The following is a 56,107-nucleotide window of genomic DNA, read 5'->3' on the forward strand; positions in this document are numbered from 1 at the left end:
AGCGGCGCATACAGGCCCGAAGCCATGGGCATGATGGCCACGGTGAGGCTGAAGAACCAGGTCTTGAGCACGAAGACCAGGGTCACGGCCGGCGTGAAGATCTGGCCGAAGATGCGCGTGTAGCCGGGCAGGCCCGCCAGCGTGAAGCCATAGACGCTCAGGTAGACGGTGACCAGGGCCACCACGCAGCTGAGCACGGCCAGCGTGACCGAGGCAAACACGCCACCGGCCGCGCGCGGCACCAGGGCCATGCGCAGCGGATCGGAGCCGCGCTCCTGCCAAGCCTGGAGCTGGCCCCGCGCGCGCAGCTGCGCAATCAGCGTGCCATTGGGAATGGTGCAGCGCATGGCCACGAACAGTGCGGCCGTCAGCGGGATCAGCTCGATCACCAGCACGCGCACCACCATCTCCAGCGCATAGCGCGACAGCCCATAGCTCAGCGCCGTGACGATGACGATGCGCGTGATCACCGCGCACAGCAGCGCCGCCAGCGCCGTGAAGCCCAGCAGGATGGGCCCGGTCTGCACATAGATCTGGTGCGCCATGGCACGCCGCGCGCCGCGCCGGTAGCTGGAAGGGGACATGGCCAGCACCAGCAGCACGGCGCCCAGGTAGACGCTGCGCCACCAGGCCAGCGCATGGTCGCGCAGCGCCGCCCAGATGCGGTCGGGAAGGGACAGGGCTGCGTGGCTGAGGCTCATCGGTCGATGATAGCGAGCCGTACCGGGACGGTCCGTCGGACGCCGGCGCAAGACAGGCAGCTGCGGACGGCGCTACACATGGCGCTTGGCGCCGGTACTGCCCAGGGCGGGTGTCAGCGGTTCGTCGGCCTGGGCGTGCAGGGCCTCGATCAGATGGCAGTAGCTGGCCGACCCGTCGCACTGGCTGCGCAGCTGCATCAGCTCATGCTCCAGCGCGCGCAGCTCGGCCAGGCGCTCGCGCACATGGCCCAGGTGGGCATCCAGGGTTTCGTTGGCGGCCACGCAGTCGGCCTTGCTGGCGCCGTCCAGCGCCAGCAGGGTGCGCACCTCGTCCAGCGACATGTCCATGGCGCGGCACAGGCGGATGAAGCGCAGCCGGTGCACATCGCTGTCGCTGTACAGCCGGTACTGGTTGTCCTCGCGCACGCCTGCACTGAGCAGCCTTTCCTTCTCGTAGTAGCGGATGTTGGCGGCGGCCACGCCGGAACGCTTGGCCGCCTCGCCGATGCGCCAGCGCGCAGATTCATGCTGTGACATGCTTGACCTTGAAGTGACTTCACCGTTTCCAATGCTCGCATGAACTCCAATCGCCTGCCAAGCCCTCAGGGCAACGAGGCCCTGAAAGCCTTCCCAGCCCATTCCACGCCCGCCTCGACTTCGCCGTCTTCCGCCTGCGGCACCGATTGCTGCGCGCCCTTCACCATCACCCAGCCCACGCCGGCCCGCAAGAAGGCCCATGGCCATTCGCATGCGCACGGCGAGGGCCATGGCCACGATCACGACCACAATCACGACCACGGTCACGACGAGAGCGATCCCCATGCCGGCCATGACCACAGCGTGCTGCCCGGCTGGCCGCGCATCACGGCCGCGCTGATTGCAGCCGTGCTGGCCGAAGCCGCCCACTGGCTCAGCGGCTCCCAGGGCGGCGTGCCGGCCCTGCAATACGGCGGCATGGCCGTGGCCGTGCTGGCCATTGCCCTGTCGGGCCTGGGCGTCTACAAGGCCGGCATCCGCGACGTGCTGCGCCTGAAGCTGGGCATCCACGCGCTGATGGCCATTGCCGTCACGGGAGCCTTCGCCATCGGCCAGTGGCCCGAGGCCGCCATGGTCATGGCCCTGTACGCCGCGGCAGAGCGCATCGAGGACCAGGCCATGGACCGCGCGCGCAATGCCATCCGCAGCCTGCTGCAGATGGCGCCCGAGACGGCCGACGTGCTCCAGCCCGATGGCAGCGTGCAGCGCGTGGCCGCCGCCGACGTGGCACTGGACGCCACCGTGCGCGTGGCCCCCGGCGCGCGCGTGCCGCTGGACGGCGTGGTCCTGCGCGGCGAAAGCTCGGTCAACCAGGCCCCCATCACCGGAGAAAGCGCTCTGGCCGACAAGGCCCCGGGCGACGAGCTCTACGCCGGCAGCATCAACCAGGATGGCGAGCTGCAGATGCGCGTCACCTCGGCGGCCAATGACAGCCTGATTGCGCGCATCGTCCATGCCGTGGAGCAGGCCCAGGCCTCCAAGGCGCCCACCCAGCGCTTCGTCGACCGCTTTGCTGCCGTCTACACGCCCATCGTGCTGGTGCTGGCCATTGCGCTGGCGGTGCTGGCACCGCTGGTCATGGACTGGAGCTGGCATGACGCGGCCTACCAGGCGCTGGCCCTGCTGGTCATCTCCTGCCCCTGCGCCCTCGTGCTGTCCACCCCCGTCACCGTGGTCAGCGCGCTCACGGCCGCGGCACGCCGCGGCCTGCTGATCAAGGGCGGCCAGGCGCTGGAATCGGCCCGCAAACTGCGCGCCATTGCCCTGGACAAGACCGGCACGCTGACCACGGGCAGCCCCAAGCTGGTCGAATGGAAATCCTGGAGCGAAGAGGATGCAGCCCGGGACACCGCCCCTGGCCCCGCCCTGCCCGCCGCGCGCGCCCTGGCCCTGGCCGGCCGCTCGGACCACCCGGTCTCGCGCGCCATTGCTTCCGGCCTCCAGGCTGATGCCGCCGTGGCCGCCGTGGCCGCGCGGGCCTCGGTCAGCAAGCTGCTGGCCCTGCCCGGCCGTGGCGTGCAGGCCGAGATCGACGGCCAGCTCTGGACCCTGGCCAACCTGCGCTGGGTGCAGGAGCAAGGCTGGGACAGCGCCGCGCTGCGCGCCGGCTTGGCCATGCACGAAGCCCAGGGCCGCACCGTGACCCTGCTGGCCGACAGCAGCGGCGTGCGGGCCCTGTTCGCCGTGGCCGACCCGCTGCGGCCCCAGGCCCGCGAAGCCGTGGCGCGCCTGCAGGCCCTGGGCGTGCAGCCCGTGGTGCTCAGCGGCGACAACACGGCCACCGTGCGCTCCATCGCTGCCGAAGCCGGCATCCAGGATGCGCGCGGCGGCCTGCTGCCCCAGGACAAGCTCGACGCACTGGCCGAGCTGCAACGCACACGCGGCCCCACGGCCATGACGGGCGACGGCATCAACGACGCGCCGGCACTGGCCCAAGCCGACATCGGCTTTGCCATGGGCGGCATGCACAGCACGGGCATGGCCATGGAAACCGCCGACGTGGTGCTGATGAACGACGACCTGCGCCGCCTGCCCGAGGTGGTGGAGCTGTCACGCAGCGCCCACGCCGTGCTCTGGCAGAACATCGCCCTGTCGTTGGGCGTCAAGCTGGTGTTCTTCGCGCTGGCCCTGGCCGGCAACGCCAGCATGTGGCTGGCTGTGCTCGCCGACATGGGCGTGAGCCTGCTGGTGGTCGGCAACGGCCTTCGGCTGCGCCGCTGGGGCAGCGACAGGGAGGCGGCATGACCGACGCCCAGCGCCGTGCCGCCTTCACCCACCTGCTGCACAGCTTCCGTTCAAGCCAGGACCAGGCGCCCGCACAGCGCTGGCTGCTGCTGGAGGCCAGCCATGTGCTGGGCCAGCAGCTGCTGGGCCTGCACTGGCGATCCCACTGCTGGATGCTGCGCCACGCGCTGCAGTTACGCGACGGCAGGGAGGTCGCCGGCCAGCTGCTGCGCCTGGCCCTGGTGCCCGCAGGCCATCTGCTGGACCGGCTGCCGCGCGGCAACACCGGCCGCACCACGGTGCCGGCCACCCTGCCCATGGACATGCCACCCGCCATATCGGCGCTGATCGCCGAGGCACTGCGCACCACGCGCCGCCCGCCCGGGCAGAGGGCTCGCACCTGAGGAACTTCGTGGCACCGTCCGGTATCATCCATGCCTATGCGTCGCCCCTTGTCCATTGTCCTGGTCTTGCTGCTGGTCCTGCGTGGCCTGCTGGGCGATGCCATGGCCATGGGGGCTGCGCCGGTGATGGGCGTCCCGGCTCCGGCCGTCGCATTGGCGTCGGACTCCGCACTCCACCACCATGCGCCGGAGATCGCGCAGTCGCCGGACAGCCATGAACGGCATCCGGCACACGCCACGGAGCAGCCCTCTCACCCCTCGCATACGTTGCACGCCGAGCACAGTGCAGACTGCTCCCCCCAGGCCGGCAGCCCTGCGGGCGGCGGCTGCGGCGAGCATGAACACGGCCCCAGCTGCACCCTGTGCGGCATCTGCCATTCGGCCCTTTTCACCCCTGGCCAGATCGGTTCGGACGGCGCTGCGCCGTCCGCCGCACTGCGCCCCCAAGGCAGCACGCGCTTTGCCAGCGCGGCCAAGCTGCAGGCCATCAAGCCACCCATTTCCTGAAGCCTGACGCCCGAAGTGCGTCCGCGCCATCCCTGCCGCCCGTCCATGGGCAGCCCGTTCTCGGGCATGGCAGGGCGCTTGGCTGCGGATGCGTCACCCGTTACGCATTCAGGAGATCACCATGCGCCGAGCGCATTTTCTCGCCCCCCTCATCCCCCTCATCCATTTCGGGCTGGCGGCCCTTGCCGCATCCAGCCCTGCTGCCTGGACCCAGGTCCATGACGGCAAGCATCCGCCGGCCTCTTCCTCCGCAGGCCTGACCGGCGCCATCGATCCGGCAGCCGCCAGCCTGCCCCTGCGCCATGCGGCCCTGCCGCCCAGCGGCGCCGTGGAAACCGAACTGACCGACTGGCGCCAGGCCAACGCTGCCGTGGCCGAGTTTCCCAACGGCCATATGGACATCCTGCGCTGGGAAGCTGCCCAGGCCGGCCGATCCACGCCTGCGCCGTCCCCGCACGGCTCTCACCTGCAGCACGGAGGCCGGCCATGAAGCGCACCGTCTTCGCCCCCACCCGGCTGATCGGCGCCATGGCTGCCGTGCTGGCCCTGGCCGGCTGCGCCAGCATCTCGCCCGACGGCCTGCGCGGCGCGGTCCAGTCCCATACCGCCAGCCGCCTGCCGGACGGCGCCCAACTGCCACCAACCGATCTGCAGGCCCGCGACGCGGCGCAGCAGCGCATCGACGAGTGGCTGCGCCAGCCGCTGGACATGGACCAGTCCGTGCGCATCGCACTGCTCAACAATCCCGGCCTGCAGGCGCGCCTGGCGCAACTGGGCGTGCAGGATGCAGACCGCGTGCAGGCCCTGACGCTGCCCAACCCCACGCTGACCCTGGGCCGCATGGTCAACAGCGACGAGCGCGAGATCGAGCGCCAGCTGAGCTTCGGCCTGGTCAGCCTGATCACCCTGCCCTGGCGCAGTCGCTGGCAGGGCATGCAGATGGAACAGGCCACGCTGACCGCCGCGCAGGACGTGCTGCGGCTGGCCGCCGACACGCGCCGCGCCTGGCTGCGCGCCGTGGCCGCACGCCAGCAGCTGGCGTCCAGCGAGCGCATGCACGAGGCGGCCGAGGCCGGTGCCGAGCTGGCGCGGCGCATGGCCCGCGTGGGCAACTTCAGCCGGCTGCAGCAGGCGCGCGAGCTCAGCATCCAGCAGGACACCGCAGCCCAGCTGGCGCGTGCGCGCCTGGCCGCCACGGCCGAGCATGAGCAACTGGCCCGCCTGATGGGCCTGTGGGGACGGCGCATCGATTTCAAGCTGCCCGACCAGTTGCCCGCCATCCCGCAGGCCGCCACGCAGTTGCGCGCCGGGGACGATGCCGAGGCCACCGCGCTGCGAGAGCGCCTGGACCTGCGCGCCCTGCGCCGCGACCTGGACCATCTGGGCGAGCGCCGGGGCTGGGCGCGCGCCGGCGCCATCTTCGGCGACATCGGCCTGGGCTACAGCCGCAACACCGCCACGGACCGGGCCACTGGCCACAGTGATGTGACACGCGGCTGGGAGATCGACCTGCCCCTGCCGCTGTTCGACTGGGGCGGCGCTGCCAGCGGCCGCGCGCGCGCCGAGCTGCAGCGCAGCGCGGCCCAGCTGCAGCAAGGCGCCATCCAGGCGCGCGCCGAGGCGCGCAGCAGCTGGATGCGCTACCGCACGGCCTGGGACCTGGCCCACCAGCAGCAGGCCGAGGTGCTGCCGCTGCGCCGCTTCATCCAGGACGAAACCATGCTTCGCTACAACGGCATGTTCGTCAGCGTCTGGCAATTGCTGGCCGAGGCCCGCAGCAGCGCCCAGGCCGTGGCCACCGCCACCGATGCGCAGCGCGACTTCTGGCTGGCAGAGACCGACCTGCAGCTGGCACTGACCGGCACGTCGCCGGGAGCCATCCAGGCTGCCGCCAGCGCTGCCGCGCCCACCCCCACCAACGAAGCGAGCCACTGACATGAACCGCCGCAATTTCTTCACCGGCGCCGCCGTGGCCGCCGTCTCCAGTGCCGCCGTCAGCCGCGTGGCCCTGGCCGCCCTGCCCGAGGCAGCGACCCAGTCCTCGGCCGAAACCGCCGCGCCACTGGCCCCGCCCAACGGCCGCCCCTACCGCCCCGTGGTCACGCTCAATGGCTGGACCACCCCCTGGCGCATGAACGCAGGCGTCAAGGAATTCCACCTGGTGGCCGAGCCCGTGGTGCGCGAGGTGGCACCGGGCTTCTTCGTCAACATGTGGGGCTACAACGGCCAGAGCCCGGGACCGACCATCGAGGTGGTGGAAGGCGACCAGGTCCGCATCTTCGTGACCAACCGCCTGCCCGAGCACACCACCGTGCACTGGCACGGCCAGCGCCTGCCCAACGGCATGGACGGCGTGGGCGGCCTGACCCAGCCGCACATCCCGCCCGGCAAGACCTTCGTCTACGAGTTCACGGCGCGCCGGCCCGGCACCTTCATGTACCACCCGCATGCCGACGAGATGGTGCAGATGGCCATGGGAATGATGGGCCTGTGGATCACGCACCCGAAGGTGGCGCACCCGCAGATCGCCGAGGTCCAGCGCGACTACGCCTTCCTGCTGTCGGCCTACGACGTGGAGCCCGGCTCCATGACCCCACGCGTGGCCGAGATGACGGACTTCAACATCTGGACCTTCAACAGCCGGGTGTTCCCCGCCATCAGCCCCGTCGTCGCCCGGCGCGGCGACCGCGTGCGCCTGCGCGTGGGCAACCTGACCATGACCAACCACCCCATCCACGTGCATGGCCACGAGTTCGAGGTCACGGGCACGGACGGCGGCCCCGTGCCCCGGTCCGCACGCTGGCCCGAGGTGACCACCGACGTGGCCGTGGGCCAGATGCGGCAGGTGGAGTTCATCGCCGACGAGCTGGGCGACTGGGCCCTGCACTGCCACAAGAGCCACCACACCATGGGCGCCATGGGCCACGACACGCCGACCATGATCGGCGTGGACCACCGGGGCCTGGTCGGCAAGATCCAGAAGATCGTGCCCGACTACATGGTCATGGGCGAGCGCGGCATGGGCGACATGGCCTCCATGGAAATGCCGCTGCCCGACAACACCTTCCCGATGATGACGGGCACGGGCCCCTTCGGCCCCCTCGAGATGGGCGGCATGTTCACCACCCTCAAGGTGCGCGAGCAGCTGGGCGCCAACGACTACGGCGACCCGGGCTGGTTCACCCACCCCAAGGGCAGCGTGGCCTATGAATGGAAGGGGCCGGCGGCCGAAGCCCCCGCACCGCGCCAGACCACGCCCGGCCAGTCCCCCGGCGCGCCCAGCGTGCGCAAGCCCGGTGCGGGCCATGAGCACCACTGATGCCACCCAAGGAGTCCCTCATGAACACCTTTGCCCTCCTCCTCGCCACGGCACTGCTTGCCGGCCCCGCTGCCGTCTTCGCCCATGGCAGCGGGGCCCACGATGACGCTCCCAAGGCCGCCGCGGTCAAGGAGCAAAAGCCCTGGGGCATCGTCGGCGATGCCTCGGCAGCCCGGCGCACCATCACCCTGGACATGAGCGACAACATGCGCTTCACACCAGAGCGCATCAGCGTCAGGCGCGGCGAGACGGTGCGCCTGCGCGTGGCCAACAAGGGCCAGGTCATGCACGAGATCGTGCTGGGCACGCCGGCCTCGCTGGACGAGCACGCGCAGATGATGCTCAAGTTCCCCACCATGGAGCACGGCGAGCCCTACATGGCCCATGTCTCGCCCGGCCAATCCGGCGACCTGGTCTGGAATTTCAACCGCGAAGGCAGCTTCGACTTTGCCTGCCTCATCCCCGGCCACTACCAGGCCGGCATGCGCGGAACCATCACGGTGACGCAATGAGCGCGCCACTTCTTCCCCCCTTCAGGAGCACCCCATGAAACATGAACGAATGGCATCCGCCCACCCGCGCCGCAGTGCGCTGCGCCGCATGGCCCTGGCCTGCACGGCATTCGCCGCCCCTTCGCTGTGGGGGGCTGCACCCACGGCCCGCATCCCGGTCGAGGTCTGGAAGGACCCCAACTGCGGCTGCTGCCAGGACTGGGTGGTGCACATGGAGCACAACGGCTTTGCCGTCACCGTGCACGACACCGGCAACAGCGCCGTGCGCGCCAGGCTGGGCATTCCGGCGCGCCTGGGCTCCTGCCACACGGCCCTGGTCGAAGGCTATGCGCTCGAAGGCCATGTGCATGCGGCCGACGTGCACAAGCTGCTCAGGCAAAAGCCCAAGGCGCTGGGCATTGCCGTGCCCGGCATGCCCGTGGGCAGCCCCGGCATGGACGGCCCCGAGTACGGCGGCCGCAAGGACCCCTACGAGGTGCTGCTCATCACCAAGAACCTCATGAACAGCGACGTTTCCACCCGCACCTTCACCAGCTACCGCTGACCCCCGGAGCACACCATGCACAACACAGCCCTCCTTGTTTCCCGTACGTCCCGTACCGCCCTTGCCGTGCGCCTGGCCCTTGCCGCCGCGCTGATCCCGGCCTGGGCCTGTGCCCAAGCCACGGCCCACGACCATGCGGCGCATGGCGCGCAATCTGCCGAAACCGCACCCGCCGCCGCCAGCCAGGACCTCAGCGAAGGCGAGGTCACGCGCTGGGATGCACGCACCAGCAAGGTCACGCTGCGCCACGGCGAACTCAAGAACCTGGGCATGCCGCCCATGACCATGGTCTTCCAGCTGCGCGTGGCAGCACCCGAGCCCGCCCTCAAGGCGGGCGACAAGGTGCGCTTTCGCGCCGAGCAGGACCAGGGCGCCTTCGTGGTCACGCAGCTGGAAGTGCTGCGCTGAAGACCGGGTGCAGGGCTGCCGTTTCGGCTAAGGTGAAGGCCTGTCCATCACAGAGCAGAGCAGCGCATGCCAAGCACCGACTCAGACCCCGGCTCCATCACCCGCGTACAGGGCATCGAGGTAGGCCACCACACCGATGCCCGCCGCCCCACGGGCTGCACCGTCGTGCTGGCGCGCGGCGGTGCCGTGGGAGGCTGCGATGTGCGTGGCGCCGCCCCCGGCACGCGCGAGACCGACCTGCTGCATCCCTCCAACCTGGTGCAGCAGGTGCATGCCGTCATGCTCTCCGGTGGCAGTGCCTGGGGGCTGGACGCGGCCAGCGGCGCCATGCGCTGGCTGGACGAGCAGGGCATAGGGCTGGATGTGGGCGTGGGCCGCGTGCCCATCGTGCCGGCCGCCGTGCTGTTCGACCTGGCGGTGGGCGACAGCCGCATCCGCCCGGGTGCCGATGCCGGCCATGCGGCCTGCCAGGCCGCCAGCGCCGCGCGGCCTGCCGAGGGCAATGTGGGCGCCGGCATGGGCGCCTGCGTGGGCAAGGTCTTCGGCATGGATCGCGCCATGAAGGGTGGCATCGGCACGGCCTCGCTCACCGTGCACGGCGTCACCGTGGGCGCGCTGATCGCCTGCAATGCCGTGGGCGATGTGGTCGATCCCCACAGCGGCGTGCTGCTGGCCGGCGCGCGCAGCCCCGATGGCCGCCAGCTGCACGACACCTGCCGTGCCTTGCTGCGCGGCGAAGAGCCCCGGCCGCTGCTGGCAGGCACCAACACCACCATCGGCGTGGTTGCCACCGATGCACGCATCACCAAGGCCCAGGCCCAGCGCCTGGCCGTGGTGGCCCATGACGGCCTGGCACGCGCCATACGACCCGTGCACACCATGAGCGATGGCGACACGCTGTTCGCCCTGGGCACGGGCCTGGCCGAGCACTCGCTGGGCATGCTGACCCTGTCCGCCATGGCCGCCGAGGCCGTGGCCCTGGCCACGGTGCGCGCCGTGCTGGCCGCGCAGTCGCTGACCACGGCCGAAGGGCTGGAGCTGCCCTGTGCCAGGGAGCTGGCCGCCTGCCGGCCCTGACCGGGTTCAGGCCTGCAGTGCCACCGCCCAGGCGTCGTAGCCGTAGACGCCATCGGCATTGCCACCGGCGCGCAGCCAGTTGTTGCCGCGCGAGCCGATCTGGATCTCGCTGGTGCGCTGCATGCGCATGGCCTGGTAGCGCGCCAGGGCAGCGGGCACCTGCTGCGATCCCTGGGCGGCGTCCAGGTTGCGCGCCAGCACCACGGCATCCTCGATGGCCATGCCCGCACCCTGGGCCATGAAGGGCATCATCGGGTGGCAGGCATCGCCCAGCAGCGTGATGCGGTCCTGCGACCAGGCCGGCAGGGGATCGCGCTCGTACAGCGCGGTCTTGAGCACCGTGTCGCAGGCGTCGAGCAGCGCACGCGCGTCGGGATGGAAATCGGCATAGAAGCCGCGCAACTCCTCGACGCTGCCCGGCGTGGTCCAGGATTCCTCATGCCACGACTCCTGGGCCGTGGTGGCAAAGATGAAGGTATCGCGCCCCTGGTTCAGCGGAAAGGTCACGATCTGGCTTTGCGGCGTGGCGCCCCACCATTTGGTGAAGGCCTGGATGTCGGGCACATGGCGCACGCGCTCGGTAGGCACCACCGCGCGGAAGGCCACCACGTCCGTGAAGCGCGGGCTTTCGGCGCCAAACAGGGCCGCGCGCACCACGGAGTGGATGCCGTCCGCGCCAATGAGTGCGTCCAGCCCGGCCACTTCGCTGCCATCGGTGAAGGCGATGTCCACGCCTTGCCCCGTCTGCGTGATCTGGCTGGCGCGCTTGTCCAACTGCACCTGGTCCAGCGGAAAGGCATCGGCCAGGGCCGCCAGCAGGTCCGCGCGGTGGATGGTGAGCTGGGGCGCGCCATATTTGCGCTCGGCCTCGTCACCCATGGTCAGGCGTGAGGTTTCCTCGCCCGTGTCCCAGTTGCGGCTGATGCGGTGCGTGGGCCGTGCGGCGCTGGCACGCACGGCGGCGGCGATGTCGGCGCCCAGGCCATCGAGGGCGCGCACGGCATTGGGCGTGAGGTTGATGTCCGCGCCCACGCGCAGGAACTGCCGGCTTTGCTCGAACACCAATACTTCATGCCCTGCCTGGTGCAGCGCATTGGCTGCCGCCAATCCGCCAATGCCTGCTCCGACGATGCCTATCCTCAAACGCGCCATGGTTCCTGTCTCCTGCTGGTGGGGTCTATTCGGTGGTGATGCGCCCCATGATCCGGGGCGCATCGATGCAGGACATTGTCTTTTTGACGCGCCTCAAGCCTCAACCTCCGCAACGCCCGAATTGGGCACGATTCGTCCCCATCGGCACCGGCGCATGTCCGGCAGGCGGGTGCGGCAGGAGCGGCGGGTGAGGCCGGCGCCGCGGCCGCCTCAGTCCACGCGCCGCAGCTGCCCTTGCGCCAGCAGCTTGTCGCGCATGCGGCGCGTCATGGACTGGGTGCTGCCATCGGTGGCCGTGAACAGGAACAGCGTCTGCTGCGGGCTGACCCAGGTCAGCTGGGTGCGGATGCTCTGCCGGGCATTGGACAGCTCCACCCAGGTGCCCAGCGCCCAGTCCTCGGAGACCACGGGCGCCACGGGTGCCGCAGGTTCAGGTGCAGGTGCCACGGATGTCGCATGCGGCGTCACCTGGGGCCCGGCAGGCTCGCCAGGCATCCTGGTCGGCGACGCCGCAACGGCCGGGGGGGCAGGCAGCTCGTCCTGCAGCGCCTCGGGCAGCTCCAGGTCCTGCTCGGTCAGGGTGGCCATCTCGTGCGCCATATCGCTCGCCATGGGCTGCGGCACATCCAGCGGCACCGGCATGGAGGCCGCCACGCCGAACAACGACTGTGGCAGGCGCGCTGCCGAGGAGCCGGGCCTTGCCTGGACGGGCCTGGCATGGCCGGGCCCGGCAGCATCGAACTGGGAAGGCAGGGACGCCAGCACCGAGTCCGACCCATAGACGGTGGGCGGCACGGAGTCCAGATAAATATCCACGCTCTCTATGGGCTGGCGGACCACACCGGCATCCAGCGCATCCTGGTGCAGGCCGGCCAGGCGCGCGGCAAAGGCCTGGATCTCCTCCTCCGTGCGCCCCACGCTGCGCAGACCGGCGCGCAGCCGGGCCTGCAGGCGCGGCGCCAGCGCCACCAGCCGGTCGGTATCGCGGCCGGCGTGTGCGGACACGCTCCACAGCAGGCTGGGCACCAGGGCGAGGTAGCCGCCGGGGTCGCGGGCCTCGCTGCCGTCCACAGGCTCCTGGACGCTGGCAATCACCTGGGCCCACGGCCCCGTGGCGAATTCCAGGATGTCATCGGGTACGCCCTGGGCACTGGGCAGACGCCGGATGGCGGCTGCGATCTGCTCGGCCCGGGGCATGGCGGTTTCCGGCCAGCGCGGGTCCGCACGCCGCCCCTCCACGCGCCGGAGCGCGGCCGAGACGGGGCCGGTCACCGTGCCATCTTCAGGCGCTTCGCTCGGGCCCACGGGCTGCATGCCGCTGCCGCCCCAACCGTCACGCAGCTGCTGCAGCACCGTGGCAAAGGCCGATGCATCGGCGCGCTGCAGGGCCGCCAGCCGCATGGCAGCGGAATCGGCCACCTGCAGGAACTGGCCATAGCCCGGTGCAGACTCACTGTCGAACCACAGGCTGCGCGCCGTCAGCTCGTCGAGCAGCTGGCGCGCAGGGTGATTGCGGTCCTCGAAAAAGCGCGTGTCCTGGACCACCAGCTGCTGCAGCAGCGGCTCCAGCCGGCCCACCGTGCGCTGCACGGAAGGCAGCAGGCGCGTGTCGGCGGCCATGAAGCGCATCATGCGCTGCAGCGTATGCAGCGCCGCGCCGTCGTCGGCGCGCGCGCCCGGGGGAGGCTCCTGCGGCTCCTGCGGCTGCAGGGCCTGCATCAGCTGCTCCAGCTGGGCCGAGTGGTGCTGCACGGACTCCAGCGCCATGCAGCTCAGCGAGGTCCAGCCTTCGGGCAGCGCCGCCAGCACGGTGGGTGCCGTCTCGCTGCCCTGCCAGGCGGTGGTCTGCAGGCGGCTTGCGCCGTCCACGGCCGGCGCAAACTGCCCGGGCAGGGAATAGGCGGATGGTTGGGCCAGCGCCAGCATGGAAGAAGGCGCCGCAGCGGGCGCCTCGCGGTGTGAATCCATCCAGCGGGGGTCGGACAGCAGGGCGGCCACCAGGCGCCGCGTCAACTCATCTTCCTGCGCCTGCTGGCCGAAGGCGCCGTAGGCGCGGCTCTGTGCCACGGCATCGCCATAGTGTGAAGGCGCACGCCAGCGGTTCGGCCCCGGCATGTCGGTCTGGCGCCGGCCCGGCTCGGGCGGCGGTGCCACGCCATAGGCGGCAGGCTGCACGCCCTGGTCGCGCAGGGACTGGGCCACATGGCCGTACTCGGATACCAGCAATGCGCCCAGATGCTCGCGCATGAAGCCCAGCCAGCAGGCGGCGCATTCGGGCTCGACCCCGGTGTCGTCGATCACGCGCTGCAGCGCCTGCACATAGTTGTGGGGCCTGAGCGGGTTGCGTTCGGGCTGGACACGGTCCAGACCCTGGATGGCGCTGACCAGGGCATCGAGCTCGGCCAGTGCGATCTCCACCTGCGGCGCCACATGCTGCAGCAGGCGCTGGTGGGCCAGCTGCGACTGCAGCACGGAGTCATCCAGCAGGGAGAGGGAGGCGAAATCGGTGGTGCCGGGCACACCGGACATGCCCGGCACCGGCGGCCAGGCGGCAGCGCCACCGGATTGGCCAAAGCATTCCAGCAGCGCCAGCCCATAGCCCTTGAGCATGGCGGCCCGGTGGCGGGCCAGCAATTCCAGCGCCTCGGGGATTTCAGCGCGGCGCGGCAGGCCGGAGCCAGGCAGCTCGGCATGCTCCATGGCATGAGCCGTGCGCTGCAGCAGCCGCAGGATCAGCGCCTCCGAGCCGCGGACAGCCTGCACCAGGCAGGCCTGCAACGCGGCAACAGAAACGGGTGGAGGATTCATGGCCCGAAGAATACAGGCTCCAGCCCGTGCCGGAGGCGCTTTGAGGCTTGCCTTTGATGCTTACTTCAGTGCCTTGTAGCGCATGCGCTTGGGCTTGGCGCCTTCTTCGCCCAGACGCTTTTTCTTATCGGCTTCGTACTCCTGGTAGTTGCCGTCGAAATACACCCACTGCGAATCGCCTTCGGCGGCCAGGATGTGCGTGGCGATGCGGTCGAGGAACCAGCGATCGTGGGAGATCACCAGCACCGTGCCCGCGTACTCCAGCAGCGCATCTTCCAGCGCGCGCAGGGTTTCCACGTCCAGGTCGTTGGAGGGTTCGTCCAGCAGCAGCACGTTGCCGCCCTGGATCAGCGTCTTGGCCAGGTGCAGGCGGCCGCGCTCGCCGCCGGAGAGGTTGCCGACCTTCTTTTGCTGGTCCTGTCCGTTGAAGTTGAAGCGGCCTGCGTAGGCGCGCGAGGCCATCTGGAACTTGCCGACGTTGATGATGTCCAGCCCGCCCGAGATGTCTTCCCACACCGTCTTGTCGTTGGCCAGCGCGTCACGCGTCTGCTCCACATAGGCCATCTTGACCGTCTGGCCCACGATGACTTCGCCGGAATCGGCCTGCTCGCGCCCCGCGATCAGCTTGAACAGCGTGGACTTGCCGGCGCCGTTGGGGCCGATGATGCCGACGATGGCGCCAGCGGGGATGTTCATGGTCAGGTTATCGATGAGCACGCGGTCGCCAAAGCTCTTGGTGACGTTGTTGAACTCGATGACCTGGGTGCCCAGGCGCTCGGCCACAGGAATGAAGATTTCCTGGGTTTCATTGCGCTTTTGGTATTCGAAATCGCTCAGTTCCTCGAAGCGCGCGATACGGGCCTTGGACTTGGCCTGGCGGCCCTTGGCGTTCTGGCGAACCCACTCCAGTTCCTTCTTCAGGGCCTTGGCACGGGCTTCCTCGCCCTTTTGCTCGGACTCCAGGCGGTTTTGCTTCTGGATCAGCCACTCGGAGTAGTTGCCCTTGTAGGGAATGCCGTGGCCACGGTCCAGTTCCAGGATCCACTCGGCAGCGTTGTCCAGGAAGTAGCGATCGTGGGTGATGGCCACCACGGTGCCGGTGAAGCGGTGCAGGAACTGCTCCAGCCATTCCACGGACTCGGCGTCCAAGTGGTTGGTGGGCTCGTCCAGCAGCAGCATGTCGGGCTTGGACAGCAGCAGCTTGCACAGCGCCACGCGGCGCTTCTCGCCGCCGGACAGCTTGCCGATCACGGCGTCCCAGGCCGGCAGGCGCAGGGCGTCGGCGGCGATCTCCAGCTGGTGCTCGGAGTCGGTGCCGGCAGCGGCGATCTTGGCTTCCAGCTCGCCTTGCTCGGCAGCCAGCGCGTCGAAGTCGGCGTCGGGCTCGGCGTAGGCGGCGTAGATTTCATCGAGGCGCGCGCGGGCCGCGTTGACTTCGGCCATGGCCTCTTCCACAGCCTGGCGCACCGTGTGCTCTGGATTGAGCTGAGGCTCCTGCGGCAGATAGCCGATGGACAGGCCCTGCATGGGCAGCGCCTCGCCTTCGAATTCCTTGTCCACCCCGGCCATGATCTTGAGCAGCGAGGACTTGCCAGAGCCGTTCAGACCCAGCACGCCGATCTTGGCGCCCGGGAAAAAGCTGAGAGAGATATCCTTCAAGATCTGCCGCTTGGGCGGCACGGTCTTGGTGAGGTGGTTCATCGAAAAAACGTATTGAGCCATTCTGGTCCGAGTACTTGAATCGTTGATTTCTGCAAAAACCGGGCAACAAATCGGTTGCACGCCAGCCGTGATTATCGGCGCATGCGACAATACCCTGCGTTGCGGGTTCCAGTTGCCCGTGACATCAGCATTCCAGCTGGGGACGATGGACGCTGTTTTCCAGGCTCCCGACATTGAACCTCATCCGCCTACGACTGGTCCGGCAACCGCCCTGGTTGCCTCGGCAGGCTGATACCCAGCGCCCCGGACGGGCGCATCTTTGATCACATGACATTTGAAGAACTGAATCTGGCTCCCGCCATTCTGAAGGCCGTGCTTGAGGAGGGTTACGAGAACCCGACTCCCATCCAGGCACAGGCCATTCCGGCGGTGCTCGCCGGCCACGACCTGCTGGCAGGCGCCCAGACCGGCACCGGCAAGACCGCGGCCTTCACCCTGCCCATGCTGCACCGCCTCTCGCAAGGCCAGGTGCCGCGCAACAAGTTCGGCGGCAAGGGCATCCGCGCCCTGGTGCTGACGCCCACGCGTGAACTCGCAGCGCAGGTCGAGGAATCGGTGCGCAGCTACGCGAAGTACCTGGACATCAACTCCACCGTCATCTTCGGCGGCGTGGGCATGAAGCCCCAGATCGACCGCATCAAGAAGGGCGTGGACATCCTGGTCGCCACGCCGGGCCGCCTGCTGGATCTGCAGCAGCAAGGCTTCATGGACCTGTCCACCGTCGAAGTCCTGGTGCTCGACGAAGCCGACCGCATGCTGGACATGGGCTTCATCCACGACGTCAAGAAGGTGCTGGCCCTGGTGCCCAAGGAAAAGCAAAGCCTGCTGTTCTCGGCCACCTTCAGCGACGAGATCCGCGACCTGGCCAACGGCCTGCTGCGCAATCCGCAGTCCATCCAGGTCACGCCCAGCAACACCACCGTGCAGCGCATCACCCAGGTGATCCACCCCGTGGGCCGCGGCAAGAAAAAGCAGGTGCTGCTGCACATCATCAACGAGAACAACTGGAGCCAGGTTCTGGTGTTCACGCGCACCAAGTTCGGCGCCAACAACGTTGCCGAATTCCTGACCAAGAACAACATCAGCGCCATGGCGCTGCACGGCAACAAGAGCCAGAGCGCACGCACCCAGGCACTGGCCGGCTTCAAGACCGGCGAGCTGCGCGCACTGGTGGCCACCGACATCGCTGCACGCGGCATCGACATCGATGAGCTGCCGCACGTCGTGAACTACGAAATCCCCAACGTCTCCGAAGACTACGTGCACCGCATCGGCCGCACGGGCCGTGCCGGGCGCGAAGGCCATGCCGTCAGCCTCGTGTGCATGGACGAAGAAGGCTTCATGATGGACATCGAGCGCTTCACCAAGCAGGAAATCCCCGTGCAGGTGCTCGAAGGCTTCGGCCCGGAAGAAGGCGAAGTGGCCGAACCCATCGCCATGGGCCGCCAGACCATCTGGGGCGGCGCGGGCAAGCCGCCCAGCCGTGACGTCATGCAGGCCGCCGCCAAGGCTGCGCGCCAGGAAATGATGGACCGCATCCGCACCAACAAGGCTGCCCAGCCCGACCGCGGCGGTCGTGCAGGCGGCCGTGGCCAGGCAGCACCCAAGGCAGGCTCGGACGAAGGCCGCTCCGAAGGCAGCGCAGGCGGCCAGGGCCGTGGCCGCAACCACGCCGGCGCAGGCGCCAACAACAAGCCGCGCCGCGACCGCTTCGACGGTCCGGGCAACGGCTCCGGCGCTGCTCACCGCCCCAAGGCAGGTCCCCAGAACGCCCCCCGTCGCGGCCCGCGTCCTGACGGCGAAGGCGGCGGTGGCCGTCGCTTCGACGACCAGCCCCCGCGCGCTGACGCCCACCTGGGCACGCAGCTCGGCCATGCACGCAGCAGCGGACCGCGCGGCGGCGCCGGCGGCGGCCAACCCGACCCGATGCGCACCAGCGTGGACACCATGGCCGAACGCGGCCGCCGCGGCGGCGGTGGTTTCAACCGCGGTGGCGGCGGTGGTGGCTTCGGCGGCGGTGGCCGTGGCGGCTCCTCGCGCGGCGGCTACGGTCGCTGACCTGCACTGAATACCCGGCGTGCCAGGCGGCATGCCGGGCATTGCACCAGCCCAAAGGGCTGCATCTCCCCGGGGCTGCAGCCCTTTTGCATTGCACAGATTGCGCCTTCAGCCGACAGCGCGCCGCAAGCCTGCATGGCTATCATCCCGATAGCATTGCGGCCTGCGGCGACTGAAGGCCGCACCCCTTTTCCCGGATTCCCCAAGATTCCCCACGACTGGTTCCTCAAGGCCACGCCATGACACTGCTGACTCCACCCGCCATACCCTCCAGCCAGCGCCCCGATCCGGAGCTGCCACAGGGCCGGCTGCGGTGGTCGGCCCTGGCATGCACCGCCCTGCTGGCCGCCTGCTCCAGCACGCCGCTGCCGCCCTGGCCCACGTCCTCCAAGCCCCAGGTGGCCACGCCCACCCGCCCGGCCCCGGAAATACCCGTGGTGCCCCAGGCGACCACGCAGCCGATCGCACCGGCCAACAACCTCGTCCCCCTGCCCTACAACGCGGCCGTGGCGGCGCGCTTCCCCGACCCGGCCACGCGCTATGACACGCCCGGCCTGGCGCCGCAGCGCAACCAGTTCACCACGGCCAGCGAACTGTCTTCCTGGCTGAACAGCCAGGCCAGCAAATCCCTGGGCCGCGACACGCGCCTGGGAATCGTGCAGCCCGGCAGCTCGCAGCGCGGCAGCCCCATCCAGGCCCTGGTGGCCACGCGCGCTCCCGGCATCCAGCCGTCGGCGCTCTATGACAGCCGCCGCCCCACGGTCATGCTCGTGGCCGGCCAGCATGGCGACGAGCCTGCAGGGACCGAGGCATTGCTCATCATTACCCGCGAACTCGCTCCCGGCGGCCTGCTGGAGCCGCTGCTGCAGCAGATCAACGTGATCCTCGTGCCGCGCGCCAACCCCGATGCCGTGGAAGCCGGCACGCGCAATGCAGCCGATGGCACCGACATCGCCCATGACCACCTGCTCCTGAACACGCCGGAGGCCAAGGCCCTGGCCACGCTGGCACGCGACTACCGCCCCGTCGCCGTGGTGGACCTGCAGGAATTCCCGGCCGCCAGCATCTTCCTGCAGAAGTACCAGGCCATACAGCGCTACGACGCCCTGCTGCAGTATTCGGCCACGGCCAACCAGAATGAATTCGTGACCAAGGCTGCGCGCGAGTGGTACACGGCACCGCTGCGCACCGCGCTGTCGCAAGCCGGCCTGAGCAGCGACTGGTACTACACCACCAGCCAGGACCTGCAGGACAAGTCCATCTCCATGGGCAGCCTGGCGCCCGATTCGCTGCGCAACATCAGCGGACTCAAGAACTCGGTGGGCTATCTGGTCAGCAGCCGTGGCTCGGACCTGGGCCGCGCCCACATCCAGCGGCGCGTGCACACCCTGGTCACCGCCGCCACACGCATGCTGCATTCGAGCGCCGAGCGCGCCAAGGACCTCACCCAGGTGCAGGCCTTCGTGGCGCGTGAGACCGCCTCTCTCGCCTGCCACCAGCAACTCGCCGTCCAGGCCGAGCAGACGCCCGAGCAGCGCACGCTCACCATGATCCAGCCCGACACGGGTGCCGACCAGCAGGTGCGCGTGGACTGGAACGCCTCCCTGCAGGCCCGCACCACGCTGTCGCGCCCGCGCTCCTGCGGCTACTGGCTGTCCGCCAGCGCCCAGACCGCCGTGGACAGGCTGCGCCTGCTGGGCCTGCAAGTGCTCAAGGTGGCCGAGCCCGGCCAGCTGCTGGCCGACTCGTACAACGAGGCCCGCTCGGCCACGCCCGCCAGCGGCGCCTATGCGCTCACGCGCGGCGCCGTCGAAGCACCCGTGGGCAGCTACTACCTGTCGATGAACCAGCCCATGGCCAATATTGCCGCTGCGGCGCTGGAGCCCGACACGCCCTACAGCTACCTCGCACGCGGCCTGGTGCCCACGCTGAGCGACATGGCGCGCGTGATGGCCCCCCCTTCGGTGGTGTTCGAGGAAGAAGAAGACGCCGAATGACGGCAAGGGCGCCAGGGCACGCCGCCAAGCCCTGAGCGCCCGCCCATTGCGGGTATGATCCGCGCTGGCCCGTCAGCGGCCATACCTGCCCGTAGCTCAACCGGATAGAGCAATTGCCTTCTAAGCAATAGGTCGGGGGTTCGAGTCCCTCCGGGCAGGCCAATTCAGACTTCCAGATAGTCTCAAAACCTCTCAAAACCCGCATGTCTCCTAGGCCTGCGGGTTTTTCTTTGTCTCATAGCGTCTCAGGTGGCCCATCGACATACCAACAAAATCTTGGTACTTTCGTTGGTATCTCACATACCCACAGCCCCAGATACCAACACCGGGGAGTACCAACGGAAGCCGCCATGCCACTCACAGACACCTTCGTGAAAACTGCCAAACCAGATCCAGCCAAGACTGCGGGCAGCAAGTTCGCAGATGGCTACGGGCTGTTCTTGCTGGTTAAGGACGCTGGCAAATACTGGCGCATGGCCTATCGGTTTGCAGGCAAGCAGAAAACGCTAGCCCTTGGCACGTACCCCTCCGTCACGCTGGCGCAGGCGCGCAAACGACGAGAGGAAGCCCGGACGCAACTGGCTGCAGGCATTGACCCTGGTGTCATCAAGCAAGCGCAGAAGGTCATCAAGGCATCGGCTGCGGGGAACACCTTTGAGGCCATCGCCCGCGAGTTCCACGAAACCAAGCGCAGCGCCTGGAGCGACAGCTACTCGGAAAAATGGCTGCGCAACATGGTCAAAGATCTGTTTCCCCACATAGGGCGAATGCCTCTACCGGATGTCACGCCCCCAATCCTGCTGGGCGTACTGCGCAAGGTGGAGAAGCGTGGCGCCAACGAAACCGCCCACACACTGAGGCAGATCGCTGGCCAGGTGTTCCGCTATGGCATCCAAACGGGTCGATGCGAAGCCAACCCAGTGCCCGACTTGCATGGAGCCTTGGAGCCCGTGGTGGTCAAGCACATGGCCGCAGTGCTGGAGCCTCAGAAGGCCGGCGAGCTGCTGCGGGCCGTCGATGGCTACCAGGGCCAACCGACCACCAAGGCCGCTCTCCAGCTTTCCGCCCTACTCTTCCAGCGCCCAGGAAACATCAGGGCCATGGAATGGACTTGGATCGATCTGACAGCAGGCATGTTGACCATCCCGTCGCAGAGCATGAAGAGGACTAAGGTGCACAAGTTGAACGGGCGCCCCCACTTTGTTCCGCTTGCTCAGCAGGCCGTGGAAATACTGCAAGAACTGCAACCGCTCACAGGCAGGGGGAAATACGTGTTTCCCAGCCTTCTCACAGGGGAGCGCCCCATGTCCGAAAACACGGTGAACACTGCTTTGCGCCGCCTGGGCTTCTCAGGCGAGGAAATGACCGCCCACGGCTTTCGAGCTATGGCCCGAACGCTGATGATTGAACGTCTGCCAGGCATTCATGCTGACGTGATCGAGGCCCAGCTTGCGCACGGAAAATCCGGTCCGCTTGGCTCGGCTTACGACCGCGCTGACTACATGGAACAGCGCAGGCAACTTATGAATACCTGGGCTAACTATCTCGACCAAATAAAACAAGGCGCTGAGATAATTCCGTTTAGGCAAGCATGATTTCAAAAGAGAGAGCACTGATGACAGAATTTAATGAAGAGTTCATTGACGGCTTGAGTCGGGAAGAATGGCTTGCACGGAGCGACCGAGTCCACGCTCTAGCTTGGCAGGATGCGCAAGAAACGGTGGCAGGAATGGAGTTAGAAGAGAAGGTTGTTTTACCAAAAGAAATATCAGGACTGCATTTCAGAGCCAACGAGCAATACTCGCGGACTTTCGAGGCTCTACAGAATGAGTTTGGCGACCAATTACCTGCACTTTTTGCTTATTCACAATGGCTGAAATGGGTTTCGTGCTGGGATGGTGCTCATTGGTTCTCTCATTCGATAAAAAACGGAGTTGTCTTAGACAACGATCGTACCCGATCTTTTTGTACAGCAGTGGGCTACGCACGCAATGAAGGTTGGTCATACACAGTATTCAATAAACTGGCAGAGTTTACCCATCAACCGGTTTTCCAAGCCATGTCCGAAAAGTTTGGTCTAAAGGAAAAACCAGCTGATCATTTGGTCTTGGCTGCTATGGGGCTGCAGTGGCTTTGCTTGGCAAGCGATTCCAACCCAACAAAAGCCGAGCTTCTTGAATTTCTACATGAAGCTGGCGAGGCTGAATCCCTCTCCAATGGATTGCAAATGTGGGATGAAGGTGCTAAATGCGCGCTAGAAGAAATGGAATTGGATCCAAATAGTAAAGCAGCACTAGCAGCGCGTCGATTATTGGCAAAAACAGCTGCAGGCGTAAGGCATGCGCAGAACCAGGCTGTTCGCGAGCGAGTTGTAGCCAGGTATAAGTCTGAGAGGGAAAAATTCTCAAGCAAAGATGCCGCCGCCATCGCATTTACAAAGGATTTCCCATTTGAGTTTTCAACCATCAGGGATTGGTTAAAAGGCGCTTAATATGCCAGGGCTCTGCCTGCAGACCTCAGGCTATGCCGGCATACTCAGAGGCCTGCATGCAGACTGTCACAGTCTGCCTGCATAGGGCGGGATCTGCCCGCAGACTGGGTTCTCTGCTGGCATCAGAAAAACGAAAGTTCACTCCATACCGCAGCACATGATGCAACGCGGGATCAGATGGAGTGAACGTTGACCTCATTTCCCCAGTCCTACCGCCCCAAGCAAGCCGCTGAACTGCTGGGTATCGGCACCGCCACCCTCTGGCGCTGGATCAAGAGCCGCCCAGACTTCCCCCAGCCCATCCGGCTGTCCCCGCGCTGCACGGTCATCCCGGGCGACCAGCTCATCGCCTGGCGCGACGCCCAGGCCAAGAAGTGAGGCCCAACATGCCTTGCGTCATCTCACAACGTCGCTATACTGGTGCTGTCGCGCCTGTTAAGCGTGATCGGGATTGGTCTCCCGCTACAATCGCTGCGACGAAAGCCGCAGTTTCCGCCTTTGGTCTGCGGCTTTGTCATTCGCGCCCCTTTTTATGGTGGCTCGGCAGGCAGGCGCAAGCCTGGCCGGTTTCGCGCAAGCGGTTGTCCGGTAGACCAACCTGTCGAGCTACCGCCCTGATTGGTCTCAGTGCGGTGGTTTTTGCAAACTACAACCGCTTGGAGGCCTTCATGGCTACCTCTCCCCACGCCATTGCGACCGCGTTGCCCAACACGGGCACCCCAGATCCCATCCAATTGCACGCCCAGGCCCATAACGCCCTGAGCATGGCGCTGCATTACCTCAGCCAGCCGCATGCCAATGTCGCTGGTGCTCGCATCAAAGCTGTGCAAGCCCTGGCCGCATTGCGTGGCCTCGATCTGAGCCTGGAGGGGTAACACCATGACGATCAATAAAAACGCTGCGCGCGTGGCAGCGATGGCGGAGCCTTGCCAAAAACAGGCTAATCCCCAGCAAGCGGCAGGAATGGACTGCCGAGGAATATTTGGCGTCCCCCATCCTGAGGACGTGATCATTCCGATTCACACGGCTGCCGATGCTTTGGAATGGCTGGCAGAGGTCTTCAAAACCATCCGTGCGGAAGCCGGGACCAACAGGCGAATTGAAAGCCTCGCAAGCATGGGCGCCTTCCTGGCGGCAGATATGTCCGACCTGGCTGAATGCTCCTATGCCGCAATGCTGAAATCCATCAGGAATGGGGGTGCAGCATGAGCACCCCCATCAAATCGGGAACCAACCTTCCCAGCGCCGAACAGGCCATGCTGACCGCCATTGCCCATATTCAGCACACCCTTGAGCACCTGATGCGGGTGCGCTACGACGACAAGGAATGGGACGACAAGGATGTGGATGTGGACTTCGCCGTGGATCTGGCGCTGTCCCATATTCGCCTGCTGCGTGCGGAGCTTCCTTTGGACCGCAGCACCTTCGAGAACAAATGGTTCATGGCTGGCGCAGCCGTCAATCTGGGCGCCCAGGCATTCAGCCGGCCCTCTTCCCTGTACTACCGCTGGCTGACCGCTGCACAGCGTCAATTCGAGGTGCTGGTGGATCTGGTGGCCTTTGTGGATGAGGAGGCATGTCATGCCGCTTGAACGCGATCGCCTGCCCGTCCCGCGCGACTACTACGAGGGCCAGGGCCTGAGCCTTGGCAAGGGCAAAAAATGGGTCACCACGGCCTGCCAATTTCACCAGGGGAGCGACTCCATGCGGATCAACCTGCACAGCGGTGCCTTCGTCTGCATGGCTGGCTGTGGTGCCCGTGGTGGCGACGTGCTGGGCTACCACATGGCTGCCCACGGTCTGGAGTTCATCGAGGCCGCCAAGGACCTGGGGGCCTGGGTGGATGACGGCAAGCCCGCGCCCGCAAACCCTGCCCCATTCACGCCGCGCCAGGCCCTGGACGCCCTGATGACCGAGGCGAACCTGATCGCCATCGCTGCGGGCAACGTCGCCCAGGGCGTGGCCCTTTCCGACACCGACCGCGCCCGCCTCATGCAAGCCGCTGGGCGAGTGCAGCGCATCGTGGAGGTGTACGCATGAACAGACGAAACGATGCGGCCCATGCTGCAGTGGACCCGAGCGTGGCAGCCGCACTGGCCTACCGGCCACCGGCCAGGACAGTGCAGCCGCCACAAGAGCCCACCTTCCCGCCGCTGGACAGCGGGCCGGAGGACGTTGGTACGCAACCAGGTACGCGCCCCGGTACGCATGGGAACACGGTGGTGCTGACGTGCGGCACGGACCTGAACCCCGAGCCCGTGCGGTGGCTGTGGCAGCACTGGCTGGCGCTGGGCAAGCTGCACATCCTGGCCGGCGCACCTGGCCAGGGCAAGACCACGCTGGCGCTGGCCATGGCCGCAACCGTGACCATTGGCGGACAGTGGCCCGACAAGACCCGCTGTGACGCAGGCAACGTCCTGATCTGGAGCGGTGAGGACGACCCCGCCGATACGCTGCTGCCGCGCCTGCTGGCTGCTGGTGCTGATCGGAGCCGCTGCTACTTCATCGAGGGCGCACGCACGCCGGACGGAGAGGTCCAACCCTTCGACCCGGCCCGCGATCTGCAGGGTCTGCTGCAAGCCATCCAGCACATTGGCGGCGTGCGCCTGCTGGTGATTGACCCTGTGGTGTCGGCTGTCACGGGAGACAGCCACAAGAACACAGAGGTGCGCCGCGCGCTGCAGCCCTTGGTGAACCTGGCCACGGCCTGCGACTGCGCTGTGCTGGGCATCACGCACTTTGCCAAGGGTGGCCAGGGAGTGGACCCCGCGCAGCGCGTGGTGGGCAGCGTGGCCTTCACCGCCGTTGCCCGCGTGGTGCTGGTGGCCGCCAAGATCAAGAGCCTGGAGGACGGCCAGGACGCCCGCATTCTGGCGCGCAGCAAGTCCAACATTGGCCCGGACGATGGCGGCTTCACATACCACCTGGAGCAGTGCGAGCCGCTGCCTGGCATACAGGCCTCGCGCATTGGCTGGGGCGTTGCTGTGCAGGGCTCGGCCCGCGAACTGCTGACGGACCCCGAGGAAGAGAGCGAAGAGATCTCCGCAGAGAAGAGCGATCTCCCGATGCTGCTCTGGGCTGAACTGCGAGGGGGTACGACGCCCAGCAAAGCTGTGGAGACATCCCTGGCAAGCATGGGCTACAGCAAAAAGCAGATCCGCACGGCCCGCGAAAAGATGGGGGTCAAGCCGCAAAAAAGCGGCATGGGCGCCGGTTGGTACTGGTCACTGCCCGCCGATTTTCAGCCCAAACCGGAGTGGCTGGTGGCGGTGGGCGAACGCGAAGATGCCCTCGAAGATGCCCAAGGTGCCCAACTTTCAAAACAGGGCATCTTGGGCACCTTCGGGGCATCTTCGGCAGAAATCGCCTGCCCGGCCGCTGGTCCGAGGGAGGCCCTATGACCGCACAAGCCATCCTTTCCGACCTGCTGGCATGCGGCATCGATCTGGAGTGCACACCCGACGGCAAGGGGCTCACGGTCCCAGCCAACACCCTGACACCTGAGCAGCGCGCCCGGGTGCTGGCCCACAAGCCCGAGCTGATCCGCCTGGTGCTGCAGTCCAACCGCCTGACCCATCAGCTCCTGCAGGCCGCCATGCGCGCCTGCGACCACTGGAACGACAGCCCAGCCGCGCGCGAGCAGATGCGCCAGGACTGCCTGAACACCCCCCCACACCTTCGCGCCGAGCTGCTGGCGCTGTTGCGCAAGCAGTACGGGAGCAACAAGCCATGACAAACATCCATCTTGCACTGGATAAAAAACCAGCCATTGCCTAGAATTGGTCTAGGCGTCCTCGTGACCCACCGGTGTCTCTACTGTCAATTGCCGTGCGCTGGCAGCGGAACACCGCCCTTTGAAACTGCATGCCGAGCGCTGCAGTTCGACACACCCCGAGAGCATGCCGGGCGCTGCTTGAAACGGATGTGAACCCTTTCCACATTTGTTTTTGCAAAGGCATTTTTATGCGCACCCATACCCAATCGTCCATCCCCCGTGGCATTCGTGCCATCCGAGCAGAAGCCACGCCAGCAGACATGCCCGCCGTGATTGCCGGACTCAAGGGAGCATTTGACGAATTCAAAACCCGCTACGACGCCAAGCTGGATCAGCAGCAGCGCGAAATCGAAGATGCACACACCAAGCTGGCAGGCCAGCAACACTTTGGCAACGACACGCAACCGCAGGCCACCATCGATGGGGTGATTCAGAGCTTCAAGGCCCTGCGCACACCTGCGGAGTTCAAGGCCCACTACGGCAAGGACGCACCAGCAGGCGACAAGATAGGCCTGTCCGACTTCGTGCGCGCCGTGGCCGGAATGCGCTCCAGCGAAGGCGCCATTCAGGCACTGGCCGTAGGCCAAGACACGGCAGGCGGCTATGCAGTGCCCCACACGGTCATGCCTGAGATCCTGGCCGCAATGGCACCTGCAAGCAGCTTGCTGCAAGCTGGCGCCGGCGTGGTGCCCATGGAGAAAGGGGCCAAGTCCGTGACCACGGCCGTGGTGAACAGCCTTCCCCAAGCGGCCTGGCGCAATGAGTCCGCGGCGCTGGCGCAGTCTGAGCCCACGTTCCGCGGCGTGGCGGCTGTGCCCCAGTCCCTGGCCTTCATGTTCAAGGTGAGCCGCGAGCTGCTGGCCGACGCCCCCAACATGGAAGCGGCACTGCGCATCGCCATCGGCCAGGCCTTCGCCAAGGAGCTGGACCGCGTAGGCCTGCGTGGCAGCGGCACGGCGCCGGAGCCCCGGGGACTGCTGAACACCGTTGGCGTCCAAGTGGTGAACTTCGGCGGCACCAATGGCGGTGCCCTGGCCAACTATGGCCCCATCCTGCAAGGCATCGGCGCCGTAATGAATGCAGACGGCCCGCTGCCCAATGCGGTGATCGGTGCACCCCGCAGCGTCATCACCCTGGCCGGACTGGTGGACACCACGGGCCAGCCCATCCGCAAGCCTGAGCTGCTGCAGAACCTGCCCATCCTGCACACGTCCCAGATCCCTATCGACCTGACCGTGGGCACGGGCAAGGACTGCAGCGAGCTGTACCTGGGAGACTTCCGTGGCATGTACTTCCTGCTGCGCGAGAACGTGAGCATCCAGCTCCTGCGCGAGGTCTTCGCCTCGACTGGCGAGATCGGCTTTGCCTGCCACGTCCGCGCTGATGTGGTGATCCCCTACCCGCAGACGTTCGCAGTGGTCAAGGGCGTGCGCGCGTAAGCACGACAGACCCAGACGCAACAAAGCCCCGCATGGTTCGCCCAGCGGGGCTTTTTTCTGCGTCAACCAGGCCCCTCCGACCATCCGAGCTGGCCGAGAACACAGCAATGGAAGGGTGAGCAAAGGACTGTATAGGCACAATGTCTGCATGAATGACCCGTTGCCTCCATCCCACTTCAAAGCTGCACTAGCTCTACTACTTAGCAATAGGCAATACGTCTTAATGGCATACAGGCAGCGCGTGATGGTCGAGTTGCACCATAACAAGCAGGCCAGAGAATTGCACATGACAAGCGAGTGGCCGAGCGCACAGGAGCGAGAGGCATGGGAAGTTGCTGACTCCGGGCTTAGGAAGTCGCTTCGCTCAGATCTATTCAGCAGTCTTTGCTACGCATCTCTATGGGTAGCCATCAGCGCAGCCTTGGTGATGGCCACCGCGAACGTGAAGTGGGATGGAGCCAGGTACACGGCGGTTTGCGCTGCAGTTTTTGCACTGTGGGCAACCCTTTTTCAATTGAGGCCCTCAAATCCCTCCAACAAAGGCAAGAGACTGGATGAGGTGCTGCGAGGCAAGTTGACGCTTGCCCTTGCTGTGCTGGCTGGCTTTGCTGCCTTCAGGGCTGCGCTGGTTGCCTGAGCCTCTCCATGTCCGAGCCCCGGGGGCATGCGAAGTCTGGGGCCCTCGCCGGCCTAGACCGCCCTGTTCCTCACGCGCAAAAAATTTTCCCCGTTTGAATTTTGTTAATCAAACAGAAACGCCCCGAAACCCAGCATCTATGCGGGTTTGCGGGGCGTTTTGATTCTTTGAATCTTTGATTTTTTGTTAAAGCTTTAACATCCAGCCATCGCGTCTGGAGAGGACTCTTGAGCGCCTCGGCAGCCGAGCGATAGAGCAAGAAGTCAGCCGCCCCGCCCCTGAGCTAGGCCAGGCGTCACCGCCCCTGGGGCGCTGACAGCCACCATTGGAGTCACTTTTTCTTTTGTTGGTACTTTTGTTGGTACTTTCCAGATTGGCGCACCTGGAACCCTCTAAAAATGGTGATTTCAACAAGAAATGTGAGCCCCTCCGGGGGGCCATCCTGGCATCCCAAGAAATCCCAATAGATCCAAAGAAGTCCAAGAGCCCGCGCTGGTCTCGGGCTTCAGGTACATCCAGCTTAGGACGTCGTCCATCGGCCAGCGATGAAGATGGAGTTCCAGGTGGTAGCCAGTCAGGCAGGCAGGATTGCTGCCGCGCATTGCCAAGCTGGAAAGGCTGTGGCTGCGGGAGATGCGTTGATGGTGCTCGAAGCGTTACAACCGGCCGGCTCCTGAAGTCCTGTGCGGCATTCAAGGAGACCGACCTTTTCGCCAGCTACGCCTTCAGAAGCGGTGATGCAACGTGATCTCCGCGCGCCGCCCCTCGCCCACCAGCCACTGCGTCGTGGTGTAGTAGGCCGTGGAGAAATAGTGCTTGTCCAGAACGTTGAACCCGCGCAGCGTCAGCGTGGTATCTGCAGTGGCCTTCCATTGCAGTGCCATATCGAAGGTGGTGTACGCCCCCAGCTTCAAGGTATTGGCGTTGTCGGCGTAGCGTTTGCCGACATGGCGCAGACCTCCTGACAGTGTCCAGTTCGAAGCGAGGTTCCAGCCCACCCAGACATTGGCGACACGTTCAGGCACATCGGTGGGCACGCTGCCATTGCGGGACACGGTGACGCCGCCAACCGACTCGCTGAAGTCGTCGTACCGCGCCTTGAGCAAGGCCACGTTGGCATCCAGCCGGACCGTCTTGGCGACCTGCATCGACAGGGTGCTCTCCATGCCTTTGGATGACCTCTGCCCCACCTGGATGCGCAGCGCGGGGTTGGCAGGGTCACGCGTGAGCAGATTGTTCTTGGTGATGGAGTACATCGCCAGCGTCCAGTCGCCCTTGCCTTCCCAGAACGATTGCTTGAGGCCGATTTCGAACTGCCGCCCTGTGGACACGTCGAAAGCGGCGTTGGCGGCAGACAGCATCAGCAGGCCGCTCACCGGATCCGCCGCCTTGGATGCCTGGGCATACAGTGACAGGCCGGGGTGGAGTTGGTAGACCGATCCCAAGCGCCACCCCGCATTGGAGTAGCTGCGCTTGAAGGCCTGCGTACCAGCCACCAGGTCCTGGCGCGAGAGATTTGTATGGTCAAACCGCGCACCTGCCACCAATGACCAGCGGTCCGTCATCTCCAGGCGGTCCTCGGCGAACAGCGCATATTGCTCGGCCTTGTTGCGATAGCGGGGAATGAAGGGAATGGAGCTGGTGTATTGACCGGGATCGGGGTTGTAGGGGTCCACCGAACCGGAGCTGCCCACATAGGTGTTGTTGGAGTGCTGGAAAGCCGCGCGGTTGACATCGAAGCCCAGGGACACCTGGTTCTTGCGACCGAAGAGACTGCCGCTGAAGGTCGCATCCGTGGTGTTGCCGGTCTGCGTCTGGTCATGGGCGATCTCGGTGTTTCCGGATCGGTCGATCAGGCCGGTGGAGGCGTTGTACAGGTAGGTCTCGGCGTTGCGCCAGTAGCGGTCGCTGGCTATGTGATAGAGCTTGCTGCGCACGATCACGTTGCTGGAGGGCGTCCATTGCGCCGCCAGTTCGGTCCAGCGGTCCTTGTACTGGATGCGGCTGTCGGCCACGTTGTAGTTGCGTTCGCGCACCGCCGGATCCTGAACTCCATTGATCAACGGCGTGCCGAAGTAGCGCATGGGCTTTTGCCTGCCCAGTGCGTGGGACAGTTGCACGCTGAAGTCCTGCACCGGATCCCATCGCAAGGCTGCGGAGAGGGTGCGGCTGCTGGAATCACCCCGGTCAACCCATCCGTCGGAGCGGTCGCCACTGGCATCCAGACGGTAGGACCAGTGCTCATTGATTGCGCCGCCGCTGCCAAAGGCCAGGCCGCGTTTTCCGTCGGTGCCCACCGTGGCCTGGACCTCGTTGCGTATCGGACTGCGCGTGGGCTTCTTGGGAATCACATTGATGACCCCGCCAATGGCGCCATCGCCATAGATCACGGAAGCCGGTCCACGCAGCACTTCGATGCGGTCTACGGACCAGGTGTCGAAGGGAAAACTCACGCCCACACCGCCATATTGGCGAGTGCCGTCATACAAGCGCATGACCGACGTGGTGTCGGTGAAGCCCCGTGCCGACAGCGAACTGCCGCTGTTGCCCGGATGCCCCAGGCTGGTGATACCCGTGGAGCGGGTGATTGCATCGACCAGCGAAGTGTCGCCCCTGGCCTGCAGTTGCTCGCGCGTGATCACTTCGACACTGGCGGGCGTATCGCGTGCGCTGAGATCCAGTCGGCTGCCGGTGGCCAGCGGGCGCTCCAGGGCGCTGTCGCCGGATGAGCGCACGGTGACGGTGTCCAGGGTTGTGGAGGCCTGTCCCCAGCTTGCCGAGCAAGCGAACGCCATGGGGAGCAACACCACGGCCCGGGTCTGGCGAGAACGTTGCAAAAAGGTGGACGAAGAAGTGTGAACGATGCCTTCGGGCATCGCGGGGCCAATGGAACGGGTCATGAGCGATTTGCGTGCAAGTGAGACCTGCCGTGCCCCACAAGGCCCGGCGGCGAAGGTGAGGCAGGCATCGGGGCCCGCCGCACAAGGCTTACACGCGCGCCGGCGGACCTCTGGGCGGAAGCGGTGCCCCCACCAGCGCGGCAATGCGCGCCGACTCCACGGGCTGCACCGCCAAACCCAACGGCTGCGGCTGTTCAAACTCCGGCGAAGGATGAAGCAAGGCAGGCGTGACCACCAGGCACAAAGGACAGTCGAGCGAGTGGTGCGTGCCGGCACTCGCCTGTCCTTCGTCATCCAGAACGACCACCTGCATGCTGCCATTGCCCGTGCAAACCACTTCCAGGGAGCGCGGGTGCACGATGGGCGACGCCACGGCCATCGCCAATGCCAGCATGAACCACGCCAAAGCAAGGCGGGGCAGCATCAGGCAGTTGCGCAAGGTTTGCATGCGTACGCATTATGGGGGGCCATCGCCTGTTGAGCGAGGCAACTGCCTGGCAAGCTGTTGTGAGTTCCCTGCAAAACTGCCTTGCCATCCGCCGCCTTCAAGCGGCGGCAGCACCTTGACCAAGATCAACCGGGCCGGATCTGCATCCGCCATTGCGCAAGAAGGTTGCTGTCGGTCCGATATCGCCGCCATAATCGCGGGCTATGCACACCCTTCGCACATCGTCATTCTGGAAGCGCCTCGCCCTGGCGTGGTTCCTGCTGACGCTGGGTGTTGCGGGCGCTTCGCCCTTCGTGAACCCCAAGACCATGGAGCTCATCTGCTCCAGCGGCGGAGCCATCACCATGGTGGTTCTTGACGACGAGGGCCAGGCCCAGGCGCCAGGTCAGCACACGCTCGATTGCTCGATGTGCCTGGCCCCTGCATTGCCTCTGCCTCCCGTCAGCCTGGCGGTGGCACAACCCCATCCTCTGGCGGCAGCCCTGCATCCGTTTGCAGCGGCCCATATCGCAGCCCTGGTCGGCGCGCCGCTTCCGCCCCGCGGGCCTCCCGCACAGGCCTGATTCCCTCGCATCGATAGCGCGGCTGCCTTGGCCGCGACACCATGGCAAGGCCTTGCGCCACGCCAGTTGCGAGGTCATTTCCTGGCCTGCCCCAAGCCCCCAATGCGCCCGCCTGTGACCAGGCCGGCGGTGCGGCGCACGGGCAATGGCCTGCCCTGGATCGTCCAACAATGATTTGCGCAGTTCAGACGGACTGCGTGCACACCCATGCTTGCCCAACGCTTCACCTGCATTCCGGCCGTTTTCCACAGGTCCTCCATCGCCTCGGCGCTTCTCACACTGGCTGCCGGCGCGCATGCCCAGGAGCCTCAGATGGCCCCCGTCACCGTCAATGCCCGCCCCGTGGTGGAAGAGATGGAGCTGGATGCGTTTTCCTCCAACTCGGCCGTGATCACCCAGGACCAATTGCGCGACCAGAACGCGGTGGACCTGGCCTCGGCCCTGCGCCGCACGCCCGGTGTCCAGATCTCGCGCTACAACCCCGTGGGTGCCTTTGGCGGCGATCAGGGCGGCGCCGTCTATATCCGCGGCATGGGTGTGAGCCGACCCGGCAGCGAGATCAAGACCTATGTGGACGGCGTGCCGTTCTACATGGGACTGTGGAGCCATCCCCTGCTGGACCTGCTGCCCGTCAACGGCATGCAGTCCATCACGGTCTACAAGAGCCCGCAGCCCCAGGTCAATGGCAACAACTTCGCCTCCATCGACTTGCTCACGCGCCGCGCCACCGAGGACGGCGTGCACGGGGATGCCAGGATCTCGGCGGGCTCCTACGGCACCCTCACCGAACAGGCCAGTCTGCTGGGCAGAAGCGGCAACCTGGATTGGAGCCTGGCCCAGGGCTTTGCGCGCTCGGACGGCCACCGCGCCAATGCGGATGGCCGGCTCAGCAACCTCATGGGGCGCATTGGCTACAGGCTGGATGCGAACTGGTCGGTGGCGGCCAGCTTCCTGCAGGTGGACAACAAGGCCAGGGACCCTGGCGACGCACGGCTTGCCGCTGCGGCGCAAGCCCCCCAGTACAACACCAAGGCGAGCATGTTCAGCAGCTCCGTGTCCCACGTGCATGGTGACTGGCGGGGCGAGCTCAAGCTGTACAGCAACCATGGCCGGGGCGATTGGCTGGACCAGCCCGCGCCGGACGGCGACAGCATCAACAAATTCCGCATGAGCGGCCTGCGCTGGAAGGAACAGTTCTCGCCCTGGAAGGGGGCCACCGTCACTGCCGGCCTGGACCATGACCGCATTTCGGGCGATGCCGCTTTCAACCGCGTCGCACCAGCGACCCAGGGATTTTTCCAGGCGCCCACCTTCAGGATCACCTCTCCCTATGCGGGACTCAGCCAGGAGATCCCGCTGTCGGCGACATGGAGCCTGGTGCCCTCTGCCGGCCTGCGCATGTACGACCACAGCCAGTTCAGCTCCAAGGCGGCCCCCCATGCGGGCCTGTCGCTGGCCTCGGAGCAGTTCACCGTCTACGCCAACCTGTCGCGCGGCATCAACTACCCCGGACTGGAGACACCGCTGCTGGCATCGCTGATTCCGGCCCTGGGCTCCACGTGGCAGCAGCTGTCTGCCGAGGAGATGGACCACGCCGAACTGGGCTTCAAGTGGACGCTGTCGCAGGCCACACAGCTTGACGCCAGCATCTTCCACGACAAGGTCAAGAACCGCTATGTCTTCGGCTTTCCGCCCAATGTCCCGCCCCCGCCGCAGTTCATCAACCTGGGCGGCTACACCATGCGCGGCATGGAGCTGTCGCTGCGCCAGGCGCTGGGCGGCGGCTGGTCGGGCTTTGCCGGCCTGACGCTGCTGGACCCCAGCATGGACAACCTGCCCTACAGCCCGCGCCGCGCGCTGACGCTGGGCGTCAATGGCAAGGCCGGCCCGGTGCGGGTCGCCTTCGATGCGCAGTACCAGTCGGCAGTCTGGGCGCTGAGCCGCGCGCGGGGCGCCGATGCCGCCAACACCGAGCGCGTGGCCGGCTTTGCCGTGGCCAACCTGCGAGTGGCCTATCCGGTGCCTGCGCTGGGCAGCAAGGGAGAGGTTTTCCTGGCCGTGGAGAACCTGTTCGACCGCAACTACGCCTATCGCCCCGGCTACCCCATGCCCGGCCGCTCGGCACAGATCGGCGTGGCGGCCAGCTTCTGATCCCCCGCCCGCACAGCCCGCACAAGGAGCACGCATGAGACATCTTTCTTTGAGCAGCATCGCCCTGTCGATGGCCCTGGTCCTGGGCCTGCCCGCCATGGCGGCGGCCTCGGGCGCGACGCCCCCCGCCACGGCCGGATCGGCTGATGCGGCGGCCATCCGCAGCGTCATGATGGCCACCTGGGACAAGCCCGAGGCCAGGCTGGAGGTAGCGCCCATTTCCATCGAAGGCGGCCATGCGGTCGCCGGATGGATACAAGGCGATCGCGGTGGCCGGGCCCTGCTGCGGCGCGACGCGCACGGCCAATGGCTGGTGGCCGTCTGTGGCGGCGATGGGCTCAAGGACCCCAAGATGCTGGCAATGGCTGGCCTGTCTGCATCGGCCGCGCGCAGCCTGGCCAGCAAGGTCGTGCAGGCCGAGTCCGCCATGCCCGCCCCGCGCCGCGCCCTGCTGTCCCTGTTCGACGGCATGGTCCATATGGACGCGCAGGGCCAGCATCCCCCATCCGCACATCCGGCCCATTGAGCCGATCGCATCCTCCACACCATCCACCGTCCGCCTCACGTGATGTCTGTCTCCCTCTCCTTCTCGCGCAGCCCCCTGGCCCTGTCCATCACCCTGGCACTGGCCTCGGCGGCCCATGCCCAGGGCCTGGTCGCCCCCCAACCGTTGAGCCAGGACGACTCCGCCCTGACGCTGGGCACTATCAGCATCACCTCCAAGGCCTCCGGCCCGCTGTCCACACGCAGCGTGTTCAGCTCCGTGGACATCGTGGGCGCGGACATCCTCGAGAACGAGCATGTGGACTACAGCTGGGAGCTGCTGTCCAAGGCGCCCGGCGTGCAGGTCACGCAGTTCAAGCAGGGCACGGATGCCGGGCGCTTCTCCTTCCGGGGCTTCAACGGCGAAGGCCGCATCAATGCGGTCAAGCTGCTGATCGATGGCATCCCCAGCAATGACAACGCCGGGGGCATGCCCTTTCTGGACGCTGTCTTCCCGCTGGACATCGAGGCCATCGAGATCGTGCGCGGCACCAATGACGCGCGCTACGGCCTCAACAACATCGCCGGCAATGCCAACGTGATCACCCGCACGGGCGGCAACGAGGGCCGTGCCAGCGTGACCGTGGGCAGCTTCGGCACCAAGGAGTTGCAGGTGTCCAAGGGCATCGAGAGCGGCAACTGGAGCCAGAACTATTTCCTGGCCTGGCGCGATTCGGACGGCTACCGGGACCATGCCGATGCCCGCAAGCTGTCCCTGTCCGGCAAATGGTTCTACACCTCGGACGATGGCCGCTGGCGCACCGGCGTGATCGCGCGCTACTACCGCAACAAGGCGCTGGAGTCGGGCTACCTCAGCTACGAAGAAGCCATCAAGGCGCCGCGCAGCTCCCCGGCCTATGCGGCGGCCGACCGTGGCGAGCGGGAAACCGGCCAGCTCAGCGCCCACCTGGATGGCGAACTGACGCCCGAGCTGTCGCTGTCTGCCAAGGTCTACGCCAACCAGTACGAGAACCAGCGCTGGGTGCGCTTCTCGGCAGCGGGCTCGCAGCAGGAGCGCTACAACGACGAGCAGCAGCAAGGCGCCATCACCACCCTGACCTGGCGCCCCAAGGTGGCCTGGGCGCATGAATTCACGCTCGAAGGCGGTCTGGACGCCCAGCGGCAAAGCAACCTGGGCCAGCGCTACCGCACCACGGAGCGCGTGCGGACCTCGCAGTTCCGCGACTGGGACTTCGACCTCCATACGCAGGGCGCCTACGTGCAGGCCGTGATCCGCCCCATCGAAGCCCTGCGGATCATCCCGGCGCTGCGCATTGACGACGTGGATGGCCACTTCATCGACCGCCTGGCCGGCACGCGCGCCCCCGTGCATGACTACGGCCTGATCAAGCAGCCCAAGATCAGCATCGCCTACACCCTGAGCCAGCAGGCCAGCGTCTACGCGAACTGGGGCCGGACCTTCCAGATCGGCTCGGGCATCGACGCCTACCGCACGCAGGATCGCAACCTCAGGCCCTCCATCAATGATGGCTGGGAAGCGGGCGTCAAGTTCTCTCCCCTGCCCTGGCTCAACGGCCGCGTGGCCTACTGGGAGCAGCGCGCCTCGGGCGAGGTGGCCCGGGTGCTGGGCGTGGACGGCCTGCCCGACCCCGGCGGCCTGGGCAACGTGGGCAAGACGCTGCGCAAGGGCTACGACATACAGCTCAACATGAAGCCCCATGCCCGCACCACCGCCTGGATCGCCTACTCCCATCAGGTGGCGCGCATCACCGCGCCCGACCCCAGCGCTCCCGCCACCCTGGGCAAGGAAATCGAGAACGTGCCGCACTACCTGGTCTCGGCCGGCGTGGACTGGCAGGCCACGGACCGGCTGAAGCTGTCGGCCTGGGGCAATGCCCAGGGTGACTACTACCTGGAGCGCACCAATACCCAGGGCCGCGCAGGCAAGTTCGCCGTGCTGAACCTGGGTGCCAGCTACCGCCTCTCGGACACCATGGACCTGGGCCTGCAGGTCAAGAACGTCACCAACCGCAAGTACGTCTACGCCTGGTATGACAGCGGCTCCTCGGGCTACTCGCCCGCCGACGGGCGCGGCGTCTATGCCAGCATGAACCTGCGCTTCTGACGGACACCTTCCAGCCGTCCACCGCACCAGTCGCGTACCAGTCACGCACCAGGCACGCACCCGACACACACGACATTTTTGCCAACGAAGGAGAAACCCATGAAACGCCACGTCCGTTTGCTTGCCCTCGCCGCCGCCATGATCAGCGGATTCGCCAATGCCCAGGTCAGCGTCAGTGATGCCTGGGTGCGCGCCACCGTGCCGCAGCAAAAGGCCACCGGCGCCTTCCTGAAACTGCAGGCCGCCCAGGACAGCAAGCTCGTCGCAGCGACTTCGCCCCTGACGCCGGTCGTCGAAGTCCATGAGATGGCCATGCAGGACAACGTGATGAAGATGCGCCAGGTGCCGTCCATCGCCCTGCCGGCAGGCAAGACCGTGGAGCTCAAGCCCGGCGGCTACCACGTGATGCTGCTGGACCTCAAGCAGCAGGTGCAGGAAGGCCAGACCGTGCCCCTGACCCTCATCATCGAAGGCAAGGACGGCAAGCGTGAATCCGTACAGGTGCAGGCGCCCGTACGCCCGCTGGCCACCAAGGCGGCGCCCTCGGGCCACGATCACAAGCACTGACACAGGGCCCATGCGCTGCAGCAGCCTCCGCATCAAGCGCTGGGTGGCCTTCGGGCCACCCGCCTGGCCGTGGGCGTTGCCGGGCGCACGACAGCGGCGCGACCAGGGCCGGCGCTTTGCCGCCTGGATGGCTGCGGCGCTGCTGTTCGCCTTTGTGCACCCTGCCCTGGCGATGGTGCTGGCATCGGGCCAGGGCAGTGGCGACCCGCTGGCGCGGCTGGCCATGGAAGTCTGCACGCCCCTGGGCCTGCAGCAGGCGCAACCGGCATCTGCTGCGGGGGAGCCTGAAGCCAAGGAGCAGACCACGGCAGCCGGCCAGGCGCATTGCCCGCTGTGCCGGGTCGTGGGCGATGCCCCTCCTGATGTGTCCCGCGCGGACCTGCGCTTTGCCGCACCGCCGCCTCCCACCCCGCTGCCGCCCCAGGCCCTGCGCCCGCGGGACACCGTGCTGCGCGTGGTGCTGAGCACTCCCCCCAGGGCGCCTCCCCTTCCCTGAAGCCCGAAAGGGCCGCACGGGCGGCATGCCGTCGCCCATTCCCGAATTCCTTTCCCATGCCAAGCCGCGACCCGTGTCGCAGCCTGCAGGGTTACCCACGCCTGCGCGCCGCCATGGCCCCAGCGCAGGCACCAAGAAACCGTTTACCCATGCGTACCACTTACTTTGACAACTCCCGCTTTCCCCTCGCCCTGATCGCCACCGCGCTGCCGCTGCTGCTGGCCGCCTGCGGTGGCGGCGGAGGCGGTGACAACGGCCAGCCCACCACGCCCACCACGCCCACGGGCCCCCAGGCCGTGGCCATCGAGTTCGCCGCCAAGGCCGGCAACCTGCCCGCCAAATGCGGCACGCCCATCGCCGGCGTGGGAACCAGCCAGGCCACGGTGGACCTGCATGACCTGCGCTTTTACGTCAGCGGCGTCTCGCTGATCAATGACAAGGGCGAGGCCGTGGCCGTCACCCTGGACGTCAACGACTGGCAGACCAAGGAAGTGACGCTGATCGACCTGGAGGACGGCACCGGCGCATGCGCCGACGCAGGCACGCAGGCGCAGAACACGCAGGTCCGGGGCACGGTGCCCGCAGGCACGTACAAGGGCATCAGGATGACCGTGGGCGTGCCCTCCTCGGTCAACCACACCGACTATGCCGTCGCGCCCAAGCCGCTCGATGTGCAGGCCCTGGCCTGGTCCTGGCAGGCCGGCCGCAAGTTCGCCCAGATCGAGGTGAACCCCGTGGGCGGCGTGGCCCGCCCCGCGCCGGCCGCCCCCGGCAAGACCTTCTACGTCCACCTGGGCTCCACCGGCTGCACTGGCAACCCCGTGACCGGCGAGACGGTCAGCTGCGCGCGTCCGGACCGCATGGATTTCGGGTTCGGCGATTTCAATGCCGGCACCCAGAAGGTGGTGCTGGACATTGCGCAGCTGCTGCAGGGCTCGAACGTCAAGGAAGACCTGGGCGGCGCCGCCGGCTGCATGTCCGGGGCCACCGATCCGGAATGCGTGCCCATCTTCAGCGCGCTCAAGATCGATCTGACCACGGGCCGCTCCATCAATGAAGGCAGCGGCCAGACCGTGTTCCGTACCGAGGCCAAGTAATGCACAAGCCCCATTCGCTTCGGCGGGTGGCGGCATGGACCGCCGCCCTGTGCGGCCTTGCCGGGGCCATCGCCCTGGCGGGCTGCGGGGGCGGCGACACCGCCGTCCACGATGACTCCGGCAGCAGCACGGGCTGGTCCTGGGCGCTGCCCTCCTTTTTCCCCACCCCCAAGGTGCCCGACACCAATCCCATGACGGCAGAGAAGGCCGAGCTCGGCCGCTTTCTGTTCTATGACAGGCGCCTGTCGGGCAACGGCACGCAGGCCTGCGCGAGCTGCCACATACAGTCCAAGGCCTTCACCGATGGCCTGACGACATCACTGGGCTCCACAGGGCACGCACATCCGCGCAACGCCCAGAGCCTGGCCAACGTGGTCTACAACGCCACGCTGACCTGGGCCAACCCCTCGCTGGTCACGCTTGAAAAGCAGATGGAGACGCCGCTGTTCGGCACGGACCCGGTGGAGATGGGCGTCAACGACAACAACAAGGAGGAAATCCTCGCGCGGCTGGCTGCCGACACCGGCTACGGCCCGCGCTTCGCCAGGGCCTACCCGGGCCAGGCAGCGCCCATCACCTGGGGCAATGTGATCCACGCCATCTCGGCATTCCAGCGCACCATTCTTTCGGGCAACAGCAAATATGACCAGTACCTCAAGGGCAGCACGGCACTGAACCCGGCCGAGCAGCGCGGCATGAACCTGTTCTTCGGCGAAAAGGCCGAATGCTTCCACTGCCACAGCAGCTTCAACTTCAACGACCAGATCGTGCACGCGGGCAGCCGCATCGTCGAGACCCCGTTCCACAACACGGGTCTCTACAACATCGGCGGCACCGGCGCCTTCCCCGAGCCCAACCGGGGCGTCTACGAACTGACCCAGCTCTTCAAGGACATGGGCAAGTTCCGCGCGCCCAGCCTGCGCAATGTGGAGGTCACCGGCCCCTACATGCATGACGGCAGCATCGCGACGCTGGAGGAAGTGCTGCAGTTCTATGCAGCCGGTGGCCGCAACATCACCTCCGGCCCGCATGCCGGCGACGGGCGCGCTAACCCCAACAAGAACGACTTCATCAACCAGATCGCCCTGACGGCCGACGACCGCGCCGACCTGCTGGCCTTTCTCAAAACCCTCACGGACCATGAGCTGCTCACCAACCCCAGGCTCGCCGATCCCTTTGCACAGCAGGCAGGCCAATAGCATGCAACGCACCTTCCTCGCGCAACGCACACCGCTGGCAGCGGCCATCGCCGTCGTCATCGCCTTGGCGGCAGGCAGCGCCGCCGCGCACACCCTGGATGACGGCATACCGCAGACCAACGGCCTGCGCATCGACATGGCGGCGGTGGCCGCCTATCTCCATGGCGATTCCACCTTGCCGGCACCCAGGCTGGCCGGCACGCTGGGCCTGGGCGACACGCCTGACGACCAGCGCGGCTGGCGGCTGGAGCATGGCACCCTGGGCGCCGGCCTGCGCGTATCTCCCCAACTGGGGGCCAACATCGTGATGGGCTGGCACGACAGCGACCCAGCCCACGTGGAGGCCGCCTGGATGGAGGCGCGCAGCGGCTCAGACGCCGAGCTGACCCTGGGCGCAGGCCGCAACCGCGTGCCCATGGGACAGGTGCTCACGCGTGCCGGGCACTTCGACCGCTACGGCCAGATGCCGCTGGCCAAGCGGGCGGCCTTCAACGGCGACTGGATCGAGGATGGCGTCAACGCCGCCTGGCGTCCCCACCTGCAAGGCGCCATGTCCTGGCTGCAGGGCATTGACCTGGGGCTTTGGCGCGCCCGGCGCTTTCCCGGCAGCGACAACGCCGCCTGGGCGCCCGTCGTGCATGCCAGCGCCGCCTGGACATCGGTGCAGGCTGACGCCTTCTACAGCCGGATGCAGCCCAAGGGGCGCGGCGCCTATGTACAGCGCTCCAACAGCGGCCACATCCACACGGCGCCACAGTGCAATGCCAGCCTGCGCGACATCACCTGCTTCGACGGCACCGTGGACCTGGCCGGGGCCAGCGCCACCTGGACCACGCCGTTGCCCGGCGTCCAGCTCACCGCAGCAGGCATCTGGCGGCGCGAAAGCGGAAACCTCTATTCCCAGAACGGCGACACCCGCTACCAGGGCCGCACCCTGGGCGGCTGGCTGGAAGTGCTCTGGCAGCCGCGCGCACGCTGGGAATTCGGCGCCCGCCAGGAATGGCTCAGAAGCACCAATCGCGTCAGCGGGCCGGGCGCCCTGCTGGTGGCCACGGACGCCAACCTGCTGCCCAACAACCCATCACGCCGCTTCACGGCCATGGCCGGCTGGCGCCCCGTCAAAAGCGTTCTGATCGCGCTTGAAGCCGGGCGCGAGCACATCGCCGGCAAAGGCCATACGGTGGCAGGCCTGCGGCTGATCTGGACCCCCGATGCCCTGTTGGAAAGGAACTGGAAATGACCACAATGCTTCGCCGCCAGGCGCTTGGAATGCTGCTGGGCACGGGCTGTGCCCTGACACTGCCGCTGACGGCACGGGCCCATGACTTCCGGGCGGGAGACCTGGTCATAGACCACCCCTACGCCACGCCCTCCATCGCCGGCTCCGGCAACGGGGCGGCGTATTTGCGGGGGATCAGGAACAAGGGAAAGAACGCCGACCGGCTCATCGGGGCCAGCACGCCAGCGGCCGCACGCGTGGAGCTGCATGAGATGAAGATGGAGGGCGACATCATGCGCATGCGCGAAGTGCCCTTCATCGAACTGCCCGCAGGCCAGGAGGTGCAGTTGCGCCATGGCCAGCCACACCACCTCATGCTGATCGGACTCACGCAGCCCCTGCGCGAGGGTGATCGCTTCGATCTGACGCTGCAGTTCGAAAAGGCTGGCGAGTACAAGGTCAAGGTCTGGGTGCAGCAACCCAAGCGCATGCCATCCGGACACCAACACCCGCATTGAACGGACATGCGGCAGGAGCCGCGCCCCACAAGGCGAGATGCAGCCATGAGCTGCTGCAACCGCCACCATGGGGCTTGCCGGCAGCTCAGTCTTCGTCCAGCGCCTCAAACCGCTCTGCCAGGAAATCCAGCAGCGCCCGCACGGCCGGCAGCAGCCCGCGCCGAGAGGCGAACACCGCATGGATGATCTCGCGCCGTGGCGCCCAGCCCGGGATGACGTGGACCAGTTCACCGCGCGCGATCTGCTCGCGCACCATCATCGAGGGCAGTTGCACCACGCCCACCCCCGCCAAGGCCGCCGCGCGCAGCGCCAGCATGCCCCGCGTGACCAGGCGCGGCCGGTGGCGGATGGCCGCCTGCGTGCCGTCCGGGCCGATCAGGTGCCACACATGCTCGTGCTGCGGCAGGCCCAGGTCCATGCTCGGCAGGCCTGCCAGATCGGCGGGCACCTGGGGGATGCCGCCTGTCAGCAGCTGCGGGCAGGCCACCAGGCATTGACCGCGCTCGGCGAGCATGCGCATCACCAGGTCGCTGTCCTCCAGCGGCGGCGGGCGCACGCGGATGGCAACGTCGATTCCCTCGCCCACCACGTCGACGCGGCGGTTGGTTTCCTCGAGGTGGATCTCCACGCGCGGATACGCGGCCATGAAGGCCGCCAGCATGTCGGCGATGCGCGCATCGAGCAGCGCCACCGGGCAGGTCATGCGCACGATGCCACGCGGCTCGGCGTGGGTCAGCGCGATGGCCTCGTCGGCGGCGTCGGCCTCCACCAGCATCGCCTTGCAGTGGCCGTAGTAGGTCTGGCCGGTCTCGGTGACGGCAAATCGCCGCGTGGAGCGCTGGATCAGGCGCGTGCCGAGACGCTCCTCAAGCTGCGCGATGCGCCGGCTCAGCTTGGATTTGGGCATCCCCAGCGCGCGGCCCGCGGGCGCAAAGCCGCCGTGGTCCACCACCTGCACGTAGTAGTAGAGGTCGTTCAGGTCTTTCATTGCACACCGCCTTCATCGTTCCTCAGATAGGACTCTGATGGCAAATATTAACGACTACCGCGTTCATCGTTCAAATCCTATTCTCTATCCGTCAGCCAAGACCTTTGTCTCGGCGACACAAGGAGATCAGCATGAAGAAAATCCTCGGTGTCTACAGCGCCCCCCGCATGCACTGGGTAGGCGACGGTTTTCCGGTGCGCTCGCTGTTCGGCTACGACGGGCTGGGCAAGCACCTGAGCCCGTTCCTGCTGCTTGACCACGCGGCGCCGACGCCCTTTGGGCCGACCGACCGGCCGCGCGGCGTCGGCCAGCACCCGCACCGGGGTTTCGAGACCGTGACCATCGTCTACCAGGGCGAGCTGGAGCACCGCGACTCCACCGGCGCCGGCGGCCTGATCGGCCCCGGTGACGTGCAGTGGATGACCGCTGGCGGCGGCATCCTGCACGAGGAATTCCACTCGCGCGCCTTCACCGAACGCGGCGGAACCATCGAGATGGTGCAGCTCTGGGTCAACTTGCCCGCCAAGGACAAAATGACCGCGCCGGGCTACCAGACGCTGCTGGATGCGCAGATTCCCTGGGCGGACCTGGCGGAAGGCGCGGGCCGTGTGCGGGTGATTGCCGGCGAGTTCGGCGGCCACCGCGGCCCGGCGCAGACCTTCACGGCGATGGACGTGTGGGACATCCGCATCCGCCATGGCGGCGTGGGCCGGTTCGACGCGAAGGACGGCCACACGCTGGCCCTGGTGGTGCTCCACGGCTCGGTGCTGGTCAACGGCGCCATCGCGCGGGAAGGACAACTGGTGCACCTGGAGCGCGCCGGCAGCGGCGTGGAGATCGAGGGCAGCAGCGACGCCACCGTGCTGTGGCTGTCCGGCGAGCCCATCGATGAGCCGGTGGTGGGCTATGGCCCGTTCGTGATGAACAGCGAGGCCGAGATCCGTCAGGCCATGACCGACTTCAACAGCGGACGCTTCGGCCAGATGGCGCACTGAGCGCCGCAGGGCTCCCGCCGGGAGTCCTGCATGTTTCCCCCGACGCGGCTTTGTTCAGCCGGGGCCTGCTGCCCCGGTCGTGCACGGCTGCGCCTGAACCGCCCATCCCGGGCACTTTGCAACCCCAAGGAGATTCACCATGACCAAGCCCTACGTCCGCCTGGACAAGGACAACGCCGCCGTGCTGCTGGTAGACCACCAGACCGGCCTGCTCTCCCTTGTACGCGACATCGACCCGGACAAGTTCAAGAACAACGTGCTGGCGCTGGCCGACATCGCCAGCTATTTCAAGCTGCCCACCATCCTGACGACCAGCTTCGAGAACGGCCCCAACGGCCCGCTGGTGCCGGAGCTCAAGAGCCAGTTTCCCCAGGCGCCCTACATCGCCCGGCCCGGCAACATCAACGCCTGGGACAACGAGGACTTCGTCAAGGCCGTGAAGGCCACGGGCAAGAAGCAACTCATCATCGCCGGCGTGGTGACCGAGGTGTGCGTGGCCTTCCCCGCACTGTCGGCCATCGAGGAAGGCTTCGACGTCTTCGTGATCACTGACGCCTCCGGCACCTTCAACTCCATCACCCGCGATGCGGCGTGGAATCGCATGTCGCAGGCCGGCGTGCAACTGATGAGCTGGTTCGGCGCTGCCTGCGAACTGCACCGCGACTGGCGCAACGACGTGCAGGGGCTGGGAACTCTGTTTTCCAACCACATCCCCGACTACCGCAACCTGATCACGAGCCACACCACGTTCACCCAGGGCAATTGAGGAGAAGACCGTGAGCACACCCCAAACCATCGCCAACTTCAACGGCGCCCGCCCGGTCATCGATCCCGACAATGCGGCGATGCTGCTGATCGACCATCAAAGCGGCCTGTTCCAGACCATCAAGGACATGCCCTTCACCGAGGTACGTGCCAATGCCACCACACTCGCCAAGGTAGCGACACTGGCGAAGATCCCGGTCATCACCACCGCATCGGTGCCGCAGGGTCCGAACGGCCCCTTGATCCCCGAGATCCACCAGTACGCCCCGCATGCCCGGTACGTTGCGCGCAAGGGCGAGATCAACGCCTGGGACAACCCGGAGTTCGTCGCTGCCGTCAAGGCCACCGGGCGCAGGCAGCTCATCATCGCGGGGACGATCACCAGCGTCTGCATGGCCTTTCCCAGCATCGCCGCGGTGCACGAGGGCTACCAGGTCTTCGCGGTGATCGACGCCTCGGGGACCTACTCGAAAATGGCGCAGGAAATCACGCTGGCGCGCATCGTGCAGGCTGGTGTCGTGCCGATGGACACGGCGGCGGTGTGCTCGGAGGTGCAGAAGACCTGGAACCGCGAGGACGCGTTGCAGTGGGCGCAGGCCTACAGCGCAGTCTTCCCGCCGTACCAGTTGCTGATCGAAAGCTACTCCAAGGCGCAGGAAGTGGCCAGGAACGGTGAGCAGCTGGATTCGCAACGCACCTGACTGCGGTAGCACGGCAGGGGTACGAGGCCGCTTGCCCAAGGTGTCGGCGGCCATGGTGGAATTTGTGGATGAGGCGCAGGACTGAGACCCCGGCCCCGGTGGCGCTCAGCGCCAGCAGTCCTCCACCGTTCCCAGGGGCGATATGCCTTTCACGCCCAGGGCGTTCAGGGTGTAGTCGCCGCAGCGCCTGTCCGATGCCTGGCGGCCGGTGCGCGTGGCCTTGAGCGTGTAGCCGCCGTCATTGGCGGCCGTGGCCATCGTCAGGGTGTAGTGGCCGTTCTCGGACTTGTCCCCCCAGGGCAGTCTGAGGTTGGCGACGGAGCTTGTGTAGCCGCCGTTCTGCGCCCGCCAGCGCTCCTGCCGGGCGGCGGCCTCGCCCAGCAGGCTTTGCGCTTCCACGCGCCGCGATCGCAGCACGTATTCCTGGTAGGAGGGGTAGGCGATCGCCGAAAGAATGGCGACCACCGCCACCGTGATCATCAGCTCGATCAGCGTGAATCCATGTAGCTTGCTGCGCACGCATTTCTCCTCGGGGGCCCGCAGGGCCAGCCAGACGGCCGGGGCCGGCAGGCCCCTGTGTGTTGTGGATGGCATGGCGGTCACGGGTTCGCGGGCTGGCGGCGCCAGCTCTGTCGCCCCCGGTCCACTCCGCTGTTGATATCGTCGCCCCCGGTCTTGACTGGGTCTCCCGCCCCGCTTGGCTTTCCGCTGGAGTCGAAGATCTTCGCGCCGCTGATGGTGGGCCTGCCCGGCCCCACCTCGCGGCCGTTGACCTGCTGGCCTGCCAGGTTGTCGGAGGCGTTGAAGATGCCGTCGCCGTTCACATCGAAGGCGACATAGTCGGTCTTGCCCCCGGTGTCGGGATCGATGGCGTAGATCGTGCTGGCCAGGCCTGCGGAGCAGGGGTCGCCCAGCGGCGGCCGGATGGAGGTGAACACCAGTCCCCGCCCGTACAGGCTCATGTCGTAGACCAGTCTTTCGCCGTCGCGCGGCAGATCGACGTACCAGCCCCAGCTGTGCACATTGGAGTCGGCGGTGCTGGTGGCGTCCTTGTACCAGGTGACCGGGTTGGCCGACAGGGCGAACTTGCCCGGAAAGCCGCTCACCTGGGTGAACTGCTGGGCCTGCAGATCCCCGCGTCCCTTGCCGGCGGTAGGCAGCGGCTGCGGCGCAGTCGTGGCGGGTGTGCCGTAGCGATCCCAGATACCGAACACCGATTGCCGGCGCATGTCAAGCTTGTCGTCATCCGTCATGAAGCGGCCCGTGCCGAAGGCCACCACATCGCCCTTGCCGCTGGAGTGCCGCACCACGTAGGGGGCGGTGGTGATGGACAGCCGCTTGCCGCCGCTGCGTTCGGACTCGCGTGCCACAAAGAACAGTTGCGCATTCCATGAGCCGCTGGCACCGCTGGCCAGGTCCACGCGCCATACATTGCCCGCAAGATCACCGGCATAGGCCACGTCCACCTTGCCATCGCCGTTGTTGTCCACCACGGCGGCGCGCGACAGGCCGTTCTTCGGCGCAGGCAGCGCGCTCAGCTCTGCGGCCGTCATGCCTGCTGCGAAATCAAAGCGCCGGATGACCTCGCCACTGGAGACATCCAGCACAAACAGGCTGGACTCGCCGGAGGCGCTGTTCGACGCCTGGTAGCCATTGGACAGGAATACCACCCACCTGCCCTTGGACCGGCCGGCGTCGTTGAGCCGCGCAACGACGGGCGTTGGCATCGAGTAACCCATGCGTTCGTCCTGTTCAACGCCGAACTCCCACAGCAACCGGGGGGAGGTGGGGTCCGTGACGTCCAGCGCGAAGACCTGCCGCCCGCCCGCGCCCAGGCTGCCGACCAGCACCCTGTGCCAGGCGTTGCCGAAGTAGACATCGGAGACCACGGGCGTCCCGTCCACGAAGTAGCGGTGGGGAGCGCCGCCCGCGCCATACCGGGACGTCAGGACATTGAGCGAATTCTTCACCCCCGATGGAATGAAGGCGAACTCCTCCTTGCCAGATGCCGCGTCGAAGGCGTGCAGCATGCCGTCGTTGGCGCCCACATACAGCATCTCCTTGGCAGCCTGTTTCGCGGCAAAGGCGGCATAGGTGGTGCTGCCCTCCAGCTTGTCCGCGGCGGAGGCGCGGTACAGGCCGCCCTTGACCCGCACCAGCGAGGAATTGACGATGTCGCCCAGCACATTGGGCTTTCCGCTGGCCAGGGGCTTGCGCACGCGCAAGTCATCGCGCACCTCGCCACGCAGGAACTCGATGCGCTTTTTTGCCTGGCCATCGGCGGAGTTCGTGGCCGGGTCCGTGTTGAGCACGGCCAGCCAGGACGCATCGGCGCGCTGCCCGCTGAGACTGGAGTACGTGAAAGGGCTCAGCGACACGGCACTGCCGGTCCTGCTGGGGTAGTAGATCTTGCGGTCATCGGCGGACCGCTCCGACAGGAGTTCCGCCGCGCTCCACACCAGCGTTCTGTCGCTGGTGGTGAGCTTCTCGCGGATGACATCGCCGCTCCAGTACTGGACCTCGAACGTGGTCCGGTACAGGTCGGCGCCTTCGCCCAGTGTCGCCGTGGGCATGTCCACGCTGACCGCCGTCACGGAACCGATGTTCTGCAGGATGTCGTTGAACGCCTTGGTCAATTGGTCCTTGAGCGTGCCGGCATTGGTCACCAGAAAATAGTTGTCCGGATCTCCCGTGATCTTGGAGGGGTCGCGGTCCGGCACGCCGTACTTGGCGGCATACCACAGCGGTCCCTTCAGGAAGCTGCCCGCATCGGTCGCATTGCCGGGAGTGAAGCTGCGGGTGGCCGTGAGCCCCAGGTTCGAGCATTCCGTGCGCTGTTGGGCCGAGATGCTGCCCCGGCAGTAGCCCGGATCGCGATTGGGGGGCGTGTTGTAGGCGTAGTAGGCCGAGGCGGTGTCCTTGTCACGCACCTCCAGGTACATGCCGTCCTTGGTGGTGCCCGAGATCACATAGCCCATGTGCTGCCCCAGGCCGCCAGCGGCGTACTCGGACACCATGTCGATCTTCACCTTGCCATCGGCCTGCAGCGCGATCGTGTAGCGCGCGATGGCGTCCATGTCATGGTCGGCGCCCTGCTCCACGTCCTCGTAGTTGATGCGGAACTCCGCATAGGGCCGCCCGCCATTGACCGAGGCATCGATGTCCGCCTTGCCCGTGTTGGCAATGTTGACCACGTAGTAGTCGACGATCTGGTTGGTCGGCGTGAAGACCGCATTGTTCACGGTGCTGCCACCGGCACTGCCGGAGACGGTCTTGGCAAACGGCGCAATGGTCACAAAGCGCTTGCCGCCGATCGGAAAGCGTATTTCCGGCAGCGGTGACGCAATGGCCACGGAGTAGGTCCTCAGCGCATTCTTGCCCTGGCTGTTGCCGAAGATGGCATTCCTGGCGCCGAAACGGGCCACGCCTGCGGCATAGTAGGTGCCTTCCTTGCTGGGCTCCTCAGGAGACAGGCCGCGCGCCCATGACAGGTCTGCAATGGTCTTGACCGAAGGAGCCTGGTCGGCATTGGCCGACGTTGACTGGCCGATGAAGAAGTTCTTCCCGTCTATGCGCTCGGCCGAGCCGATGGCCGCCACCTCGTCTGAGACATTGAAGCCATTGAGGGCGCTGGCGCCGACGCTCGCGTAGCGGCTGCCGGGCAGCTTGCCGTCGTAGGAGGGATTGATGTCGCTGAGCACCGTCATGACGGGACGGGAGCAGTACTGGTAGCCGCCCCCGCCTTCGGCCTTGGCCCTGTAGGGCGTTTCCCAGGCGGGCTTGGACAGACCCAGGGACGCATCCTTGGAGGAGCCGCCGGCGTAGTCATAGATGCCGAGGGCCTGGGATGCGCCGCCGAAATAGCGCATGGTCTCGAACATCATCTCGCTGATGGGATTGCCCCACATGGCGCACTTCGAAGGCTTGTCCAGCGAACTGATGGGGCCGGACGTGATCCAGCCGCATTCCACGTATTTGCCGCCGGTGTAGCCGATCAGCCGCTGGCGGTCTATGTTGGCGACCACGCCATTGACACCCGTCTTGAACTGGCCCGTCTGAGGGTCGACTTCCTCTGCGAAATTGCCGATATTGCGACGCAGCACGCCGCCGGCGATGTTTTTCTCGTACGAGCCTGTGAGCAGGCCGAAGTACATCTTCCCGTTCTCCCCGAAGTCGTGCAGCAGCCCCGTGGGCTTGTAGACGGTCTTGCCGCCGTTGGGATAGGCCTTGCAGCTGGCCTCGAGCAACTGGACATTGCTGCTGGAGCAGGCCTCCACAAGCAGGTTGTAGTCGGTGATCCTGCTGCTGGCCCGCGCGCACGAATTGCCGCCTGCACAGTTGCTCTGCCCTGCAAAGCCCTCCTGGGACACCCAGTCCCAGATCTGGAACGAGGAGTCATTGAGCACGCGCAACTGGGTGACGGCGTCAGTGGTCTCCTTCAGCGTGGTGACGGCAAACAGATGGCGCGTGCCGACCGCCGGCGGGCGCAGCGGCGCATAGTCCGAAATGCTGTAGACCTTGGCATCCCGCGCAGGGTCATAGGCCTTGCCCCAGCTGTGCGCATCCCTGGGAATGTAGGCGGTCTGCAAAACGGTGCGCGAAGCCGTGTCCTCCGCACGCATGCCGCCATAGAGCACGCGGCGTATGGCGTCCATGCGCGATGTGCCCAGATAGTTCAGGAAGTCGCCGCTCCAGTGGTTCGAGCACTTTTTCCTGTTGCTTCCGGTCGCTGCCTGCGAGGGCACGAAAACACCCTTGGAATAGCTGTAGCAGACGTTGTTGTTGAAGTAGCCGTAGTAGTCGATCTGGTCCGGCTTGTACCCGACATCGATCACACCGTCGCCGTTGAGGTCGGAGGCATCGTTGTAGGCCTCGTAGTACAGCTTGTGGTCACGCCCCATCACCAGCATGTTCAAGGGCGCCAACGCCTGGTTCACGAACAGCGGCATCTGGGACAGCACGGTGTCCGCGCGCCCCTGGGCATGCGCCGGCGTACTGGCCAGTGCCAATGCGCACGTCCACAGCGCCAGGGCTGGCCACGCGCGTGCCCGGCCCTGGCGCCCCCTCGGACCATGCATGGTCTTCCAACTTGCAATGCGAGCCATTGAAGCTCCCTCCCCCTGCTTACTTTATGAACATGTTGACGCTGGACCGCAGGCACAGCGCATGCGCTCCGCAGGCCTGGGCCTGCTCCTTTTCCGTGGCCTGGGCATTGACCTCATAGAAGTCCGTGCAGCCGGTGGCGGGTGCATCCAGCGCGGACGTCGCACTACCCGACTTGGGACAGGCGGTCGTGATGTATCGGGGATACCAGTACCCATCGGGCTTCTGAAACCCGGCCGCCTTGGCCTTGGTCGTCCGGAAATCCGTACCGAGCCCGATGGAGTCCGTACGCACATCGGATACCGAGCAGGGAATGCCGCTGCCCTCGGCCACCGGAGTGCCGGCGCCATTGCAAGGCTTGAGTGCGACGGCATGCTCCAGCAGCTTGCGCTCGCCTTCTCGCAGCGTGCCATCCGCGGTTTCATACAGCCGCTGGCTATCCACCATGTTGGCGGCGATGCGTGCCTCCAGCGTGGCCACGCGCATGCCGACCACCGCCAGCAGCAACACCAGCAGCAGCATGATCATGGACACCAGCAAGGCATTGCCGCGCTGGCGCCCGTGCAGGACACAGGACATGCAGCGGCGGCTCCGGGCTCCGATCAGCGCGGTCATGGCATCAGATTCCTCAGGGTGAGCGTGCCGGTGGCCAGTTGCAGCAGGGAGCCGGCATTCGCATCGCATCGGGCCCGGGCGCCGCCCAGTTGCGCCCAACGCTCGCAGACGGTGGAGGTCATGCCCTGCGTCACCTTGCCGGAGCTTTCCAGCAAGAGGGCAAGGCGCAGGGAACGGATGGCTTCCTGCTTCCCGGGCAACGTGGCCGTGAAGGCATCGACCCTGCGTATCGCGCCGGGCGCTGTCTGCCGATCGATGCCGAACTCGAAATGCACCGCCCGCACGCCATCGGCGAGCGGCACAACCTCCTGCGCGGCCCGGCAGACCAGCACACCACTTTCGACGGTGTATTTCTCCGCGAACATGCCGGTCGCCGGCGCCGGAGCGTCATAGGGGCCGGCGGCCCCCAGGTTCGCCGGCGTGCCCGCACAGTCGGTTTCCGCAGCGTCCCGGGGCTGGAAGCGAAGGCAGATGGTCTGCGCGTCAGCCGCGTAGAGCGCCTGTCCCTGGGCGAACTGGCAGCCGTTGGGATGGGGCGAGGAATCGGCAGGAAATGCGTCGAACATCGCCTGCGAAGGGTCTCTCCTGTAGCCTGCCTTGGAGAACTCGGAGTCCAGCACGGCCAGCGCCAGCCTGCTGTTGCCGAGGTTCTCGCTCTGCCCCACGCGAAAACCGAAGCTCGACAGCCCCTGCATGTAGATGGTGGTGGCAATCAGCACGAGGAACAGGCCGATGGCCAGCGCCACCAGAATCTCCACCAGGGACAGGCCCGCCTGGGACGGCATGCGCATGCGGCACGCCCGTGCGCCCGGCCCGCGCTCAAAGCCGCGACCGCAGCGTGAATGTGCAAAATTCATTGTCGCTTCCATCCAGACATTGGCCTTTCTTGACCGGCCAGGCCACCGTCACGGACACCAGGCCGTCGGCATCGGCGCTCACGGCGAAGGAGCTGTCGATGCGGTCCTCGGTGAGATCGGGCACCAGCTTGCGGGCCCGCTCGCCCCAGCAGGCCAGGCGCTGCGCCCGCGGCTGGGGCAAAGGCTGGCAGGCCACGGGTGCCGCGGGCATCGCGGCACCCTCCAGCTTCTGGTAGCCGCCCAGTTCCGCCACGGGCACGCCCTTCGCGTCCAGGACCGTGGCCGTGTCCCCCCGCAGGGTCTCCAGCAGCTCGGAAGCCAGCATGGATGCCAACTGGCGCCGCTCGGTATCCACGGTGTATTCAATGGCACGCACATGGATGCGCACGGCGCCCAGGAGCCCCACGGCCACCAGCAGCACGGCGACGAGTACCTCGATAAGGCCTGCGCCGCGTTGCCTGCGAGAAGGAAAAGGAATGGACATGTTGCAGACCCGTTGCACGCGCATCAGCAACTGCCGCCGGCAGGCAGCCGCTGCTGGCGCACAAGCCCGGCGCGGGTCACTCTCAGGCATTGCATGCGCGTGGCATGGCGAGCCGTGACGGTCAGCGTGTACAGCGTGCTGGCGCCGGAGAACTGCCTGGCGGTCCCCGTGGTTTCGAACAGGACACCCTGGGAAGAATCACCGGAGGGCGAGACGGTCACGGCATCAGGCACCCGGGCCTCGCGCACCAGTTGCCCGCCCGACTTGGCGGACCATGTCTGCCCCGCGCCCACGAAGCTGCTTTCCACCCGTTTGTAGACCGCTTCGGAGCGAGCCAGCTGCAGCAACGACTGCAACTCGAGCGCAGCCGAGCTGACGCGCTGGTTGGCTATTTGAGCGATGAAGGAAGGAGCGGCCAGAGCGGCCAGAATCGCGACCAGCGCCACCACCACCATCATCTCGATGAGGGTGAAGCCACGGGGCCATTGCCATGTGCCGCCTGGACAGCCGTTGCGCGTGTAACCGGGGTTTTTCATGCAAGCGTGCTTCTCGTTGCCGGGGAACCATGCGACAGGCCTGCAAGCCCTGCGCCATTGCTCTTGATTGATGTTTGCAATCGTAATGCAAAGGCAATTTGGAACACCTATTGAAACAGGTTATGGGACAAATATAGGACTTGTCTTATAAAAACCTGCGCAAAGCGCAACACCCCATCCAGCAAGCCCGGCCCGCCGTCCGCGCACGCAAGCTCGGCGGGACGGCCCGCGCAACGGGCATGGCATGGCCACGGTGGCGATACGACAGGTCCCGAAGTCAGGCAGGCAGGCCTCGCACCAAGCGCCTGAAAATCCACCGCAGCATGAGCGGCCGCAATCCAGCCGCAGCGCAATTGGCGATGCGAATATCCCGTCTGCTTCCAGCCCGAGGAAGATAAAGTTTGCGCCCAAAGCAAAAATCCCCAGTGCATTTCTGCACTGGGGATTTTCTTGTTTGGGGTGGCTGATGGGGCTCGAACCCACGACAACAGGAATCACAATCCTGGACTCTACCAACTGAGCTACAGCCACCGTTGAAGCATTCGATTATATGCCAAAAACCAGCAGACAAATGCTTTGGAACAGGCGTTGCGTGACGGATCGGGTGCAGCAGGAACAACGGCGCATCGGGGGAAGCGGGCAAAGGGCAGGATGGCGCCATCCTCCATGCAGCCGCAGCCGCAGCCGCAGCCGCAGCCGGCAGGAGCCTTGCCCGGCGTCCCTGGACGCTTTCGGGGGCAACCAGTCCCCCTGCCGCCCAAAGCAAAAATCCCCAGAGCATTTCTGCTCTGGGGATTTTTTTATTTGGGGTGGCTGATGGGGCTCGAACCCACGACAACAGGAATCACAATCCTGGACTCTACCAACTGAGCTACAGCCACCGTAGAAGAACGCTATTCTATTCCAAAAAACCGCTTGATTTCTGAAATTTCTGTTTTTCTAGAAATTTCCCTCATCAGGGGCGCGGGACCTTGATCTGCACCTTGAGCTGTTTCTTGAGAAGCTCGTAGTATGCCATAGCTTCCGCCACGGCCGAGCTTCGCAGGAAGTCCTGCTTCTGCGCGGCAGCCGCCTGCGCATCATCGGCCGGACGCTCGACGATGCGGTTGATCTTGACCACGGCATAGCCTTGCGCGCCCAGGTCAACACCCGTCCACGCAGGCAGCTGGGCCGTGGGCGCACGCAGGGCAGCGTCCACCACTTCGCGCGACTGGCCTTCGGGCTGGTCACGGCTGATCACCTTGGCTGCGGGCAATTGCGCCGCGTCAGGCTTGGCCTTCCATGCGGCGAGCTTGGCTTCGCCATCGGCCTTGGCCAGTTCGGCGGATTTTTGCGCCACATACAGGGTGCGCAGCTTGTCGCCGACCTCGGCCATGGGCAGCGTGCGGGCAGGCGTGTACTCCACCACGCGGCCGGCCACCAACTGGTTGGAACCCAGCTCCACCGCATCGGTGTTGCGCTTGTTGTTGAGCGAATCGCTGGAGAACAGCGCCTCCAGGAAACGGGGATTGGCCAGGGGGCCCTTGACGTTGGGGCCGGGCTGGCGCGTCACATGGTCTGCCTTTTGCACGGTGAGCTTGAACTTCTCGGCCACGGGCTGCAGACTGTCCGACTGCTCGTAGACCGCGTTGGAGAAGCCTTCCGCCAGTTCGGCGAACTTGCGCTGCGCCTGCTGCTGCTTGAGTTCAGCCTCCAGCTTGGGACGCATCTGCTCGAAGCTCGGCGCCTTGGGCTTCTTGATGTCCACCAGCGAGATGATGTGGTAGCCGAAGTCGCTGTGCACCACGTCGCTGATGTCGCCGACCTTCATGCCGAAGGCTGCGTCCTCGAACGGCTTGACCATGGCGCCACGACCGAAGTAGCCCAGGTCGCCACCCGATGCAGCGGAGCCGCCGTCCTGCGAGTTGGCCTTGGCCAGCTCGGCGAAGCGCTTGGGGTCCTTGCGCAGCTCGGCCAGCAGTTCCTCGGCCTTGGCCTTGGCCTTCTCCTGCTCTGCCGCGGGGGCATCCTTGGATGCGTTGATCAGGATGTGGCTGGCGCGGCGCTCCTCGGGACCGGCCAGGCGCTCGGCGTTCTGGTTGTAGTAGGAACGCACATCGTCTTCGCTCAGCGTGATGCCGGCCTCGATGCTGGGCACATCCAGCAGCAGGTATTCCACCTTGGCCTGCTCCAGTTGCTGGAACTGGCTGGTGTGGGCGTCGTAGTAGGCCTTGAGGTCGGCCTCGGTGGGCTGGACCTTGCTGGCGTAGGCGCTGGCTTCGAAGCGTGCCACCTGCACTTCGCGGCGCTGGTACAGCGCATCGATGGCCTGCTTGACCTGGGCGTCGGTCGCAAAGGCCGTGCCCGTGACGCCACCCATCACCTGGTTCATGGACAGTTCGCGGCGCAGATTGGCCTCGAAGCCCTCAGGCGTCAGGCCCTGCGATCCGACCAGGGCGCGGTAGGCTTCGGCATCCATGGAGCCATCCGGCTTCTTGAGCGCGGCAATCGCGGGAATCTCCTGCAGCGTGCGCACCAGCTGTGCATCCGATGCGGCCAGGTGCATCTTCTGCACGGCAGCGGCCAGCACCTGGTCACGCACCATCTTCTCCAGCGTGGCGTAGCGCGCCTGCGGCGAATCCAGCAGCTTGGGGTCGACGTTGGGGTTCTCGGCGCGCAGGCGGTCGCTTTCCATGCGGTGCGCGTTCTCCCAGTCGGCCTGTTTGATCTCATGTCCATCCACACGCGCGACGATCACGCTGGATTCGGTGAAGTAGTTCTGGTTGACCCCCACGAAGATGAACGAGGGAATGATCAGCAAGAACAACAAGATCATCACGAACTTGGAATGCTTGCGGATGGATTCGAACATGGTCTGTCTTTCAGTGGCAGAAATAGAAAAGGCGAACTTTCGTTCGCCTTTTGTTCTTGGTGGGTGCTGACGGGGTCGAACCGCCGACCTACGCCTTGTAAGGGCGCCGCTCTA

52 protein-coding genes and 4 tRNA genes (2 of these 56 only partly in view) are annotated in these 56,107 nt (G+C 66.3%); 38 read left to right on the plus strand and 18 right to left on the minus strand.

What is annotated here, in order from left to right; all coding sequences use genetic code 11:
* Together ACF8NF_RS27215 and ACF8NF_RS27220 are read right to left on the minus strand one after the other, a co-directional pair.
* Positions 1-701, minus strand: the 5' portion of a protein-coding gene (locus tag ACF8NF_RS27215) for an ABC transporter permease (protein ID WP_012204765.1). The gene continues 103 nt to the left of window position 1, outside the view; only the first 701 of its 804 coding nucleotides appear in the window; the start codon lies at positions 699-701; the stop codon falls past the left edge of the window.
* A 72-nt stretch (positions 702-773) separates the two neighbouring features.
* Positions 774-1,238: a Cd(II)/Pb(II)-responsive transcriptional regulator gene (locus ACF8NF_RS27220; RefSeq protein ID WP_154834674.1), complete on the minus strand. Its 465-nt coding sequence runs from the start codon at positions 1,236-1,238 to the stop codon at positions 774-776.
* Positions 1,239-1,277: 39 nt separating this feature from the next.
* On the opposite strand from ACF8NF_RS27220, the gene ACF8NF_RS27225 reads away from it, so the two are divergent.
* The 10 genes from ACF8NF_RS27225 to ACF8NF_RS27270 all read left to right on the plus strand — a co-directional run bounded on the left by ACF8NF_RS27225 (position 1,278) and on the right by ACF8NF_RS27270 (position 10,232).
* On the plus strand, positions 1,278-3,482 hold the full coding sequence (locus ACF8NF_RS27225) for a heavy metal translocating P-type ATPase (protein WP_392451618.1): 2,205 nt from the start codon (positions 1,278-1,280) through the stop codon (positions 3,480-3,482).
* Complete coding sequence (locus ACF8NF_RS27230) at positions 3,479-3,865, plus strand: DUF3703 domain-containing protein (RefSeq protein WP_016449914.1); 387 nt, start codon at positions 3,479-3,481, stop codon at positions 3,863-3,865. The genes ACF8NF_RS27225 and ACF8NF_RS27230 overlap by 4 nt, the downstream gene beginning before the upstream one ends.
* Positions 3,866-3,913: 48 nt before the next feature.
* Positions 3,914-4,372: a hypothetical protein gene (locus ACF8NF_RS27235; RefSeq protein WP_392451619.1), complete on the plus strand. Its 459-nt coding sequence runs from the start codon at positions 3,914-3,916 to the stop codon at positions 4,370-4,372.
* Between the two features lie 121 nt (positions 4,373-4,493).
* Positions 4,494-4,862, plus strand: coding sequence for a hypothetical protein (locus ACF8NF_RS27240; RefSeq protein ID WP_392451620.1), 369 nt, complete (start codon positions 4,494-4,496; stop codon positions 4,860-4,862).
* Complete coding sequence (locus ACF8NF_RS27245) at positions 4,859-6,307, plus strand: TolC family protein (protein WP_392451621.1); 1,449 nt, start codon at positions 4,859-4,861, stop codon at positions 6,305-6,307. Before ACF8NF_RS27240 ends, ACF8NF_RS27245 begins: the two co-directional genes overlap by 4 nt.
* A gap of 1 nt (position 6,308) precedes the next feature.
* Entirely contained in the window at positions 6,309-7,691 is a 1,383-nt protein-coding gene (locus tag ACF8NF_RS27250; protein WP_392451622.1) for a multicopper oxidase family protein, read from the plus strand.
* A 20-nt stretch (positions 7,692-7,711) separates the two neighbouring features.
* The gene (locus tag ACF8NF_RS27255) at positions 7,712-8,203 is read left to right on the plus strand and encodes a plastocyanin/azurin family copper-binding protein (protein ID WP_392451623.1); all 492 of its coding nucleotides are present in this window, start codon (positions 7,712-7,714) and stop codon (positions 8,201-8,203) included.
* 34 nt (positions 8,204-8,237) lie between these two features.
* Positions 8,238-8,747: a DUF411 domain-containing protein gene (locus ACF8NF_RS27260; protein ID WP_392451624.1), complete on the plus strand. Its 510-nt coding sequence runs from the start codon at positions 8,238-8,240 to the stop codon at positions 8,745-8,747.
* A gap of 15 nt (positions 8,748-8,762) precedes the next feature.
* Positions 8,763-9,155: a copper-binding protein gene (locus ACF8NF_RS27265; RefSeq protein WP_016449920.1), complete on the plus strand. Its 393-nt coding sequence runs from the start codon at positions 8,763-8,765 to the stop codon at positions 9,153-9,155.
* A 66-nt stretch (positions 9,156-9,221) separates the two neighbouring features.
* A complete protein-coding gene (locus ACF8NF_RS27270; RefSeq protein WP_016449921.1) occupies positions 9,222-10,232 on the plus strand; it encodes a P1 family peptidase in 1,011 nt (336 codons plus the stop codon).
* 6 nt (positions 10,233-10,238) lie between these two features.
* Here ACF8NF_RS27270 and ACF8NF_RS27275 read toward each other — a convergent pair whose 3' ends face one another.
* From ACF8NF_RS27275 to ettA, 3 genes are all read right to left on the minus strand, one after another.
* Positions 10,239-11,384, minus strand: a complete 1,146-nt coding sequence (locus ACF8NF_RS27275; protein WP_392451625.1) for an FAD-dependent monooxygenase — start codon at positions 11,382-11,384, stop codon at positions 10,239-10,241.
* A 210-nt stretch (positions 11,385-11,594) separates the two neighbouring features.
* The gene (locus tag ACF8NF_RS27280) at positions 11,595-14,192 is read right to left on the minus strand and encodes a DUF1631 family protein (RefSeq protein WP_392451626.1); all 2,598 of its coding nucleotides are present in this window, start codon (positions 14,190-14,192) and stop codon (positions 11,595-11,597) included.
* A gap of 60 nt (positions 14,193-14,252) precedes the next feature.
* A complete protein-coding gene (ettA, locus tag ACF8NF_RS27285; RefSeq protein ID WP_016449924.1) occupies positions 14,253-15,914 on the minus strand; it encodes an energy-dependent translational throttle protein EttA in 1,662 nt (553 codons plus the stop codon).
* Between the two features lie 267 nt (positions 15,915-16,181).
* Here ettA and ACF8NF_RS27290 point away from each other — a divergent pair, with 267 nt between their 5' ends.
* The 15 genes from ACF8NF_RS27290 (at position 16,182) to ACF8NF_RS27360 (ending at position 28,988) form a co-directional block, all read left to right on the plus strand.
* Positions 16,182-17,972 carry a DEAD/DEAH box helicase gene (locus tag ACF8NF_RS27290; RefSeq protein ID WP_392451628.1) on the plus strand — a complete coding sequence of 597 codons (1,791 nt, stop codon included), beginning with the start codon at positions 16,182-16,184 and terminating at the stop codon, positions 17,970-17,972.
* 239 nt (positions 17,973-18,211) lie between these two features.
* Positions 18,212-19,969, plus strand: a complete 1,758-nt coding sequence (locus tag ACF8NF_RS27295) for a M14 family metallocarboxypeptidase (protein WP_280064648.1) — start codon at positions 18,212-18,214, stop codon at positions 19,967-19,969.
* An 85-nt stretch (positions 19,970-20,054) separates the two neighbouring features.
* Positions 20,055-20,131 (plus strand) — tRNA-Arg (locus ACF8NF_RS27300).
* 188 nt (positions 20,132-20,319) lie between these two features.
* On the plus strand, positions 20,320-21,564 hold the full coding sequence (locus ACF8NF_RS27305; protein ID WP_392451629.1) for a tyrosine-type recombinase/integrase: 1,245 nt from the start codon (positions 20,320-20,322) through the stop codon (positions 21,562-21,564).
* A gap of 20 nt (positions 21,565-21,584) precedes the next feature.
* A complete protein-coding gene (locus ACF8NF_RS27310; protein WP_392451630.1) occupies positions 21,585-22,460 on the plus strand; it encodes a hypothetical protein in 876 nt (291 codons plus the stop codon).
* 189 nt (positions 22,461-22,649) lie between these two features.
* On the plus strand, positions 22,650-22,838 hold the full coding sequence (locus ACF8NF_RS27315) for an AlpA family transcriptional regulator (RefSeq protein WP_230356440.1): 189 nt from the start codon (positions 22,650-22,652) through the stop codon (positions 22,836-22,838).
* 290 nt (positions 22,839-23,128) lie between these two features.
* Positions 23,129-23,335, plus strand: a complete 207-nt coding sequence (locus tag ACF8NF_RS27320) for a hypothetical protein (protein WP_392451631.1) — start codon at positions 23,129-23,131, stop codon at positions 23,333-23,335.
* Between the two features lie 4 nt (positions 23,336-23,339).
* Positions 23,340-23,669 (plus strand): hypothetical protein, encoded by a 330-nt coding sequence (locus tag ACF8NF_RS27325; RefSeq protein WP_392451632.1) that lies wholly within the window; start codon positions 23,340-23,342, stop codon positions 23,667-23,669.
* Entirely contained in the window at positions 23,666-24,052 is a 387-nt protein-coding gene (locus ACF8NF_RS27330) for a hypothetical protein (protein ID WP_392451634.1), read from the plus strand. The genes ACF8NF_RS27325 and ACF8NF_RS27330 overlap by 4 nt, the downstream gene beginning before the upstream one ends.
* Positions 24,042-24,500 (plus strand): CHC2 zinc finger domain-containing protein, encoded by a 459-nt coding sequence (locus ACF8NF_RS27335; RefSeq protein ID WP_392451635.1) that lies wholly within the window; start codon positions 24,042-24,044, stop codon positions 24,498-24,500. The genes ACF8NF_RS27330 and ACF8NF_RS27335 overlap by 11 nt, the downstream gene beginning before the upstream one ends.
* Positions 24,497-25,861, plus strand: a complete 1,365-nt coding sequence (locus tag ACF8NF_RS27340) for an AAA family ATPase (protein WP_392451636.1) — start codon at positions 24,497-24,499, stop codon at positions 25,859-25,861. Before ACF8NF_RS27335 ends, ACF8NF_RS27340 begins: the two co-directional genes overlap by 4 nt.
* Positions 25,858-26,193, plus strand: a complete 336-nt coding sequence (locus ACF8NF_RS27345; protein WP_392451638.1) for a hypothetical protein — start codon at positions 25,858-25,860, stop codon at positions 26,191-26,193. The genes ACF8NF_RS27340 and ACF8NF_RS27345 overlap by 4 nt, the downstream gene beginning before the upstream one ends.
* Positions 26,194-26,423: 230 nt before the next feature.
* Positions 26,424-27,674 carry a phage major capsid protein gene (locus ACF8NF_RS27350; protein WP_230356429.1) on the plus strand — a complete coding sequence of 417 codons (1,251 nt, stop codon included), beginning with the start codon at positions 26,424-26,426 and terminating at the stop codon, positions 27,672-27,674.
* Positions 27,675-27,918: 244 nt separating this feature from the next.
* A complete protein-coding gene (locus ACF8NF_RS27355; RefSeq protein ID WP_392451639.1) occupies positions 27,919-28,311 on the plus strand; it encodes a hypothetical protein in 393 nt (130 codons plus the stop codon).
* A 551-nt stretch (positions 28,312-28,862) separates the two neighbouring features.
* Entirely contained in the window at positions 28,863-28,988 is a 126-nt protein-coding gene (locus ACF8NF_RS27360) for a hypothetical protein (RefSeq protein WP_392451640.1), read from the plus strand.
* A gap of 48 nt (positions 28,989-29,036) precedes the next feature.
* On the opposite strand, the gene ACF8NF_RS27365 is transcribed toward ACF8NF_RS27360, so the two are convergent.
* Together ACF8NF_RS27365 and ACF8NF_RS27370 are read right to left on the minus strand one after the other, a co-directional pair.
* The gene (locus ACF8NF_RS27365; protein WP_392451641.1) at positions 29,037-31,211 is read right to left on the minus strand and encodes a TonB-dependent receptor; all 2,175 of its coding nucleotides are present in this window, start codon (positions 31,209-31,211) and stop codon (positions 29,037-29,039) included.
* 88 nt (positions 31,212-31,299) lie between these two features.
* The gene (locus ACF8NF_RS27370) at positions 31,300-31,659 is read right to left on the minus strand and encodes a DUF2946 family protein (RefSeq protein WP_016452463.1); all 360 of its coding nucleotides are present in this window, start codon (positions 31,657-31,659) and stop codon (positions 31,300-31,302) included.
* Between the two features lie 203 nt (positions 31,660-31,862).
* On the opposite strand from ACF8NF_RS27370, the gene ACF8NF_RS27375 reads away from it, so the two are divergent.
* The 10 genes from ACF8NF_RS27375 to ACF8NF_RS27420 all read left to right on the plus strand — a co-directional run bounded on the left by ACF8NF_RS27375 (position 31,863) and on the right by ACF8NF_RS27420 (position 42,098).
* On the plus strand, positions 31,863-32,222 hold the full coding sequence (locus ACF8NF_RS27375; RefSeq protein ID WP_088165237.1) for a DUF2946 domain-containing protein: 360 nt from the start codon (positions 31,863-31,865) through the stop codon (positions 32,220-32,222).
* Between the two features lie 312 nt (positions 32,223-32,534).
* The gene (locus ACF8NF_RS27380) at positions 32,535-34,373 is read left to right on the plus strand and encodes a TonB-dependent receptor (protein WP_392451642.1); all 1,839 of its coding nucleotides are present in this window, start codon (positions 32,535-32,537) and stop codon (positions 34,371-34,373) included.
* A gap of 34 nt (positions 34,374-34,407) precedes the next feature.
* Positions 34,408-34,899, plus strand: coding sequence for a copper uptake system-associated protein (locus ACF8NF_RS27385; RefSeq protein WP_016445420.1), 492 nt, complete (start codon positions 34,408-34,410; stop codon positions 34,897-34,899).
* Positions 34,900-34,941: 42 nt separating this feature from the next.
* Positions 34,942-37,002: a TonB-dependent receptor gene (locus ACF8NF_RS27390; RefSeq protein ID WP_310038666.1), complete on the plus strand. Its 2,061-nt coding sequence runs from the start codon at positions 34,942-34,944 to the stop codon at positions 37,000-37,002.
* Between the two features lie 99 nt (positions 37,003-37,101).
* Positions 37,102-37,569 (plus strand): copper chaperone PCu(A)C, encoded by a 468-nt coding sequence (locus tag ACF8NF_RS27395; protein WP_013803107.1) that lies wholly within the window; start codon positions 37,102-37,104, stop codon positions 37,567-37,569.
* Between the two features lie 10 nt (positions 37,570-37,579).
* Positions 37,580-38,065, plus strand: a complete 486-nt coding sequence (locus tag ACF8NF_RS27400; protein WP_017404965.1) for a DUF2946 family protein — start codon at positions 37,580-37,582, stop codon at positions 38,063-38,065.
* Between the two features lie 149 nt (positions 38,066-38,214).
* Positions 38,215-39,162, plus strand: coding sequence for an MbnP family copper-binding protein (locus ACF8NF_RS27405; protein ID WP_312839945.1), 948 nt, complete (start codon positions 38,215-38,217; stop codon positions 39,160-39,162).
* On the plus strand, positions 39,162-40,361 hold the full coding sequence (locus ACF8NF_RS27410; protein ID WP_392451643.1) for an MbnH family di-heme enzyme: 1,200 nt from the start codon (positions 39,162-39,164) through the stop codon (positions 40,359-40,361). The genes ACF8NF_RS27405 and ACF8NF_RS27410 overlap by 1 nt, the downstream gene beginning before the upstream one ends.
* Position 40,362: 1 nt before the next feature.
* Positions 40,363-41,601, plus strand: coding sequence for a hypothetical protein (locus tag ACF8NF_RS27415; RefSeq protein ID WP_392451644.1), 1,239 nt, complete (start codon positions 40,363-40,365; stop codon positions 41,599-41,601).
* The gene (locus ACF8NF_RS27420) at positions 41,598-42,098 is read left to right on the plus strand and encodes a copper chaperone PCu(A)C (RefSeq protein WP_392451645.1); all 501 of its coding nucleotides are present in this window, start codon (positions 41,598-41,600) and stop codon (positions 42,096-42,098) included. The genes ACF8NF_RS27415 and ACF8NF_RS27420 overlap by 4 nt, the downstream gene beginning before the upstream one ends.
* A gap of 85 nt (positions 42,099-42,183) precedes the next feature.
* On the opposite strand, the gene ACF8NF_RS27425 is transcribed toward ACF8NF_RS27420, so the two are convergent.
* A complete protein-coding gene (locus tag ACF8NF_RS27425; RefSeq protein WP_016445413.1) occupies positions 42,184-43,086 on the minus strand; it encodes a LysR family transcriptional regulator in 903 nt (300 codons plus the stop codon).
* A 131-nt stretch (positions 43,087-43,217) separates the two neighbouring features.
* Between ACF8NF_RS27425 and ACF8NF_RS27430 the strand changes: the two genes are divergently transcribed.
* From ACF8NF_RS27430 to ACF8NF_RS27440, 3 genes are all read left to right on the plus strand, one after another.
* Complete coding sequence (locus tag ACF8NF_RS27430) at positions 43,218-44,081, plus strand: pirin family protein (RefSeq protein ID WP_017404961.1); 864 nt, start codon at positions 43,218-43,220, stop codon at positions 44,079-44,081.
* A gap of 139 nt (positions 44,082-44,220) precedes the next feature.
* A complete protein-coding gene (ycaC, locus tag ACF8NF_RS27435) occupies positions 44,221-44,847 on the plus strand; it encodes an isochorismate family cysteine hydrolase YcaC (RefSeq protein WP_016445411.1) in 627 nt (208 codons plus the stop codon).
* Positions 44,848-44,857: 10 nt separating this feature from the next.
* Positions 44,858-45,547: a hydrolase gene (locus tag ACF8NF_RS27440; RefSeq protein ID WP_016445410.1), complete on the plus strand. Its 690-nt coding sequence runs from the start codon at positions 44,858-44,860 to the stop codon at positions 45,545-45,547.
* Between the two features lie 105 nt (positions 45,548-45,652).
* On the opposite strand, the gene ACF8NF_RS27445 is transcribed toward ACF8NF_RS27440, so the two are convergent.
* From ACF8NF_RS27445 to ACF8NF_RS27490, 10 genes are all read right to left on the minus strand, one after another.
* Positions 45,653-46,066, minus strand: a complete 414-nt coding sequence (locus tag ACF8NF_RS27445; RefSeq protein ID WP_174538912.1) for a type IV pilin protein — start codon at positions 46,064-46,066, stop codon at positions 45,653-45,655.
* A gap of 80 nt (positions 46,067-46,146) precedes the next feature.
* On the minus strand, positions 46,147-50,556 hold the full coding sequence (locus ACF8NF_RS27450) for a pilus assembly protein (RefSeq protein WP_392451647.1): 4,410 nt from the start codon (positions 50,554-50,556) through the stop codon (positions 46,147-46,149).
* Positions 50,557-50,671: 115 nt separating this feature from the next.
* Positions 50,672-51,265, minus strand: a complete 594-nt coding sequence (locus tag ACF8NF_RS27455) for a PilX N-terminal domain-containing pilus assembly protein (RefSeq protein WP_047327167.1) — start codon at positions 51,263-51,265, stop codon at positions 50,672-50,674.
* Positions 51,262-52,056, minus strand: coding sequence for a prepilin-type N-terminal cleavage/methylation domain-containing protein (locus ACF8NF_RS27460; protein ID WP_392451648.1), 795 nt, complete (start codon positions 52,054-52,056; stop codon positions 51,262-51,264). Before ACF8NF_RS27460 ends, ACF8NF_RS27455 begins: the two co-directional genes overlap by 4 nt.
* 28 nt (positions 52,057-52,084) lie before the next feature.
* On the minus strand, positions 52,085-52,606 hold the full coding sequence (pilV, locus tag ACF8NF_RS27465) for a type IV pilus modification protein PilV (protein WP_392451649.1): 522 nt from the start codon (positions 52,604-52,606) through the stop codon (positions 52,085-52,087).
* 23 nt (positions 52,607-52,629) lie between these two features.
* Positions 52,630-53,142 (minus strand): GspH/FimT family pseudopilin, encoded by a 513-nt coding sequence (locus ACF8NF_RS27470; RefSeq protein WP_016445404.1) that lies wholly within the window; start codon positions 53,140-53,142, stop codon positions 52,630-52,632.
* Between the two features lie 455 nt (positions 53,143-53,597).
* A tRNA-His gene (locus ACF8NF_RS27475) sits at positions 53,598-53,673 on the minus strand.
* Between the two features lie 274 nt (positions 53,674-53,947).
* Positions 53,948-54,023 (minus strand) — tRNA-His (locus ACF8NF_RS27480).
* Between the two features lie 74 nt (positions 54,024-54,097).
* The gene (locus ACF8NF_RS27485; protein WP_016445403.1) at positions 54,098-55,993 is read right to left on the minus strand and encodes a SurA N-terminal domain-containing protein; all 1,896 of its coding nucleotides are present in this window, start codon (positions 55,991-55,993) and stop codon (positions 54,098-54,100) included.
* Between the two features lie 57 nt (positions 55,994-56,050).
* A tRNA-Val gene (locus tag ACF8NF_RS27490) sits at positions 56,051-56,107 on the minus strand; it runs 19 nt beyond the window's last position.

The organism is Delftia sp. WSY_22 (genome assembly GCF_043104185.1).
Taxonomy (GTDB): Bacteria; Pseudomonadota; Gammaproteobacteria; order Burkholderiales; family Burkholderiaceae_C; genus Comamonas; species Comamonas tsuruhatensis.

Bases quoted from the DNA above. Each gene is read 5' to 3' on its own strand.
- ACF8NF_RS27405 (WP_312839945.1), top strand. From the start codon at position 38,215: ATGCGTACCACTTACTTTGACAACTCCCGCTTTCCCCTCGCCCTGATC.
- ACF8NF_RS27345 (WP_392451638.1), top strand. From the start codon at position 25,858: ATGACCGCACAAGCCATCCTTTCCGACCTGCTGGCATGCGGCATCGAT.
- ACF8NF_RS27280 (WP_392451626.1), bottom strand. From the start codon at position 14,192: ATGAATCCTCCACCCGTTTCTGTTGCCGCGTTGCAGGCCTGCCTGGTG.
- ettA (WP_016449924.1), bottom strand. From the start codon at position 15,914: ATGGCTCAATACGTTTTTTCGATGAACCACCTCACCAAGACCGTGCCG.
- pilV (WP_392451649.1), bottom strand. From the start codon at position 52,606: ATGTCCATTCCTTTTCCTTCTCGCAGGCAACGCGGCGCAGGCCTTATC.
- ACF8NF_RS27360 (WP_392451640.1), top strand. From the start codon at position 28,863: ATGGAGTTCCAGGTGGTAGCCAGTCAGGCAGGCAGGATTGCTGCCGCG.
- ACF8NF_RS27380 (WP_392451642.1), top strand. From the start codon at position 32,535: ATGGCCCCCGTCACCGTCAATGCCCGCCCCGTGGTGGAAGAGATGGAG.
- ACF8NF_RS27260 (WP_392451624.1), top strand. From the start codon at position 8,238: ATGAAACATGAACGAATGGCATCCGCCCACCCGCGCCGCAGTGCGCTG.
- ACF8NF_RS27305 (WP_392451629.1), top strand. From the start codon at position 20,320: ATGCCACTCACAGACACCTTCGTGAAAACTGCCAAACCAGATCCAGCC.
- ACF8NF_RS27295 (WP_280064648.1), top strand. From the start codon at position 18,212: ATGACACTGCTGACTCCACCCGCCATACCCTCCAGCCAGCGCCCCGAT.
- ACF8NF_RS27270 (WP_016449921.1), top strand. From the start codon at position 9,222: ATGCCAAGCACCGACTCAGACCCCGGCTCCATCACCCGCGTACAGGGC.
- ACF8NF_RS27245 (WP_392451621.1), top strand. From the start codon at position 4,859: ATGAAGCGCACCGTCTTCGCCCCCACCCGGCTGATCGGCGCCATGGCT.
- ACF8NF_RS27390 (WP_310038666.1), top strand. From the start codon at position 34,942: ATGTCTGTCTCCCTCTCCTTCTCGCGCAGCCCCCTGGCCCTGTCCATC.
- ACF8NF_RS27335 (WP_392451635.1), top strand. From the start codon at position 24,042: ATGCCGCTTGAACGCGATCGCCTGCCCGTCCCGCGCGACTACTACGAG.
- ACF8NF_RS27470 (WP_016445404.1), bottom strand. From the start codon at position 53,142: ATGAAAAACCCCGGTTACACGCGCAACGGCTGTCCAGGCGGCACATGG.
- ACF8NF_RS27355 (WP_392451639.1), top strand. From the start codon at position 27,919: ATGGTCGAGTTGCACCATAACAAGCAGGCCAGAGAATTGCACATGACA.
- ACF8NF_RS27265 (WP_016449920.1), top strand. From the start codon at position 8,763: ATGCACAACACAGCCCTCCTTGTTTCCCGTACGTCCCGTACCGCCCTT.
- ACF8NF_RS27330 (WP_392451634.1), top strand. From the start codon at position 23,666: ATGAGCACCCCCATCAAATCGGGAACCAACCTTCCCAGCGCCGAACAG.
- ACF8NF_RS27370 (WP_016452463.1), bottom strand. From the start codon at position 31,659: ATGCAAACCTTGCGCAACTGCCTGATGCTGCCCCGCCTTGCTTTGGCG.
- ACF8NF_RS27320 (WP_392451631.1), top strand. From the start codon at position 23,129: ATGGCTACCTCTCCCCACGCCATTGCGACCGCGTTGCCCAACACGGGC.
- ACF8NF_RS27310 (WP_392451630.1), top strand. From the start codon at position 21,585: ATGACAGAATTTAATGAAGAGTTCATTGACGGCTTGAGTCGGGAAGAA.
- ACF8NF_RS27430 (WP_017404961.1), top strand. From the start codon at position 43,218: ATGAAGAAAATCCTCGGTGTCTACAGCGCCCCCCGCATGCACTGGGTA.
- ACF8NF_RS27365 (WP_392451641.1), bottom strand. From the start codon at position 31,211: ATGACCCGTTCCATTGGCCCCGCGATGCCCGAAGGCATCGTTCACACT.
- ACF8NF_RS27255 (WP_392451623.1), top strand. From the start codon at position 7,712: ATGAACACCTTTGCCCTCCTCCTCGCCACGGCACTGCTTGCCGGCCCC.
- ACF8NF_RS27460 (WP_392451648.1), bottom strand. From the start codon at position 52,056: ATGCGCATGCCGTCCCAGGCGGGCCTGTCCCTGGTGGAGATTCTGGTG.
- ACF8NF_RS27220 (WP_154834674.1), bottom strand. From the start codon at position 1,238: ATGTCACAGCATGAATCTGCGCGCTGGCGCATCGGCGAGGCGGCCAAG.
- ACF8NF_RS27250 (WP_392451622.1), top strand. From the start codon at position 6,309: ATGAACCGCCGCAATTTCTTCACCGGCGCCGCCGTGGCCGCCGTCTCC.
- ACF8NF_RS27230 (WP_016449914.1), top strand. From the start codon at position 3,479: ATGACCGACGCCCAGCGCCGTGCCGCCTTCACCCACCTGCTGCACAGC.
- ACF8NF_RS27375 (WP_088165237.1), top strand. From the start codon at position 31,863: ATGCACACCCTTCGCACATCGTCATTCTGGAAGCGCCTCGCCCTGGCG.
- ACF8NF_RS27485 (WP_016445403.1), bottom strand. From the start codon at position 55,993: ATGTTCGAATCCATCCGCAAGCATTCCAAGTTCGTGATGATCTTGTTG.
- ACF8NF_RS27350 (WP_230356429.1), top strand. From the start codon at position 26,424: ATGCGCACCCATACCCAATCGTCCATCCCCCGTGGCATTCGTGCCATC.
- ACF8NF_RS27275 (WP_392451625.1), bottom strand. From the start codon at position 11,384: ATGGCGCGTTTGAGGATAGGCATCGTCGGAGCAGGCATTGGCGGATTG.
- ACF8NF_RS27410 (WP_392451643.1), top strand. From the start codon at position 39,162: ATGCACAAGCCCCATTCGCTTCGGCGGGTGGCGGCATGGACCGCCGCC.
- ACF8NF_RS27455 (WP_047327167.1), bottom strand. From the start codon at position 51,265: ATGACCGCGCTGATCGGAGCCCGGAGCCGCCGCTGCATGTCCTGTGTC.
- ycaC (WP_016445411.1), top strand. From the start codon at position 44,221: ATGACCAAGCCCTACGTCCGCCTGGACAAGGACAACGCCGCCGTGCTG.
- ACF8NF_RS27395 (WP_013803107.1), top strand. From the start codon at position 37,102: ATGAAACGCCACGTCCGTTTGCTTGCCCTCGCCGCCGCCATGATCAGC.
- ACF8NF_RS27240 (WP_392451620.1), top strand. From the start codon at position 4,494: ATGCGCCGAGCGCATTTTCTCGCCCCCCTCATCCCCCTCATCCATTTC.
- ACF8NF_RS27425 (WP_016445413.1), bottom strand. From the start codon at position 43,086: ATGAAAGACCTGAACGACCTCTACTACTACGTGCAGGTGGTGGACCAC.
- ACF8NF_RS27340 (WP_392451636.1), top strand. From the start codon at position 24,497: ATGAACAGACGAAACGATGCGGCCCATGCTGCAGTGGACCCGAGCGTG.
- ACF8NF_RS27225 (WP_392451618.1), top strand. From the start codon at position 1,278: ATGAACTCCAATCGCCTGCCAAGCCCTCAGGGCAACGAGGCCCTGAAA.
- ACF8NF_RS27325 (WP_392451632.1), top strand. From the start codon at position 23,340: ATGACGATCAATAAAAACGCTGCGCGCGTGGCAGCGATGGCGGAGCCT.
- ACF8NF_RS27385 (WP_016445420.1), top strand. From the start codon at position 34,408: ATGAGACATCTTTCTTTGAGCAGCATCGCCCTGTCGATGGCCCTGGTC.
- ACF8NF_RS27290 (WP_392451628.1), top strand. From the start codon at position 16,182: ATGACATTTGAAGAACTGAATCTGGCTCCCGCCATTCTGAAGGCCGTG.
- ACF8NF_RS27400 (WP_017404965.1), top strand. From the start codon at position 37,580: ATGCGCTGCAGCAGCCTCCGCATCAAGCGCTGGGTGGCCTTCGGGCCA.
- ACF8NF_RS27415 (WP_392451644.1), top strand. From the start codon at position 40,363: ATGCAACGCACCTTCCTCGCGCAACGCACACCGCTGGCAGCGGCCATC.
- ACF8NF_RS27420 (WP_392451645.1), top strand. From the start codon at position 41,598: ATGACCACAATGCTTCGCCGCCAGGCGCTTGGAATGCTGCTGGGCACG.